The organism is Erwinia sp. OLFS4, from assembly GCF_002752165.1.
Taxonomy (GTDB): Bacteria; Pseudomonadota; Gammaproteobacteria; order Enterobacterales; family Enterobacteriaceae; genus Izhakiella.
The window spans coordinates 1-57,671 of record NZ_MOMB01000010.1 but is presented as its reverse complement, the minus strand read 5'-3'; the positions used below and the strand labels follow the sequence as shown (position 1 = coordinate 57,671).

At 50.7% G+C, this 57,671-nt stretch carries 52 protein-coding genes (1 of these 52 running past the window's edge); 16 read left to right on the top strand and 36 right to left on the bottom strand.

The genetic code is table 11. The annotated features are described in order from the left end of the window. Positions 1-368: the 5' portion of a small heat shock chaperone IbpA gene (ibpA, locus tag BL249_RS04395; protein WP_099706600.1), read on the bottom strand. Its footprint begins 49 nt before the window's first position; the window shows 368 of its 417 coding nt (coding positions 1-368); it begins with the start codon at positions 366-368; its stop codon lies beyond the left edge, outside the window. Positions 369-665: 297 nt separating this feature from the next. On the opposite strand from ibpA, the gene BL249_RS04390 reads away from it, so the two are divergent. After that, positions 666-1,031: a YceK/YidQ family lipoprotein gene (locus BL249_RS04390; RefSeq protein ID WP_099706633.1), complete on the top strand. Its 366-nt coding sequence runs from the start codon at positions 666-668 to the stop codon at positions 1,029-1,031. Here BL249_RS04390 and BL249_RS04385 read toward each other — a convergent pair. The 9 genes from BL249_RS04385 to dnaA all read right to left on the bottom strand — a co-directional run bounded on the left by BL249_RS04385 (position 1,012) and on the right by dnaA (position 12,160). Continuing rightward, the gene (locus BL249_RS04385; RefSeq protein ID WP_099706601.1) at positions 1,012-2,274 is read right to left on the bottom strand and encodes a DUF3748 domain-containing protein; all 1,263 of its coding nucleotides are present in this window, start codon (positions 2,272-2,274) and stop codon (positions 1,012-1,014) included. The genes BL249_RS04390 and BL249_RS04385 overlap by 20 nt on opposite strands. A gap of 242 nt (positions 2,275-2,516) precedes the next feature. Further along, the gene (locus BL249_RS04380; RefSeq protein ID WP_099706602.1) at positions 2,517-3,134 is read right to left on the bottom strand and encodes a 2-dehydro-3-deoxy-6-phosphogalactonate aldolase; all 618 of its coding nucleotides are present in this window, start codon (positions 3,132-3,134) and stop codon (positions 2,517-2,519) included. After that, positions 3,118-3,993 (bottom strand): 2-dehydro-3-deoxygalactonokinase, encoded by an 876-nt coding sequence (locus BL249_RS04375; RefSeq protein WP_099706603.1) that lies wholly within the window; start codon positions 3,991-3,993, stop codon positions 3,118-3,120. The genes BL249_RS04380 and BL249_RS04375 overlap by 17 nt, the downstream gene beginning before the upstream one ends. Next, a complete protein-coding gene (locus tag BL249_RS04370) occupies positions 3,990-4,688 on the bottom strand; it encodes a FadR/GntR family transcriptional regulator (RefSeq protein WP_099706604.1) in 699 nt (232 codons plus the stop codon). Before BL249_RS04370 ends, BL249_RS04375 begins: the two co-directional genes overlap by 4 nt. A 129-nt stretch (positions 4,689-4,817) precedes the next feature. Further along, entirely contained in the window at positions 4,818-5,627 is an 810-nt protein-coding gene (gene yidA / locus BL249_RS04365; RefSeq protein ID WP_099716805.1) for a sugar-phosphatase, read from the bottom strand. A 319-nt stretch (positions 5,628-5,946) separates the two neighbouring features. Then, positions 5,947-8,355 (bottom strand): DNA topoisomerase (ATP-hydrolyzing) subunit B, encoded by a 2,409-nt coding sequence (gene gyrB, locus BL249_RS04360; protein ID WP_099706606.1) that lies wholly within the window; start codon positions 8,353-8,355, stop codon positions 5,947-5,949. 17 nt (positions 8,356-8,372) lie between these two features. Next, the gene (gene recF / locus BL249_RS04355) at positions 8,373-9,458 is read right to left on the bottom strand and encodes a DNA replication/repair protein RecF (protein ID WP_099706607.1); all 1,086 of its coding nucleotides are present in this window, start codon (positions 9,456-9,458) and stop codon (positions 8,373-8,375) included. Between the two features lie 205 nt (positions 9,459-9,663). Further along, entirely contained in the window at positions 9,664-10,764 is a 1,101-nt protein-coding gene (dnaN, locus tag BL249_RS04350) for a DNA polymerase III subunit beta (RefSeq protein WP_099706608.1), read from the bottom strand. A gap of 4 nt (positions 10,765-10,768) precedes the next feature. After that, positions 10,769-12,160: a chromosomal replication initiator protein DnaA gene (gene dnaA, locus BL249_RS04345; protein ID WP_099706609.1), complete on the bottom strand. Its 1,392-nt coding sequence runs from the start codon at positions 12,158-12,160 to the stop codon at positions 10,769-10,771. Positions 12,161-12,735: 575 nt separating this feature from the next. Here dnaA and rpmH point away from each other — a divergent pair. The 6 genes from rpmH to BL249_RS04315 all read left to right on the top strand — a co-directional run bounded on the left by rpmH (position 12,736) and on the right by BL249_RS04315 (position 17,558). Continuing rightward, positions 12,736-12,876, top strand: coding sequence for a 50S ribosomal protein L34 (gene rpmH / locus BL249_RS04340; RefSeq protein ID WP_000831330.1), 141 nt, complete (start codon positions 12,736-12,738; stop codon positions 12,874-12,876). Between the two features lie 17 nt (positions 12,877-12,893). Then, positions 12,894-13,253, top strand: a complete 360-nt coding sequence (rnpA, locus tag BL249_RS04335; protein ID WP_099706610.1) for a ribonuclease P protein component — start codon at positions 12,894-12,896, stop codon at positions 13,251-13,253. After that, the gene (gene yidD, locus BL249_RS04330) at positions 13,217-13,474 is read left to right on the top strand and encodes a membrane protein insertion efficiency factor YidD (protein ID WP_099706611.1); all 258 of its coding nucleotides are present in this window, start codon (positions 13,217-13,219) and stop codon (positions 13,472-13,474) included. The genes rnpA and yidD overlap by 37 nt, the downstream gene beginning before the upstream one ends. A gap of 2 nt (positions 13,475-13,476) precedes the next feature. Continuing rightward, positions 13,477-15,123 carry a membrane protein insertase YidC gene (gene yidC / locus BL249_RS04325; protein WP_099706612.1) on the top strand — a complete coding sequence of 549 codons (1,647 nt, stop codon included), beginning with the start codon at positions 13,477-13,479 and terminating at the stop codon, positions 15,121-15,123. Between the two features lie 114 nt (positions 15,124-15,237). Continuing rightward, positions 15,238-16,602, top strand: coding sequence for a tRNA uridine-5-carboxymethylaminomethyl(34) synthesis GTPase MnmE (mnmE, locus tag BL249_RS04320; protein WP_099706613.1), 1,365 nt, complete (start codon positions 15,238-15,240; stop codon positions 16,600-16,602). Between the two features lie 215 nt (positions 16,603-16,817). Beyond that, entirely contained in the window at positions 16,818-17,558 is a 741-nt protein-coding gene (locus BL249_RS04315) for a 4'-phosphopantetheinyl transferase family protein (protein WP_241898835.1), read from the top strand. Between the two features lie 9 nt (positions 17,559-17,567). On the opposite strand, the gene BL249_RS04310 is transcribed toward BL249_RS04315, so the two are convergent. Continuing rightward, complete coding sequence (locus BL249_RS04310) at positions 17,568-18,875, bottom strand: NCS2 family permease (protein WP_099706615.1); 1,308 nt, start codon at positions 18,873-18,875, stop codon at positions 17,568-17,570. A gap of 152 nt (positions 18,876-19,027) precedes the next feature. Between BL249_RS04310 and yieH the strand changes: the two genes are divergently transcribed. Next, positions 19,028-19,687 (top strand): 6-phosphogluconate phosphatase, encoded by a 660-nt coding sequence (gene yieH / locus BL249_RS04305; RefSeq protein WP_099706616.1) that lies wholly within the window; start codon positions 19,028-19,030, stop codon positions 19,685-19,687. A 310-nt stretch (positions 19,688-19,997) separates the two neighbouring features. Here the strand turns inward: yieH and phoU are convergent, their stop codons facing one another. From phoU to BL249_RS04275, 6 genes are all read right to left on the bottom strand, one after another. Beyond that, positions 19,998-20,729, bottom strand: a complete 732-nt coding sequence (phoU, locus tag BL249_RS04300) for a phosphate signaling complex protein PhoU (RefSeq protein WP_099706634.1) — start codon at positions 20,727-20,729, stop codon at positions 19,998-20,000. 105 nt (positions 20,730-20,834) lie between these two features. Next, on the bottom strand, positions 20,835-21,602 hold the full coding sequence (pstB, locus tag BL249_RS04295) for a phosphate ABC transporter ATP-binding protein PstB (protein WP_099706617.1): 768 nt from the start codon (positions 21,600-21,602) through the stop codon (positions 20,835-20,837). Positions 21,603-21,645: 43 nt separating this feature from the next. Continuing rightward, positions 21,646-22,533, bottom strand: coding sequence for a phosphate ABC transporter permease PstA (pstA, locus tag BL249_RS04290; RefSeq protein WP_099706618.1), 888 nt, complete (start codon positions 22,531-22,533; stop codon positions 21,646-21,648). Continuing rightward, on the bottom strand, positions 22,530-23,492 hold the full coding sequence (gene pstC / locus BL249_RS04285; RefSeq protein ID WP_099706619.1) for a phosphate ABC transporter permease PstC: 963 nt from the start codon (positions 23,490-23,492) through the stop codon (positions 22,530-22,532). The genes pstA and pstC overlap by 4 nt, the downstream gene beginning before the upstream one ends. 140 nt (positions 23,493-23,632) lie before the next feature. Continuing rightward, entirely contained in the window at positions 23,633-24,655 is a 1,023-nt protein-coding gene (gene pstS, locus BL249_RS04280; RefSeq protein ID WP_099706620.1) for a phosphate ABC transporter substrate-binding protein PstS, read from the bottom strand. Positions 24,656-24,870: 215 nt separating this feature from the next. Then, positions 24,871-25,275: a GFA family protein gene (locus tag BL249_RS04275; protein WP_099706621.1), complete on the bottom strand. Its 405-nt coding sequence runs from the start codon at positions 25,273-25,275 to the stop codon at positions 24,871-24,873. Between the two features lie 641 nt (positions 25,276-25,916). On the opposite strand from BL249_RS04275, the gene BL249_RS04270 reads away from it, so the two are divergent. After that, positions 25,917-26,636 (top strand): helix-turn-helix transcriptional regulator, encoded by a 720-nt coding sequence (locus tag BL249_RS04270; protein WP_099706622.1) that lies wholly within the window; start codon positions 25,917-25,919, stop codon positions 26,634-26,636. 109 nt (positions 26,637-26,745) lie between these two features. On the opposite strand, the gene glmS is transcribed toward BL249_RS04270, so the two are convergent. The 18 genes from glmS to ravA form a co-directional block, all read right to left on the bottom strand. After that, the gene (glmS, locus tag BL249_RS04265; protein ID WP_099706623.1) at positions 26,746-28,578 is read right to left on the bottom strand and encodes a glutamine--fructose-6-phosphate transaminase (isomerizing); all 1,833 of its coding nucleotides are present in this window, start codon (positions 28,576-28,578) and stop codon (positions 26,746-26,748) included. A 147-nt stretch (positions 28,579-28,725) separates the two neighbouring features. Then, on the bottom strand, positions 28,726-30,096 hold the full coding sequence (gene glmU / locus BL249_RS04260; protein ID WP_099706624.1) for a bifunctional UDP-N-acetylglucosamine diphosphorylase/glucosamine-1-phosphate N-acetyltransferase GlmU: 1,371 nt from the start codon (positions 30,094-30,096) through the stop codon (positions 28,726-28,728). Positions 30,097-30,421: 325 nt separating this feature from the next. Further along, on the bottom strand, positions 30,422-30,841 hold the full coding sequence (locus BL249_RS04255; RefSeq protein ID WP_099706625.1) for a F0F1 ATP synthase subunit epsilon: 420 nt from the start codon (positions 30,839-30,841) through the stop codon (positions 30,422-30,424). Between the two features lie 84 nt (positions 30,842-30,925). Then, on the bottom strand, positions 30,926-32,323 hold the full coding sequence (gene atpD, locus BL249_RS04250; RefSeq protein WP_099706626.1) for a F0F1 ATP synthase subunit beta: 1,398 nt from the start codon (positions 32,321-32,323) through the stop codon (positions 30,926-30,928). Positions 32,324-32,377: 54 nt separating this feature from the next. Then, positions 32,378-33,250, bottom strand: coding sequence for a F0F1 ATP synthase subunit gamma (atpG, locus tag BL249_RS04245; RefSeq protein ID WP_099706627.1), 873 nt, complete (start codon positions 33,248-33,250; stop codon positions 32,378-32,380). Between the two features lie 53 nt (positions 33,251-33,303). Then, positions 33,304-34,845 carry a F0F1 ATP synthase subunit alpha gene (gene atpA, locus BL249_RS04240; protein WP_099706628.1) on the bottom strand — a complete coding sequence of 514 codons (1,542 nt, stop codon included), beginning with the start codon at positions 34,843-34,845 and terminating at the stop codon, positions 33,304-33,306. Between the two features lie 14 nt (positions 34,846-34,859). Continuing rightward, positions 34,860-35,393 carry a F0F1 ATP synthase subunit delta gene (atpH, locus tag BL249_RS04235; protein ID WP_099706629.1) on the bottom strand — a complete coding sequence of 178 codons (534 nt, stop codon included), beginning with the start codon at positions 35,391-35,393 and terminating at the stop codon, positions 34,860-34,862. Between the two features lie 14 nt (positions 35,394-35,407). Then, positions 35,408-35,878, bottom strand: coding sequence for a F0F1 ATP synthase subunit B (gene atpF / locus BL249_RS04230; RefSeq protein WP_099706630.1), 471 nt, complete (start codon positions 35,876-35,878; stop codon positions 35,408-35,410). Between the two features lie 94 nt (positions 35,879-35,972). Continuing rightward, positions 35,973-36,212, bottom strand: coding sequence for a F0F1 ATP synthase subunit C (atpE, locus tag BL249_RS04225; protein ID WP_003849523.1), 240 nt, complete (start codon positions 36,210-36,212; stop codon positions 35,973-35,975). Between the two features lie 48 nt (positions 36,213-36,260). After that, a complete protein-coding gene (gene atpB / locus BL249_RS04220) occupies positions 36,261-37,079 on the bottom strand; it encodes a F0F1 ATP synthase subunit A (protein WP_099706631.1) in 819 nt (272 codons plus the stop codon). An 8-nt stretch (positions 37,080-37,087) separates the two neighbouring features. Then, positions 37,088-37,471 (bottom strand): F0F1 ATP synthase subunit I, encoded by a 384-nt coding sequence (gene atpI, locus BL249_RS04215; protein ID WP_099706632.1) that lies wholly within the window; start codon positions 37,469-37,471, stop codon positions 37,088-37,090. Between the two features lie 680 nt (positions 37,472-38,151). After that, positions 38,152-38,766, bottom strand: a complete 615-nt coding sequence (gene rsmG / locus BL249_RS04210; RefSeq protein ID WP_099707393.1) for a 16S rRNA (guanine(527)-N(7))-methyltransferase RsmG — start codon at positions 38,764-38,766, stop codon at positions 38,152-38,154. 91 nt (positions 38,767-38,857) lie between these two features. Then, positions 38,858-40,747, bottom strand: coding sequence for a tRNA uridine-5-carboxymethylaminomethyl(34) synthesis enzyme MnmG (mnmG, locus tag BL249_RS04205; RefSeq protein WP_099707394.1), 1,890 nt, complete (start codon positions 40,745-40,747; stop codon positions 38,858-38,860). A gap of 400 nt (positions 40,748-41,147) precedes the next feature. Beyond that, positions 41,148-41,591: an FMN-binding protein MioC gene (mioC, locus tag BL249_RS04200; RefSeq protein ID WP_099707395.1), complete on the bottom strand. Its 444-nt coding sequence runs from the start codon at positions 41,589-41,591 to the stop codon at positions 41,148-41,150. A 184-nt stretch (positions 41,592-41,775) separates the two neighbouring features. Then, positions 41,776-42,237, bottom strand: a complete 462-nt coding sequence (gene asnC, locus BL249_RS04195; protein ID WP_099707396.1) for a transcriptional regulator AsnC — start codon at positions 42,235-42,237, stop codon at positions 41,776-41,778. Positions 42,238-42,402: 165 nt separating this feature from the next. Further along, positions 42,403-44,544 (bottom strand): 5-histidylcysteine sulfoxide synthase, encoded by a 2,142-nt coding sequence (ovoA, locus tag BL249_RS04190; protein WP_099707397.1) that lies wholly within the window; start codon positions 44,542-44,544, stop codon positions 42,403-42,405. A gap of 72 nt (positions 44,545-44,616) precedes the next feature. Then, complete coding sequence (gene viaA, locus BL249_RS04185) at positions 44,617-46,074, bottom strand: ATPase RavA stimulator ViaA (protein ID WP_099707398.1); 1,458 nt, start codon at positions 46,072-46,074, stop codon at positions 44,617-44,619. Further along, on the bottom strand, positions 46,074-47,564 hold the full coding sequence (gene ravA / locus BL249_RS04180) for an ATPase RavA (RefSeq protein ID WP_099707399.1): 1,491 nt from the start codon (positions 47,562-47,564) through the stop codon (positions 46,074-46,076). Before ravA ends, viaA begins: the two co-directional genes overlap by 1 nt. Positions 47,565-47,819: 255 nt before the next feature. Between ravA and kup the strand changes: the two genes are divergently transcribed. The 7 genes from kup to rbsR all read left to right on the top strand — a co-directional run bounded on the left by kup (position 47,820) and on the right by rbsR (position 55,713). Then, on the top strand, positions 47,820-49,688 hold the full coding sequence (gene kup / locus BL249_RS04175) for a low affinity potassium transporter Kup (protein WP_099707400.1): 1,869 nt from the start codon (positions 47,820-47,822) through the stop codon (positions 49,686-49,688). A gap of 225 nt (positions 49,689-49,913) precedes the next feature. Then, complete coding sequence (gene rbsD, locus BL249_RS04170) at positions 49,914-50,333, top strand: D-ribose pyranase (protein WP_099707401.1); 420 nt, start codon at positions 49,914-49,916, stop codon at positions 50,331-50,333. Between the two features lie 7 nt (positions 50,334-50,340). Beyond that, positions 50,341-51,846: a ribose ABC transporter ATP-binding protein RbsA gene (gene rbsA / locus BL249_RS04165; RefSeq protein ID WP_099707402.1), complete on the top strand. Its 1,506-nt coding sequence runs from the start codon at positions 50,341-50,343 to the stop codon at positions 51,844-51,846. Further along, positions 51,843-52,814 carry a ribose ABC transporter permease gene (gene rbsC, locus BL249_RS04160; protein ID WP_099707403.1) on the top strand — a complete coding sequence of 324 codons (972 nt, stop codon included), beginning with the start codon at positions 51,843-51,845 and terminating at the stop codon, positions 52,812-52,814. Before rbsA ends, rbsC begins: the two co-directional genes overlap by 4 nt. A 25-nt stretch (positions 52,815-52,839) precedes the next feature. Beyond that, the gene (gene rbsB / locus BL249_RS04155) at positions 52,840-53,718 is read left to right on the top strand and encodes a ribose ABC transporter substrate-binding protein RbsB (RefSeq protein ID WP_099707404.1); all 879 of its coding nucleotides are present in this window, start codon (positions 52,840-52,842) and stop codon (positions 53,716-53,718) included. A 58-nt stretch (positions 53,719-53,776) separates the two neighbouring features. Then, the gene (gene rbsK, locus BL249_RS04150) at positions 53,777-54,706 is read left to right on the top strand and encodes a ribokinase (protein WP_099707407.1); all 930 of its coding nucleotides are present in this window, start codon (positions 53,777-53,779) and stop codon (positions 54,704-54,706) included. 5 nt (positions 54,707-54,711) lie between these two features. Further along, complete coding sequence (gene rbsR / locus BL249_RS04145; protein ID WP_241898834.1) at positions 54,712-55,713, top strand: ribose operon transcriptional repressor RbsR; 1,002 nt, start codon at positions 54,712-54,714, stop codon at positions 55,711-55,713. 2 nt (positions 55,714-55,715) lie between these two features. Here the strand turns inward: rbsR and BL249_RS04140 are convergent, their stop codons facing one another. Continuing rightward, a complete protein-coding gene (locus BL249_RS04140; RefSeq protein WP_099707405.1) occupies positions 55,716-57,116 on the bottom strand; it encodes a DHA2 family efflux MFS transporter permease subunit in 1,401 nt (466 codons plus the stop codon). Between the last annotated feature and the right edge of the window lie 555 nt (positions 57,117-57,671).

The following is a 57,671-nucleotide window of genomic DNA, read 5'->3' as shown; positions in this document are numbered from 1 at the left end:
CGCTCCAGATCAATATAGAGCAGGCCAAGTTCCAGGCGAGCATCGCGCACCTGAACGTGATCGGCCAGCTGGAATTTGCGTTCAAAATTGCGCTCGGCGATACCCTGATAAAGGTAAGTGCGTTCAGGCTGCTCTTCAGGGTGTGCACCCCGGACTGTCAGCATATTATCGTGGGCGGTAATATCCAGTTCTTCCTGGGCAAAACCGGCCACAGCAATTGTTATACGGTATTTATTTTCGGAAACCAGTTCAACGTTGTACGGGGGGTAACCACCGTTACTTTGATTCTGATTAGACTCCAGCAGGTTAATCAGACGATCAAAACCAATGGAAGAACGATACAGCGGTGCAAGATCAAAGTTACGCATTTTTTAACTCCTGAGAATCAGCAAGATTTTATACATTCACCTTCCATAATGGACAGGTAAAAGGCCCTGAAAAACCGCCCTGTCGGCACAGTATTCAGCGACCACGGGATAAAGATGGCGCCAAACTGGCACTTTTCAAGTCGGCACAACGTTTTTTTTTAACCAAAACGGTTGAATGACGTACACTCAAGGAAGCGTTGCCAGCGAATGTCAGAGCCAACACAGAATGGCCGGGAAAACCTCCCGCACGATGGCAACTTAACTCAGCCTGCACAACAGGACTGTAGGGATGATGCGATGATAGTGTTAAAAAAATTCCGCCTGGCGGGTATGGTGGTCTTGTTGTCACTGGCCAGTAGCGGCTGTTCCAGTATCATGACCCACACCGGACCCGATCAGGGCTATTACCCTGGCACCAGAGCCAGTGCGAAGATGGTTGCTGACAGTGAAAACGGCTGGCCACTGCGTTCACTGGCCGCTCTCGATCTGCCCTTCTCGGCGCTGCTGGATACCCTGCTGCTGCCGCTGGATTATATGCGCAGCGGCAGCGATAAATCGCAAGACTCGCCGCGTGAACGGGTTTTACGCAGCGAAAAATTCACCCACACTGAGCAAAGCTTATCCGGAGCGGCACCATTGGTGGCTAATACGCATCAGCAATAACGATTTGCTGCCAACCGTCAATCTGGCGCAAAAAAGCAATATAACGGCCATCGGGTGACCAGACCACCGCATCGCCAACAGGTGCCTGTTGCCGTCGGGGGGTCAGACGACGCATTGCACCACTGCTGGCGTTGATCTGCATGACGCTGTTATCACAGATAATGGCCAGCTGCCCGCCCTGTGGGTGCCAGCTAAAGGCGGACTGCATGGGCCAGGGACTGCGGCTGATCTGACGGGGTTCGCCACCCAGCGGCGAGATCCCCCATAACTGCACAATGCCCTGCTCATCTTTCATCAAAAAAGCGATCTCACTACCGTCCGCTGTACTGCGCAACCAGTGCCGTGGCTGGCTGACCACACCGGGCCAACGACGCGAATGGCTAAAGGTCAGACGACGCTGCATAATGCCCGCCGGCGGCGCTGGCAAACTTGTCGCGGTTCCCTGCAGTGGCTCGCGCCCGGCGATAGCAAAGTCAGCATCCGACTGCGGCAAATCGACAATAAATACCTCGGCAACTTTGTCACCGTTAACGGCCAGCGTGTCACCAATAAAAGCCAGTGCCGAATGCTGATGGCTGCCATCCGCCCGCCGATAGCCATACTGGCCAACCCACCCCTCTTCATAGGCGCGGCTAATATCATCGCTGCCGGGACGCGGTTGCGATGTGGTCTGACTGACCAGCACACAAAAATGGCTGCCATCATGTTCACGCGGATGTTGTTTAGCCGGACAAACGGCCCGCAGAGGCACCGCCACCCCGACATTACGCAAATCCTGGCGGATATCGAACTCATGCATCACATGATCGTTATAGGTAAAACTGATTCGCCTGCCATCGGGGCTGTAAACATGCACATGACTGCCCCCACGCAGCGCACCTGGGGTAAAAGGCGGCGTAATGTCACAGGCATCCAGCGTTTGCACTGCCGGCCCCTCAATAACAACCCCGCGGCGATGGTGAAAATCATAATGCCAGCTGGCATCCGGATGTTCCGGACCATGAATGGCCAGATAACGCTGAGGCAGCACCGGGCTGGCCGTTACCACCCCGACGTACGCCCCATCACTGGCACTATAAAGGATGTCGTGCTCACCGTTGATACTAACGCGCTCAAGGGTCAGACCGCTAAAATCAGAGGGCGACGGACGCACATCGTAAACCAGCCACTGGCTGTCGGCAGTCCAGACGTTAATATTGGTCAGTTGATGATGGCGCGGTGCGAAAGTCAGCTGTTTTTCCATAGCAAAACGACCTGAATAAATCGGTGCCAACAAACTACGCTAATTCACCCGGCAATGCAGCCTCTTAACCCACTCACCTCGCCGACCGCTAACAGATAACTTATCGCCCCAGGTAAAGCAACAGCGGCAATACCGGTCAGTGCCGGCGCAAAACATAATCAATTAAAATAATGTCACCGCCTTGCTGTAGGGCAGGCGTGATAGAGACTGTATTGTAAACCATCGCGGCTGACCGGTTATTTTCATTGCACCGCCTTCTGCCAGGCCTGCACAAAAGCACCGGCTTTTTCGCGAGTCATTGCCGGCGATTGCCCAGCGCGATAGAGATCGCTGCCTAAGCCAGCCCCCGCACAGCCCGCATCCAGAAAAGTTTTTAGATTTTCTGGCGTAACGCCACCAACGGCAAACACCGGCACTTCCGCCGGTAATACCGCTTTCAGCGCTTTGATATAGTCAGGACCGAAGGCCGATGCCGGAAAAATTTTCAGCACCTGTGCCCCTGCGTTAAGGGCAGTAAAGGCCTCGGAAGCCGTGGCGCAGCCGGCCGCGATGACCATACCTTTTTCTGCCGCCCGCCGGATCACCGCCACGTCAGTGTTGGGTGTCACCACCAGCTGACTGTTAAAACCGGCCAGCAAATCAACCTGTTGTACATTCAGCACCGTGCCAGCGCCAATCAACGCCTGGCTGCCATAGATTTTTACCATTCGAGGGATGCTTTGCTGCCATGCCGGCGAGTTCAGCGGAATTTCAATGGCATCAAACCCCGCATCGATCAAAGCACCGACATGCGATTCAGCCTCCTCGGGCGTGATACCGCGTAAGATGGCAATCAGCGGCAGTTTAGTTGGCCAGTTCATGAGCAATACTCCTGATTCCTTGCTGAAAAGCATCGTCACCATCCAGCACGGTGATTGACACCCCTTGTAACTCAAAGGCCTGCTGATAGCGGTGCGCCAGCGCTTTGCCGGCAATCAGCGTCAGTGGGGCTTTACTGTTGAAATGGCGCAGCTGACTGGCGACCTCGTGACCGATCAGCAAGCCGGAAAGGTAATCACTCACCGCACTCTGTGCCAGCGCGCCAAGTACGTGGCGGGCGCGCACTTCAAACAGCCGGGCAATAATGGTGCTATCGTTGCTGCCGGTAATCAGCCCGGCGCGGAAAGCCTCAGGATGTTGTTTTTGTTGCGGCAGACCGGCACCAATTAAAGCATGTTTCAGCAAAAGATGATGCATTTCTCCGGTCATCACCGTGCGGAAATCGACAATCTGCTTTTGCTGGCTAACCACCCATTTGGCGTGAGTACCGGGCATCACATACAGCGACGACGGAGCCAGTTCGCTGGCCCCGAGAAGCTGGGTTTCTTCGCCACGAATGATATTATAATTATCCTCACGGCTTACCTTCAGCCCCGGTACAATCCAGGCACGCTGTTCTACCCGGGTCAGGTGAGATGCCAGCTGATCCAGCGAAACCGGACAAGGCAGATAGGGCACCGACAGCCAGCCAGCATTACTGCCTACCATACCGGCCATCACCACCGGCAGATCATTAACCGGCCAGTCTGCCGTTACCGTATTAAATACCTGCAGCGGCGTGCGCCCTTCCAGTCGGGTAACCCCCGCTTCGGAACGCCGTTCATCAATAAGCTGCCCGTGACGATAATACCAGGCGCGCAAATTGGTTGATCCCCAGTCAATTGCGATATAGCTGCTCACGGAATATCCTTTAAGCGTTGGGTAGAACTGGCAATCATGGTTAATGCCGCCTGCTCAGCAGCATCCGGATTTTGATGACGAATTGCCTCATAAAGCGATTGATGTTGTCGTAGCGTGCGCGGCATTTTGCCAGACCCGGGCATGTCAGTGCGTTCAAACACCGCTTGCTGCAACTGACTGACCGCCACGCTCAGTTGCTGCAAAACCGGATTATGTACCGAAGCCAGTACCGCCTGGTGATAACGAATATCGGCGCGGTTAAACGCAGCACCATCATGATAGTTAGCCGCCATGTCATTCAGCGCGGTTTCTATCTGCGTCAGATCGCTGGAAGTTGCACGTTCAGCTGCCCAGCGGGCAACTTTTGGCTCAATCAGATGATGAACTTCGCGCATGGCGGCAATCAGCTGAGGATTCTGATCGTGCTTTAAAATCCATTGCAACACATCGCTATCAAGATAATTCCAGTGGCCACACGGGGTCACGAAGGCACCGCAATAGCGTTTCATTTCAATCAGTTTTTTTGCCATTAAACCACGGAACACTTCGCGAATAACGTTGCGTGAGGTCGCGAACCGCTGACACAAATCGGCTTCTGCCGGCAGCGCCGCTCCAGGCACATATTTACCGGCAACAATCTCCTCGCCCAGCGTCAGAATAATGCGATCGGTTTTGCTAACGGCGCGCTGGTTCATGATTCTCCCTGTTTAGATTGCATTTTTTCGCCGGCATGGTAGAGGGTAGTTCGCAGATGGCCATCTCAGAATTGTAGTATTTATAATGCATATTGCACTACAATATAGATCACAAAAAAGACACAACAGTCAAAGCGCGAAACGTTCAATCGCATAGGCTACGCCATCTTCACTGTTGCTACGGGTCACAAACTGTGCGGCAGCTTTTACCGGTTCTATGGCATTCCCCATCGCCACCCCGGTACCGGCATATTGAATCATCGCGATGTCATTTTCCTGATCGCCAATTGCCATGATTTCTTCTGGCTTCAGGCCCAGCAGATCGGCCAGCACTTTTACACCATAGCCTTTATTCACCCGCTTATTGAGAATTTCCAGATAGTAGGGGGCACTCTTTAACAGGGTGTACTTGTCCCATGCAGCCTGCGGCAAAGCGGCAATGGCGGCATCTAACAAAGCCGGCTTATCAATCATCATCACCTTAGGAAAGGTGGTGTGCGGATCCATCTCATCCCGCGGGCAATAGCGCAAGGCAATACCGGTCAGGTATGCCTCATGCACGGTATATTCACTGATATCTTTATTAGCGGTATACAGCGCGGTTTTGTCCAGGGCCTGGAAATGCACGCCAAGCTGGCGGGCTAATTTTTCAAAATAGAGATAGTCGTCAAAGCCCAGGCTCACCTCGGAAACTGGTTCACCGTCCACGGCACGGTGAACCAGGGCGCCGTTATAAGAGATGGCGTACTGATCGTCTTGCTGTAAATCCAGTTCTTTCAGATAACGCACAATGCCGACATACGGACGCCCGGTTGCCAGAACCACCTTAATACCTTTGGCTTTCGCTGCGCTGATTGCCGCGTTAACGCCGGCAGAGACCTGGTGCTGAGGGTTAAGTAACGTGCCATCCATATCAATGGCGATAAGTTTAACAGCCATAATGTCCTCGTGACGGTGAGTTTTATCTTCATCCTAACGTGATTGGATGCAGGTTGACGAGTCATTCCCGTGGCGGGCCGTGCGAAAAACAAGGGTTTTCCGGCGGATGCTGAAGATATTTACAGCAAAAGACGCCCCCGCTGACAAAGGTCAGGGCGGGCAGATATGCAAAAAACCAGGGAAATAACGCGCCAGCAGAAAGCCTGCGACACAGGTAACAGTCAGCCGGGCAACGACAAACAAAACCACCGCAGAGGTAAGAGAACACACCGCCAGTCAGCGCACCAGCCGGATTGAGGGCTGGCGCGGCTGAGTGGCGTCAGATATCAATGTTTGCCGCTTTCAGCGCGTTTTCTTCAATAAAGGCGCGACGCGGTTCAACCGCATCCCCCATCAGCGTTGTAAACAGCTGATCGGCAGCAATCGCGTCTTTGACGGTAACGCGCATCATACGACGACTTTCCGGGTCCATAGTGGTTTCCCATAACTGGTCAGGGTTCATTTCACCAAGACCTTTGTAACGCTGCACAGAAAGACCACGACGTGACTCTTTAACCAGCCATTCCAGTGCCTGCTCAAAACTGGCAACCGGCTGGCGCCGATCGCCACGTTCAATATAAGCGTCTTCTTCGATCAGGCCGCGTAATTTTTCACCCAGCGTACAGATTTTGCGGTATTCCGCGCCGGCGATAAACTCGTGATCAAACCTGTAGTCGCTATCAACACCGTGAGTCCGTACCCGAACCACCGGCTCAAACAGCTGTAGCTCGCGGTTTTCTTCTACCAAATCGCGGTACTGACTGCCATGCTGCTCACGCTCGTTAAGTGCGGCAACCAGCGAAGCCAGCCATTCGCTGACCTGGCGCTCGTCGCTGAGACTCGCCAGCGTTGGATGGTAAATCAGCGCCCGCAGCAGTGCCAGCGGGTAACGACGCTCCATGCGCTTAATCATTTTCTGGGTGCTATTGAACTCAGACACCAGCGCTTCCAGCTGTTCGCCGCCCAGAGCCGGAGCATCAGCGTTAGTGTGCAGCGTTGCCCCATCCAGCGCGATGGCAATCTGATACTGATCCATCGCATCATCGTCTTTAATATATTGTTCCTGCTTGCCTTTCTTGACCTTATACAGCGGGGGCTGTGCGATATAAACATGCCCACGCTCAACAATTTCAGGCATCTGACGATAAAAGAAAGTCAGCAACAGGGTACGGATATGCGAACCATCAACATCGGCATCGGTCATGATGATGATACTGTGGTAACGTAATTTGTCCGGGTTGTATTCGTCACGACCAATACCACAACCTAACGCCGTGATCAGCGTGGCGACCTCCTGAGAAGAGAGCATCTTGTCAAAACGCGCTTTTTCCACGTTAAGGATTTTGCCTTTCAGTGGCAGAATCGCCTGATTCTTGCGGTTACGACCCTGTTTGGCAGAACCGCCCGCCGAGTCCCCTTCCACCAGGTAAAGTTCGGAATGCGCCGGGTCGCGTTCCTGACAGTCGGCCAGCTTGCCAGGTAAACCAGCCAGGTCCAACGCACCCTTACGGCGGGTCATTTCACGGGCGCGCCGTGCGGCTTCACGAGCACGGGCTGCGTCGATAATTTTACCGACAACAATTTTTGCGTCGTTAGGATTTTCCAGCAGATATTCAGCCAGCAGTTCGTTCATCTGCGATTCAACGGCAGATTTCACTTCCGATGAAACCAGCTTATCTTTGGTCTGCGAAGAGAATTTTGGATCGGGAACCTTCACCGACACCACAGCGACCAGCCCTTCACGCGCATCATCACCGGTAGCACTGATTTTGGCTTTTTTACTGAAGCCTTCTTTGTCCATATACGCATTGAGCGTACGGGTCATTGCGGCGCGAAAACCTGCCAGATGCGTGCCGCCATCGCGCTGCGGTATGTTATTGGTAAAACAATAAATATTTTCCTGAAATCCGTCGTTCCACTGCAGGGCGATCTCAACACCAATCCCGTCTTTTTCCGTACTGAAATAGAACACCGTCGGATGGATAGGGGTCTTATTTTTATTAAGATATTCGACAAAAGCTTTAATACCCCCTTCATAATGGTAATGATCGCTTTTTTCGTCGCGCTTATCTTCAAGACGGATAGAAACACCGGAATTGAGGAACGACAGTTCACGCAGCCGTTTTGCCAGCGTCTCGAATTCAAACCGGGTCACATTGGTAAAGGTCTCCGGGCTTGGCCAGAAGCGCACGCGGGTACCGGTAGCGTCGGTTTCGCCGGTTACGCTGAGAGGGGCCTGCGGTACACCATGCTGATATACCTGCTGATGCACTTTGCCTTCGCGGCGAATGGTCAGCTCCAGCTTTTCTGACAGCGCATTCACCACTGAAACCCCAACACCATGCAACCCGCCGGAAACCTTATAAGAGTTATCATCAAACTTACCGCCGGCGTGCAGCACCGTCATGATAACTTCCGCCGCCGAGACCCCTTCTTCCGGGTGAATGCCGGTGGGAATACCCCGGCCATCATCCTGAACCGATACCGAATTGTCGGCGTGAATAGTGACAACGATATCTTTGCAGTGACCAGCAAGCGCTTCGTCGATGGCGTTGTCCACGACCTCGAATACCATGTGATGCAGACCGGTGCCATCATCCGTATCGCCGATATACATACCCGGACGTTTGCGGACTGCATCCAGCCCTTTCAGAACTTTGATACTTGAGGAGTCATAAGAATTCGACATCAACGTTTCTCGCTCATTTAATCTTCAGGTTGAAGCGTTATTTTACCCTGTTCTACACGGAACATCTTGCCCTTTTCATCGCTCATGTCGATAACGTGTTCCGCACTGATGGCGCTGACAAAAACCTGAGCCTGGGTTGCTTTCAACCGGGTGGCTAATAGCTGGCGACGGGTGTCATCCAGCTCCGAGGCAAAATCATCAATCAGATAAAGGCAACGCCGGCCATTATGGCGGGTAAGAAACTCACCCTGAGCCAGACGCAGCGCGCACATCAACAGCTTTAACTGGCCGCGCGATAGCACATCTTCCACCGGCGTATTGTCAGCCCGGATGCGAAAGTCGGCTTTATGCGGCCCGCTGGAAGTGTAAGTCAGCGCCCGATCGCGTTCGAACTGACGCTCCAGCAGTCCGGCATAATCGCTCTCTTTATCCCAGCCGCGCTGGAAGGAGAAAGCGAGGTCAAATTCAGGTAAAAACTGGCGGCAGGTGCTGGCAATATCCTGCGCAATAGCCTGACTGTATTGCGCCCGCCAGTGGCTTATCTGTTCAGCCAGCGGTACCAGCTCCTGATCCCAGGGCCGAATCTGGGCATAGCGAGTCACCTGACGCAGCGCGGCGTTACGCTGTTTAAGCAGTCTGCGCAAATTAACCCAGGCATTAAAAAACTGGCTTTCGTTATGAAAACAACCCCAGTCAATATAAGCCCGGCGATATTTGGGGCCGCCATTAAGCAAGGTAAATCCTTCCGGAGTAATAAGCTGCATCGGTAACATAAGTGCCAGTTCAGCAACCTTATGGCCGTCGCTGCCATCAATACGGACTTTACTTTCCCCGGCACGATTTTTGGTTAAGCCAATGGCAACCTCGCGCTCTGCGCCGCTCACCCGACCATGTAACACAAAATGTGGCTGGTCGTGACGAATCACCCGTCCCGCCTGCAAACTGCGAAACGCCCGACCATGACCAAGCGTATAAATGGCTTCAAGAACGCTGGTTTTTCCGCTGCCGTTAGCACCGACCAGGAAATTAAACCCAGACTCCAGCGCCAGATCGGCATTTTCAATATTGCGAAAGTCCTGAATCAGCAGGCGGGTTAATGCCATATATCAGATTGCTCGCTGGAAATTGCACTATCTCTATAGTGGCGTTGGTTTGACAGACAAAAATGCAGGCTGAGCTCAGGGCGTTAACTTCACCGGCAGATGAGGTTTCGCCAGCCCCCGGCACATACACAAGGTGCATGCCAGGATGACGAACGCGGTCATCACGCCAGCTGGCAGCTCAATCAGCCCGACGTTAACTGCCCTCTTACAAGCGCATTGGCATCACCACATAGGAAGCCGACTGGCTGGCGGCATCTTCAATCTGCACGCTGGACACCGAATCGGTCAGCAGCAGGCGCACATTTTCGCATTTCAGCGCGTTGAGGACGTCCAGCACATAGCTGACATTAAAACCGATTTCCAGATCGCTGCCACCATAGCTGACATCCAGTTGTTCTTCGGCTTCTTCCTGCTCCGGGTTGTTTGCGGTAATTTTTAGCTGGTTTTCAGTAATATACAAACGTACGCCGCGGAATTTTTCATTAGACAAAATCGCCGCACGGGCAAATGCCTGCTTCAGAAGGTCGCAGCCGGCTTCCAGTGTTTTATCCGGATTTTTTGGTAAAACGCGCCGGTAATCAGGAAAGCGCCCGTCAACCAGCTTGGAGGTAAAGATAAAATCACCAACATGGGCGCGAATATTATTACTGCCAATTTGCACCTGTAATGGCGCGTCGCCACCATCCAGCAGGCGCAATAATTCCGTTACCCCTTTACGCGGAACAATCACCGAATGATTTGGCAACGGCTGGCCAACAGGCAGGGCACAAACCGCCAGACGATGGCCATCGGTTGCTACCGTGCGTAACTCTTCGCCTTCGGTTTCAAACAGCATACCGTTGAGGTAATAGCGCACATCCTGGTGGGCCATTGAAAACTGGGTTGCTTCAATCAGACGCTTCAGGGTTGCCTGAGGCAGCGTAAACTCTACCTCGCTTTGCCAGTCATCAAGATTGGGAAAATCACTGGCCGGCAAAGTAGACAATGAAAAACGGCTGCGACCGGAACGCACCAGCATACGTTCACCGTCCAGTGCCACGCTGATTTCTGCCCCGTCGGGCAAGCCACGACAGATATCAAGAAATTTACGCGCCGGGACGGTAGTGGCGCCAGGCTCATGCCCCTGCTCCAGCGTTACCCGGGCGACCATTTCCATTTCCAGATCGGTCCCGGTCAACAGCAGTGAACCGTCGTTCACCTGTAGCAATAAGTTGCCCAGAATCGGTAGCGTCGGCCGTCCGCCTAGCGGACCACTCACCTGCTGGAGTGGCTTAAGTAAATGCTCACGTTCTACAGTAAATTTCATAGCGTCAGGAAGATAATGTTCTGATTAAATTTGAGAAATCTTCTTTTATGTCGTGACTCTCTTCACGCAGCTGCTCAATTTTACGGCAGGCGTGCAGCACGGTAGTATGGTCACGACCCCCGAAAGCATCACCGATTTCCGGCAGGCTGTGGTTGGTGAGCTCTTTTGCCAGCGCCATTGCCATCTGGCGAGGGCGTGCTACCGAACGTGAACGGCGCTTCGACAACAGATCGGCAATTTTTATTTTGTAATATTCTGCCACCGTTTTCTGAATATTGTCGATGGTGACCAGCTTTTCCTGTAGCGCCAGTAAATCGCGCAGGGCCTCACGTACAAAATCGATAGTAATTGCCCTGCCGGTAAAATTAGCGTTGGCAATGACCCGGTTAAGCGCGCCCTCCAGCTCACGCACGTTGGAACGCAGCCGTTTGGCAATAAAAAAAGCCACTTCCCCCGGCAGACGAATATCGTTCTCGTCGGCTTTTTTCATCAGTATTGCCACGCGGGTTTCCAGCTCAGGCGGCTCGATGGCTACGGTCAGCCCCCAGCCAAAACGCGACTTGAGGCGATCTTCCACCCCGTTGATTTCTTTCGGATAGCGATCGGAGGTTAAAATAATCTGTTGATTGCCTTCAAGCAACGCATTGAAAGTATGAAAAAACTCTTCCTGTGAACGCTCTTTATTCGCAAAGAACTGAATATCATCGATCAGCAGCGCATCAACCGAACGATAATAGCGTTTAAATTCTTCAATAGCATTGTTTTGTAACGCTTTTACCATGTCCTGCACAAAGCGCTCGGAATGCATATACACCACCCGGGCATTAGGCTTACGCGCCACAATGCCGTTACCCACCGCATGCAGCAAATGCGTTTTGCCAAGGCCAGTGCCGCCATAAAGGAACAAGGGATTGTAAGCGCCACCCGGATTATCAGCCACCTGACGCGCCGCCGCACGAGCCAGCTGGTTCGATTTACCTTCAACAAAGTTATCAAAATTATGTTTGGTGTTAACATTGGAGCGATAAGCATGCTCAGCCGGAGCCGGCATGGTATCCCAGCTGGGACGCACAGTCGCCACTGTCCGCACACTGCCGGCAGGCGCCGCGTTAACGCTGACGGTTACCGGCTGGCTGACGTTCTGTGTTACCGGTTTGCTGCCCACCTCAAAACGCAGCAACGGTGCGTCAACACCACAAAAATCGTTTAATAACCCGTTGATATTGTTTAAATACTTATCTCTTACCCAGTCGAGCACAAACCGGTTAGGGGCGTACAAAGCGAGCGTATTGTCATAAAGCTCGGCCTGAAGTGGACGGATCCACATGCTGAATTCAGTGGCAGGTAGCTCATCCTGCAATCGGGCAAGGCACTGTTGCCATAGCGAAAGTGACACGGCGGACTCCACTCGAATAAAATCGATAAGAAAAAGTACTCAAGATCTTTCTTCGTTGTTGACGCATGCATCCTGCTGCATGCGCATCGCTATCTGCAATGATATCTGCTGGGATCGCCATCGCTGGATCCTCAGAGGAAGGGCAGATCATAGCGCAAACAGCGCCAGAGATCTCCCCTTTCTACATAGATTCGATCCAATTTATCCACAGGCAAAAAAAGCAGCATCAGTTTACCGTTTTTCGACAAATACGCATGCCGGATCGTTAACATTAGCTTAAATTTCATACCAGCGTCACGATTTTGTCATTAATCGCAGAGAAGGGATCGCCGTATGATCCTGGCCGATCCTTGCGCTTTATGCCAGAGGCCGTATAATGCCTGCCCCAGCGTCAGTTTTGCTGCTCGCCAGGCTATTTAAAAACGCGTATTGCGCGAAGTAAATTGACTCCGGACTGTACAGTTATTACAATCCCGCCTCTTTATATAAAAGATACTCTGAGGCGCAGGTTGCTTTACGGCTCCGTGTTTACGCGTCGACAGTAACAATTTCCAAAAGTTTAGGTAGAAATCGCCATGAAACGCACTTTTCAACCGTCTGTACTGAAGCGTAACCGCTCTCACGGCTTCCGCGCTCGTATGGCAACTAAAAATGGTCGTCAGGTTCTGGCACGTCGTCGTGCTAAAGGCCGCGCTCGTCTGACCGTTTCTAAGTAATAAAAGCTAACCGCTGAGTGGTTAAGCTCGCATTTCCCAGGGAGTTACGTTTGTTGACTCCCACTCATTTCACTTACGTCTTCCAGCAGCCACAACGGGCTGGCACGCCGCAAATTACCATTCTCGGCCGCCTTAACTCGCTGGGGTATCCCCGTATCGGTCTCACCGTAGCGAAAAAAAACGTCAAGCGAGCACATGAACGTAATCGCATCAAGCGCCTGACGCGTGAAAGCTTTCGCTTGCGCCAGCACGAACTTCCTGCCATGGATTTTGTGGTGGTGGCAAAAAAAGGTGTCGCCGAACTCGATAACCGCTCGCTGGTGGAAGCGTTGGAGAAATTATGGCGTCGTCATTGTCGCCTGGCGCGCGGCTCCTGATTGCGCTGATACACGTTTATCAACGTGTTATCAGCCCGCTGCTGGGGCCACGCTGCCGCTTTAATCCCAGCTGTTCGCACTATAGTATTGAAGCGTTACGCCGCTTTGGCATAGTAAAAGGCAGTTGGTTGACGATGAAACGCGTATTAAAATGCCACCCTTTACATCCGGGTGGTGACGATCCGGTGCCACAAAAAACCGACGATAACAGAGAACATTAACGATGGATTCGCAACGCAATCTTTTTTTCATCGCTTTTCTGTTCGTGTCTTTTCTGATCTGGCAGGCCTGGCAAACGGACCACGCGCCGCAGCCTCAGCAAATACAGACGACACAGAACACGACCAGCGCAGCCGGTGATGCAGCCAACCAGGGCGTACCTGGCAGCGAACAGGGCAAAACCATCACCGTTAAAACCGATGTGTTGTCTTTAAAGATTAACACCCGTGGTGGCGATATCGATCAGGCGCAGCTGCTGACCTATCCGGATAAGCTGGGTTCTCCGGCACCGTTTCAGCTGCTGGAAACCACGCCAGACTTTGTTTATCAGGCTCAAAGCGGCTTAACCGGTCGTAACGGCCCGGACAACCCAAATAATGGTGCCCGCCCGCTGTATACCGCCAGCCAGGACAGTTTTGAACTGGGCCAGAATGAAAGCGAGCTGCGCATTCCGCTGACTTACAAAGCAGAAAACGGCGCGACCTACACCAAAACGTTTATTTTGAAACGCGGTGAGTTTGCCATCAGCGTCGAATATCAGATCAACAACACCAGCCAGCAGCCGCTGGAAGTGTCGATGTTTGGTCAGCTGAAACAGACGATTGATTTACCAAAGCATCGCGATACCGGCAGCAACAACTTCGCTTTGCACACCTTCCGTGGTATTGCGTATTCCAGCAATAAAACCAACTACGAGAAAGTGAAGTTTGACACCGTGGCAGACAACGATTTGCTCAATGCCGCAACGCCAAACGGCTGGGTGGCTATGCTGCAACAATATTTTGCCACCGCCTGGGTACCACGCACCAGCGGCGACAATTCGCTTTATACCACCAACCTTGGCAACGGTATTGCCGCTGTCGGCTATAAATCTGCACCGGTTACCGTAGCACCTGGCAGTCAGCAACAGCTGGCAGCAACGCTGTGGGTCGGTCCGGAAATTCAGGACAAAATGGCGGCTATCGCACCGCATCTTGACCTGACGGTTGACTACGGTTGGTTATGGTTTATTTCCCAGCCGTTGTTTAAGCTGCTGAAATTCTTACACAGCTTTATTGGTAACTGGGGCTGGTCAATCATTGCCATCACCTTTATTGTGCGTGGCATTATGTATCCGCTGACCCGCGCGCAGTACACCTCCATGGCTAAAATGCGTATGCTGCAGCCAAAAATTCAGGCAATGCGTGAGCGTATTGGTGAAGATAAGCAGCGTATGAGCCAGGAAATGATGGCGTTGTACAAAGCGGAAAAAGTTAACCCGTTAGGTGGCTGTTTCCCGCTGATTATTCAGATGCCGATCTTCCTGGCATTGTACTATATGCTGTCCGGCTCCGTTGAGCTTCGTCATGCTCCCTGGGCACTCTGGATCCATGATCTGTCAGCTCAGGACCCGTTCTACATTCTGCCGATTCTGATGGGCCTGACGATGTTCTTCATTCAGAAAATGTCGCCAACTACCGTCACCGATCCGATGCAGCAGAAGATCATGACGTTTATGCCGGTGATTTTTACCGTGTTCTTCCTGTGGTTCCCGTCAGGTCTGGTTCTGTACTATATCGTCAGCAACCTGGTGACGATACTGCAGCAGCAGCTGATTTACCGCGGCCTGGAAAAACGCGGCCTGCACAGTCGGGATAAGAAAAAAGCGTAATCACCAGCGCCTTCCCGCCAGCCATGGCAAGGTTGATTTTGACGCTGGATGCAGAAACAGTAATTATCATAAGGCGGTCAGCAGACCGCCTTATTTTTTATAAGAGGGCTGAACATGAGCCATAGCGATACCATTGTTGCCCTGGCAACGCCGCCGGGGCGCGGCGGCGTTGGCATTCTGCGTATATCTGGCCGTGAGGCTGCCGCCGTGGCGCAAGCCGTGCTGGGTAAAGCGCTGCGCCCGCGCTATGCCGAATATTTGCCGTTCAGGGAAGCCAGTGGCGAAGCGCTGGATGAAGGTATCGCACTCTGGTTCCCCGGCCCGCACTCCTTTACCGGCGAAGATGTCCTGGAACTACAGGGGCACGGTGGTCCGGTTATTCTGGATATGCTGCTCAAACGCATTATCGCGCTGCCCGGTGTACGCCTTGCCCGGCCGGGGGAGTTTTCTGAGCGGGCTTTCCTCAATGAAAAACTCGATCTGGCACAAGCTGAAGCCATTGCCGACTTAATTGACGCCAGTTCAGAGCAGGCAGCCCGTTCGGCGCTTCATTCATTACAGGGGGCTTTTTCACAACGCGTGAATAGCTTGGTGGAAGCACTTACTAACCTGAGAATCTATGTTGAAGCAGCTATCGACTTCCCCGATGAAGAAATCGACTTTCTTTCTGATGGCAAAGTTGAAGCACAGTTGCAAAATACCCTCAGCGATCTGGCGCGCGTCCGCGCCGAGGCCCGTCAGGGAAGCCTGCTGCGCGACGGCATGACCGTGGTCATTGCCGGTCGTCCGAATGCCGGCAAATCGAGCCTGCTAAACGCGCTGGCCGGACGGGAAGCGGCCATCGTTACCGATATTGCCGGTACCACCCGGGACGTATTGCGCGAGCATATCCATATAGACGGCATGCCGCTGCATATTATTGATACCGCCGGCCTGCGTGAAGCCAGCGATGAGGTAGAGCGTATCGGCATTGCCCGCGCCTGGCAGGAGATAACCCAGGCTGACAGAGTACTGTTTATGCTGGATGGCACCACTACCGATGCCACCGAACCGGAAAAAATCTGGCCGGAATTTATTCGCCGCTTACCGGATGCCTTGCCGGTCACCGTGGTGCGTAATAAAGCCGACCTTACTGGTGAAACACTGGGTGTAAAGGAAGTGAATGGTTACTCACTTATCAGCCTGTCGGCGCGTACCGGCGAAGGAATTGACGCCCTGCGTCAACACCTGAAACAGAGCATGGGCTTTACCGGTAATATCGAAGGTGGATTTCTGGCGCGACGCCGGCATCTTGAGGCTCTGGAGTTAGCGGCCACTCACCTGGAACAGGGCAAAGAGCAATTACTGCGCGCGCGAGCGGGTGAACTACTGGCGGAAGAGCTGCGCCTGGCACAGCAGGCACTCAGCGAGATTACCGGTGAATTCAGCGCCGATGACTTGCTGGGCCGTATTTTTTCCAGTTTTTGTATTGGAAAGTAAGTAACCGCTCACACTCAAAAATAGCTATCATCTCTGTGATAACAGGTTGTTTTTATCAACCTGTTAATTTATATCACTTTTATTAATTAATGTTTGCCAGATTGTCACATTGATAAATCTGAAAATAGCTTTTATCCGATTGCCAGAGATGCAATTTTCTAAGATTATTCTTACAATAAATGTCAGATTATTTGTCCATTTTCACGGAGCGACAAGTGGCCAGTCATTTTGCCCGCTGCACTTTTTCATCAGGTGCCCTTGCCAGCGATCGGCTTTCCCCGGCGCTGATAGCTCATACTGAACGCTTTTCTGAACCGCGGCGCCAGCGCTATCTTGCCGCCCGATCGTTGCTTGCCGAATTGATGCAACAGCTGTATGGCTTTACCAGCCTGCCGGATGTTATCACCACCAGTTCAGGTCGCCCTTGCTTTGCTGACCCACAGCTGCCTGATTTTAGTTTCGCCTATGCCGGCAATATGATTGGCGTTCTGCTGGCAGACGCCGGCTGCCGTGCCGGGCTGGACATGGAAATAATCCGTGTGCGCAGCCGACAAGCGGAAGAATATAAAGCCCAACAGCTCTCCTCGGCGGAACAGGCGTGGATTCATGCTCAGCAGGATCCAACGGAAGCCGCAACCCAGATTTGGACACTGCGTCAAAGCGTACTGAAACTGACGGGTGAAGGGGCCAGTGGCATGACCTCGCTGCGCCTGCAGCCCGGTTCGGGACGACTGCGTTCAGTCACGCTGCGAGAAATTCAGGCAATCTGTGACGTGGAACCGTTGCTGGTCTGGTCCTGCGCCCTCGCCCCTGATTGTGATCGGCTGCGCTTATGGGAATTCAGTGCGGCGGCTGGCTGGAATGAACTGCGGGATATTCGTATACATCAGCAGGATATGGGGCCACGTACGCTGCGGCTAACCAGTCTGCCAACCGAGCGTACGCTGCATTTTTAATGCGCTTATTTAGCCAGTAAAGGCTATTTTGAGGATAAATAACAGCGCTACCACCACCACACAGGGGCTGATTTCACGCCAGCGACCGGTTCCCAGCTTCATTACGCAATAGCTGATAAAACCCAGCGCAATGCCTTCAGTAATGGAAAAACTGAACGGCATCATTGCCGCAGTGACAAACGCAGGCACCGCTTCCGTCAGGTCATCCCAGTGCACACGGGAAAGGGACGATGTCATCAGTACGCCAACATAGATAAGCGCACCGGCGGCGGCATAAGCAGGCACCATACCGGCCAGCGGCGATAAAAACATCACCAGCAGAAACAGCAGACCGGTAACCACGGCCATCAGACCGGTGCGACCTCCAACTGAAACGCCCGACGAACTTTCGATATACGCCGTTACCGACGAGGTTCCGGCATAGGCACCGGCCAGCGAACTGAGGCTGTCGACATAGAGCGCCTGCTTCATGCGCGGAAAAATACCCTTGTCATCCGTCAGACCGGCTTTATCGGTCACACCAATCAGCGTACCGGATGAGTCAAACAGATTAACCAGCATAAAGGAGAAAATAATGCCTGCCATTCCCGGATTCAGGGAATCCTTAAGATTAGCCTGCCCCAGCACTTCGCCCACGTGACCAGGCAGGGAAAAGAAACCGGAATAGGTCACATCACCTAGCAGCCAGCCAATAAACGTGGTGATCACAATCGAAATCAGCACCGCAATATGAACGTTGCGCGAGGCAAGAATGGCGATAATGAAAAAGCCGAGGGCGCCAAGAATGACACTGTGGGAAGTCAAATTCCCCACCGCCACCAGCGTGTCCTTATTTGCCACCACAATGCCAGCATTTTTAAGCCCAATCATCGCAATCAGCAGCCCGATACCGCTGCTAATCCCCACCCGCAGACTCAGCGGAATATTAGCAATGATCCAGTAACGAATGCGGAAAAGCGTCATCAGCAGCAAACCGAAAGCCCCCCAGAAAATGGCCCCCATACCAATTTGCCAGGAGACGCCCATTGCGCCAACCACCACAAAGGCAAAAAAAGCGTTGAGCCCCATTGCCGGAGCCAGTGCCACCGGTAAATTAGCCACCAGCCCCATCAGAATACTGCCCAGAGCCGCGATCAGGCAGGTAGTAACAAATACCGCCTGGGTATTCATACCGGCGACACCCAGAATTTGCGGGTTAACAAAAACGATATACACCATCGTCAGGAATGTTGTTACCCCTGCGATAACTTCAGTCCGAGCCGTGGTGCCATGTTCCTGCAGTTTAAACAGACGCTGTAACAGCCCTTGATTATTCATAGTTGGATTCCGCACTGGTAGATTTTGCGTTGGCTATCCTATACCAAAATTTCCGGCTTGAGGATTTTTCCGCAAAATCACGTTATCGATCGCAATCTTGATGTCTGCGGTTAAAGTGTTATTAATTCACGCCGTTTAAAAGGATACGTCTGATGACGATTTCATGCATATTTTTTGATTGTGACGGTACCCTGGTTGACAGCGAAACCCTCTGTACACAGGCCTATGTCAATACTTTTAGCCACTATGGTATTAGGCTCTCATTACAGGCGATGTTCGAAAAATACAAAGGGGTAAAACTCTACGATATCGTTAATGACGTCTGTGCCGGTTACAACAAACAGGTAGAAATCAGCCAGTTTGAACCCGCTTATCGGGCGGAAGTGGCCCGCCTGTTCGACCTGCAGTTACAGCCAATTGCCGGGGCACCGCAACTGGTAAGTCAAATCCGGGTAAAAAAATGCGTGGTATCGAATGGCACGGTGCAAAAGATGCAGCATTCACTGGGACTAACCGGCATGCTGCCTGATTTTGCAGGCAAGCTGTTCAGCGGCTATGACATCAACGCCTGGAAGCCAGACCCGGCAATCATACATCACGCAGCGCGCGGCATGAATGTGCCGCTGTCAGCCTGTATACTGGTTGATGACTCGGCGGCCGGTGCCATGGCAGGTATTGCCGCCGGTATCCCGGTTTTCTATTACTGTGCCGATGCCCATAACCCACCACTGGATCAACCGCTGGTCACGCCCTTTTACGCGCTGGACGCGCTACCCGGGTTATGGCGTGAACGCGGCTGGCAGCTGACCTGATTGCAACCCAGCGTTTTGCGCCAGAATTACCAACTCAAGTGCTTATCCTGTGCGGCAAAAACAGGAAAAAAAGGAGCGACTCGCGCAAAACGGTGAACAAAGGCAGAAAACAACCTTCTATTGTTGAAGATAGTCCTGGTAATTTAGCTTAACCGGCAGGCTGAACGCTGGAAATACGCTTACCGGTTAAAGAGAGTAAGGGATAGGGAGCAGCAACAGACACCCTCTTCTTTATTGGCGATGACAGAAGAATAGGGTGTCGGTGTGAACTGAGACAGGTAAGCCAATATCTGCCGCTGCCGGCAACCGGTTATTCCGCTTTATTGCTGTCATCACCGGCCAGCAGTTTATCCAGCTGGTCACCACCTACATGACGGAAATCCTGGCCTTTGACAAAATAGAAGATGATTTCACAGATATTCTGACAGCGATCGCCAATACGTTCGATGGCGCGTGCACAGAATAATGCCGTCAGCACGCTGGGAATAGTGCGCGGATCTTCCATCATATAGGTCATCAGCTGACGAACAATTCCCTCGTATTCCTGATCAACTTTTTTATCTTCACGATAAATATCAATGGCAGCATTCAGGTCCATACGGGCAAAAGCATCCAGCACATCATGTAACATCTCGATGGTGTGGCGGCCCAGTGATTCCAGGTTTACCAGTAAAGGTTGATGCTGGTGGGTAAATTTTTCCAGCGCGGTACGGCTGATTTTTTCCGCTACATCACCAATACGTTCCAGTTCAGAGATGGTTTTGATAATCGCCATCACCAACCGCAGATCTACCGCCGTCGGCTGACGTTTAGCAATGATGCGCACACAAGCTTCATCAATCGCCACTTCCATCATATTGACCTTCTGGTCGCCATCAATAACCTGCTGAGCCAGCACCGCATCCATATTATGCATGGCAAGAATGGCGTCTGACAGCTGTTGTTCCACCATGCCGCCCATGGTCATCACCTGAGTCCGGATGTGTTCCAGCTCAGCATTGAACTGGCCGGAGATGTGTTTATTCAGATTTAAACTATCCATCATTTCTCCAAGCCTGTCGCATTCACAGGCGTAATCAGTGCCCGTTAAGGCAACCCCAAACAAACAGCAACCCAGCGATGAAAATCAACGGCCGCGGGCGCAATATCAGCCGTAACGACCGGTAATATAATCTTCCGTCTGCTTCTGTGCTGGTTTGGTAAAAATAGTATCGGTATCGCTGTATTCAATCAGCTCGCCAAGATACATAAACGCAGTATGATCGGAACACCGCGCCGCCTGCTGCATATTGTGAGTCACAATAACCACAGTGTAGTCCTGTTTCAGCTCGGTTATCAGTTCCTCAATGCGTCCGGTAGAAATAGGGTCTAACGCCGAGCAGGGTTCATCGAGCAGTAATACCTCCGGACGAATAGCAATGCCACGGGCAATGCACAAACGCTGTTGCTGACCGCCGGAAAGACTGTACCCGCTCTGATGCAATTTATCTTTGGTTTCGGTCCACAGCGCGGCTTTAGTCAGCGCCCATTGCACACGTTCATCCATTTCGCTGCGGGAAAGTTTTTCAAACAGACGCACGCCAAAGGCGATATTGTCATAAATCGACATTGGAAAAGGCGTCGGTTTTTGAAACACCATCCCCACTTTTGCCCGCAGAATAGCGATATCCTGATGAGAGGTAAGGATATTCTCGCCATCCAGTAAAATTTCACCTTCTGCACGTTGCTCCGGATACAGGGAAAACATCTTATTGAAAGTCCGGAGTAGTGTGGACTTACCACAGCCTGAAGGGCCGATAAAAGCCGTTACCTGATTTTTCGCAATATCCAGGTTAATGTTTTTCAGGGCATGGAATTTTCCGTAATAGAAGTTCAGGTTACGTACCTGAAGTTTCCCGGAATTGATATCAGCCATTTTTTATCTCTCGTCCTGGCGCCGCCGTAGCCGCGCTTATCAATTAGTGTTTGCTTTTGGTAAAAATAACGCGCGCCAGAATATTGAGAACCAGCACACACAGTGTAATGATCAGCACCCCGGCCCATGCCAAAGACTGCCACTGCGGAAACGGGCTCATGGCAAACTTGAATATGGTGACCGGCAGGTTAGCAATTGGCTGCATCATATCGGTACTCCAGAACTGGTTGGAGAGTGCGGTAAACAGCAGCGGAGCGGTCTCTCCGGCAATACGCGCAATCGCCAGCAACACGCCGGTAATGATGCCGGATACCGATGCTTTCACCGTGATCGACGCAATCATTTTCCACTTCGGGGTTCCCAGCGCATACGCCGCTTCACGCAGACTATCCGGTACCAGCTTAAGCATGTTTTCCGTGGTGCGGATAACAATGGGTATTTGTAGCAACGCCAGCGCCACCACCCCTGCCAGCCCGGAAAAGTGTTGCATCTGAGCCACTACAATGGTGTAAACAAACAGGCCGACCACAATTGACGGCGCCGAGAGCAAAATATCGTTAATGAAACGGATGAACTCCGCCAGCAGGGATTTTCTGCCATATTCAGCAAGGTAGATACCCGCCATGATACCCAGCGGCGTGCCCACCAGGGTTGACCACAGAATCAGCAGACCACTGCCCATTAGCGCATTTGCCAGCCCGCCACCGTCAACATTCGGCGGCGGAGTGTCCTGGGTGAATAAATCAATGGATAATCCCCCCACGCCTTTGGTGACGGTGGTAAACAGAATCCAGATAAGCCAGAACAGGCCAAATGCCATTGTCAGTAGCGAGAGCGTAAGCGCAATCCGGTTTTTCAGTCGACGCCATGCCTGCATTTTACGCCGGGAGGCATCCAGCGCTTCACGGTGCTGAAGTTCCAGGGTGGTCATGATCGTGCCCCCTCTTTTTTCGCCAGACGCATTATTAATAGTTTAGAGATGGCCAGCACGATAAAGGTAATCACAAACAGGATCAGCCCAAGCTCCATCAGTGAGGCAACGTGAGTGTCCGACTGCGCTTCAGCAAACTCATTAGCCAGTGCCGAGGTAATACTGTTCCCCGGCATGAAAAGTGACGCGCTATCGAGCTGGTAGGTGTTACCGATAATAAAAGTCACCGCCATGGTTTCACCCAGCGCACGACCAAGACCCAGCATAATTCCACCAATCACACCGTTTTTGGTGAAAGGCAGGACGATGCGCCACATCACCTCCCAGGTGGTGCAGCCAATACCGTATGCCGACTCTTTCATCATTACCGGCGTCTGCTCAAACACATCGCGCATCACCGAGGCAATATAAGGAATAATCATGATTGCCAGGATGACCCCAGCTGCCAGAATGCCAATACCAAATGCCGGCCCCGAGAACAGCGCGCCCACCAGCGGAATATTGGACATGATATCGCCGATAGGTGTCTGAAAATAAGTGGCAAATAGCGGCGCAAAAACAAATAAACCCCACATGCCGTACACAATACTTGGTACGGCAGCAAGTAACTCAATCGCCGTTCCTAACGGACGCCGTAGCCAGCCAGGCGCCAGTTCTGTCAAAAACAGCGCGATGCCAAAACTCACCGGCACAGCAATGATTAGCGCAATAAGCGAAGTTATCAGGGTGCCATAAATGGGCACCAGAGCACCAAACTGATCGCCGGGGGCATCCCAGACTTTGTTCCACAAAAAAGAGAAGCCGAATTTTTCCATACTCGGCCAGGAGGAAAAAATCAGCGAGACGATAATGCCGCCAAGTAATAAAAGCACAATCAGCGCAGCCAGTCTTACCAGTGCGCCGAATAGAATGTCGCCTTGCTTACCCGGTGCTTTAATAACAGGCTTGGATGCAGCCATAACGTTTCCGATATTGATGACTATTTAAAATAATCTCCCGCCAGCTGGCGGGAGATGGGGAGGAAAAAACCGCAGCGCTTCCTCCCCGGCTCATCCCCCCATCTGTCTACCTGGGGATGAACACCACTCCGACGTTAACCTTACTGGGTTTTAACGTTGGCTTTCCATGCATCACGGATCTGTTTAACCACAGATTCCGGCAGTGAGGCATAATCCAGTCTGGTGGTCGCTTCGCTGCCATTTTTGTAGGCCCAGTCGAAGAATTTCAGCACTTCAGCCGCTTTTGCCTTATCCTGAGGCTCTTTGTACACCAGGATAAAGGTCGTTGAAGAGATTGGCCAGGCATTGCTACCTTTCTGGTTAGTCAGATCCTGAGCAAAGGTTTTACTCCACTCAGCGCCTTTAGCCGCATCACTAAAACTTTTCTCGCTTGGCGCGATAGCTTTACCGTCAGCGTCAACCAGTTTGGTATAGGTCAGGTTGTTCTGCTTGGCATAGGCATATTCCACATAGCCAATAGAACCGGGCAGACGCTGTACGAACGCAGCCACACCGTCATTACCTTTACCACCAACACCTACCGGCCAGTTTACGGTGTTACCTTTACCAATTTTGCTCGCCCAGTCGCTGTTGACTTTAGACAGGTAGCTGGTAAATACGAAAGACGTACCAGAACCATCAGCGCGGCGAACCACATTAATATTGCTGTCCGGCAGTTTTACGCCTGGATTCAGTTTAGTGATTGCCGGATCATTCCATTTCTTGATCACGCCAAGGTAGATATCGCCAAGCGTTTTACCATCCAGCGTCAGCTCACCGGCTTTAATTCCCGGCACGTTAATTGCCAGAACAACACCACCAATCACCGTCGGGAACTGGAACAAACCGTTTTTCTGTAAATCTTCATCACTCATCGGCGCATCGGAAGCACCGAAATCAACGGTTTTAGCAATAATCTGCTTCACACCGCCAGAAGAACCGATTCCCTGATAGTTAACCTGGTTACCCGTCGCCTTGTTGTAAGAAGCAGCCCACTGGTTGTACACCGGCGCCGGGAAAGTACCGCCAGCACCGGTCAGATTCGTTGCTGCGAACGCTGAAACCGCGCTGACAGACAGAGAGACTGCAACGATTTGTGCCAGGGTTTTTTGCATCAGTGTCATGTTCCCTCCACGGGAGTAATGTTTAGTATTTTTGTGCCGTTTCAGAGTAATTAGATATTGCTGCAGGAGGGAAAATAGGACAGTTTAGTGACAGTAAAATGTCTCTATTATGACAGATTTATGACAATTGAAATCCTAACCCGCGTGGATTATGGCTTCAGTCAGAGGAACACAGACAGCGAAAGCCGGTTTGCTGCAGATAACCAGACTGACCGTTATCCGGCGAGATAACGCAGATAGCCTGCCACACCACCGGCACCACCCTCTCCGGGATGGTTTATACCATCAATCACTTTTACGCATGAAAAATCAAAGGGCGACACTCCTTCAAGACAGGCGACGTTAACACCGAACAGTGACGGATTGGAACGACGCTGATGAAAAGTGTAAATGCCACATACAGAGCAGAAAAAATGAGCTGCCTGCCGGCTATTGAACCGGTATTCCGTCAGCTTATCACTGCCGCTAATAACTGTTATACCACTGGCAGTGGCTACCACGGCACCGCGCATGCGACAAAACGAACAGTTGCAGCGGAGCACATCATTCAGTCCATTAACAAGTTCCGCATGAAACCTAACCGCGCCGCAGTGACATTGCGCAGGTGTCTGATCTGACATAGTGTTTTCCCCATCATTGACGGCCGGTTACCAAAGCTGAATAACTGAAAAGGATTGGCAGAACAGGTGGTTGGCGATTAAAATCAGCATAATCCCCGTTCACCATGTGCTGAAAGTATTCACCCTTCTCCAACCGGTCTGACTAATCAATAACCAGGCTAATTATAGCATAGCAATCGCTGTCACCGTGGCCGTCAGCGACAGGCTCTGCAATTCAATGATTGTTACACCGCATCTGTCTGCCCGACGTTTATGCCGCTGATATTATTAGACAAACTACAAGAGAGCATGGAGAGATGGACTCATTATTTTATTAATTTTTATTTAAATAATTAAAAAAATCCCTGGCGTTGGATTCTATAATTTAACAAATTATTTTTCTGATTTTTTATTAACTAAACAAATTTAAGTAGAGTAAGTTTTACTCTATCTTTGATAGTTGTGAAAATAAACAAAATTTCAATAACCTGATTATCGATTGAGAAGAAAATAAAATTATCTGTGCTACCCTTATTCACAAGCAACTATGATGAAATTTATCTCTACTGGCTAAGTTATTATTAGTCCACACAGCCTGATGACTAAGCCGACTTCGTTTTAACAGGCTACATTGATATTTCACAGGACCGGAGTAGATAACCATGGAAGGAAAAAGTAATCATTCATTAGAAAAATCTCAGCAACTTATTGATTCACTTAATAATATTCCTCTTATTTCCATAATGGAGAAAGCCAGTATCCCGTGGGCAATTAAGGATAATCAATCGAGATTTGTCTACTTAAATGATGCCTGTCTTGATCTGTTCAATATTCAGTATGGCTTTGATTTTGAAGGTCGTCTGGATGAAGAAATGCCCTGTCAGTGGTCTGAGTTTAGTGAAGATTTTAAAGCTCACGACAGAAAAGCAGAACAGTCCAGAGACGGGGCGGAAATAATCACAACATCAACCTTTGGCAAAGAACAGATCATGTCTCCCTGGTATTTCCCAAAATTTCCTATTTATGGCAAACAAGGAGAAGTCCTGGGAACTCTTTTTTATGGTAAGAAGTTTAACTTCATTTCTGTATATGATTTTTTCAAAAATTTAAAACCATCCGTTATTTCACTCAACCCACCGGTTGAGGGTTTTTCGGAAAGAGAGCTGGATATAATATTTTTTGCGTTGCAAAAACTCACATCAAATGAAATTGCTGAGAAATTAAATTTATCTAAGCGAACAATAGAAAACAGGCTGCAAATTATTTATGCAAAAATCGGCGGCCACTCGATGAAGGATTTAATTGAATATTGTGATGTAACTGGATTAAAAAACTACGTGCCGAAAAAAATGCTTCGTGAAGGCGTCAATTTTTTCTGGTAACGCAACATTTAGCGCACTTTACCAGTAAGTTAGTCATCATAACCATCAAAAAAGCCGGCTTAAAACAGCCGGCTTTTTCTTTCTTCTGTATCCTGGCCCGGGAAGCCGGTTACTCAACGGTAACTGATTTTGCCAGGTTACGGGGCTGATCGACGTCGGTCCCTTTAATCAGCGCGACATGATAAGAAAGCAGCTGCAGCGGAACGGTATAAAAAATAGGTGCAATGACTTCTTCAACATGCGGCAACGAGATAATGCGCATTCCTTCACTGTCAGTAAAACCGGCATCCTGATCGGCGAAGACATATAACAAGCCGCCACGGGCGCGTACCTCTTCAATATTGGACTTAAGCTTCTCCAGCAGTTCATTGTTAGGCGCCACCACAATAACCGGCATATCCGCATCAATCAGCGCCAGCGGACCATGTTTAAGCTCGCCCGCCGCGTAGGCTTCAGCATGAATATAGGAAATCTCTTTCAGCTTCAGTGCGGCTTCCATCGCTATCGGATACTGATCGCCGCGGCCAAGAAAAAGCGCATGATGTTTGTCAGAGAAATCCTGTGCCAGCATTTCAATGCGTTTATCCTGAGAGAGCATCTGCTCAATACGGCTTGGCAAAGCTTGCAGCGCATGAACAATATCCTGCTCCACAGCCTTATCTACGCCTCTCAGACTCCCTATTTTCGCCACCAGCATCAGCAGGACCGTTAACTGAGTAGTAAAAGCCTTTGTTGACGCAACGCCAATTTCTGTTCCGGCTTTTGTCATCAGTGCCAGGCTCGATTCCCGCACCAGTGACGATCCTGCAACATTACAAATGGCCAGTGAACCAAGGTAACCAAGCTCTTTCGACAGACGTAATGCTGCCAGCGTATCGGCAGTTTCCCCCGACTGTGACAGGGTGATAAGCAGGCTGTTTTGACGCACCGCTGAGCGGCGATAGCGAAATTCGGAGGCAATTTCAACATCGCAGGGAACGTTAGCCAGTGCTTCAAACCAGTAACGTGCCACCATGCCGGAATTATAAGAAGTGCCGCAGGCAACAATCTGTATATGCCCGACCTGAGACAGCAAATTGTTAGCTTCACTTCCCAGCTCAGAGAGATCGATGTGGCCATGACTCAGGCGGCCCACCAAAGTATTTTTTATCGCATTGGGCTGTTCAAAAATTTCTTTTTGCATGTAATGACGATAGATACCCTTATCGCCTGCGTCATACTGCGCATTAGATTCAATTTCCGGCCGGTTAACCTGCTGACCCTGACGGTTAACAATGGTCAGAGTCCGGCGGTTAACCTCAGCAATATCGCCTTCTTCAAGATAAATGAAACGTCGGGTTACCGGCAACAAAGCCAGCTGATCGGAAGCAATGAAATTTTCGCCAACGCCGCGGCCAATAACCAGTGGACTGCCGGAGCGCGCAGCCACCAGCGTGCCGTCATCACGGCTGTCCATAATAACCATGCCATAGGCACCGCGCAGCTGCGGGATCACGCGTAGCACCACCTCACGCAAACTCCCGCCATGCTGTTGCTGCTCCCAGTGCACCAGATGAGCAACCACTTCCGTATCGGTTTCGGAAACAAACTTGTAACCCCGCGCCAATAGCTGCTCACGTAAGGGCTCGTGGTTCTCAATGATGCCATTGTGCACAATCACAATGTGTTCTGAGATATGCGGATGGGCATTACTTTCAGAAGGTTCACCGTGGGTTGCCCAGCGGGTATGCGCTATCCCGGTACCGCCGGCAGGGTGTTTTTCGCTGACGGCTTCCGCCAGTTTCTGTACCTTGCCCAGACGACGAATACGGGTAACTTCGCCATGGTGATTAACAATGGCCACGCCAGCCGAGTCGTAACCACGGTATTCCAGCCGGCGTAATCCTTCAATCAGGATCTCGGCGATATCGCGTTGCGCTACAGCACCAACAATTCCACACATATATTTATTTTCCTGACAAACGGGCGTTAATGGCCCTTTGCGTTATCCGACAACCCGATCGCCCCGAGCCTTGTAGAGAGTGGGGGCTGCCTGAAACTGACAGGCTTATTTTTCCTTCTCATTAGCGGAAGGTTTTACGATTAAAATTTATTTCTTTTTTGCCGGGCGTTGCCAGGCGGTTTTCAGATGCTGCTCTTTACGGTTATAAACCAGACCCGGCGCCTGAACATCTTTCATTATAGTGGTACCGGCGGCAATGGTTGTGCCGTTTGCTACGGTAACAGGTGCTATCAGCTGCGTGTCTGAACCGACAAACACATCGTCACCAATAACGGTGGTTGATTTATTAACACCATCGTAATTACAGGTAATGGTACCGGCGCCTATATTTACGTTACTGCCAATTTTTGCGTCGCCAAGGTAACTGAGATGACCGGCTTTTGAACCGACGCCAAGAGACGCTTTTTTCATCTCAACAAAATTACCCACATGCGCTTTTTCAGCAAGTTCGCTGCCCGGCCGCAAACGGGCAAAAGGTCCAACGGTTACCTGACTTGCCAGCCTGGAGTCTTCAATAATGCTATAAGGACTTATAATGCTATCGCTGGCGATGTGACAGTTTTTCAGGATACAACCTGCGCCAACAGTTACCCGATCTCCCAGCACCACATGCCCCTCAATAATGACATTGCAGTCGAGGGTAACATCACGCCCACATTCAAGGGTGCCGCGTAAATCAAAACGCGCCGGATCAAGCAACATCACGCCGGCAAGTAACAGTTTATCCGCCTGTTCCCGCTGGTAAATACGCTCTAAAATGGCCAGCTGCTGGCGATTATTAATACCATCGGTTTCCCAGGTCCGTGCCGGATGTACCGTAATGATTTCACGCCCTTCCTGATGGGCAAAAGCAATAATATCGGTAACGTAATATTCGCCCTGCGCATTGTTATTGGTCAGTTTGCCCAGCCAGCGTTTCAGATCGGCTCCCTGCGCCACCAGAATACCGGTATTGATCTCATTAATACTGCGCTGGGCTTCACTGGCATCCTTTTGTTCAACAATCGCCGTAACGCTGCCGTTTTCGCGCACAATCCGGCCATAACCGCTGGGATCATCAAGAATTACCGTCAGCAAACTAATTCCCCCCTGTGGCCGGGCGGCCAGCAGGCGACGGAGTGTTTCAGCACCGATCAACGGCACGTCACCGTACAGCATCAGAATGTCTTCATCATCAGCAAAATGCGGGGCCGCTTGCTGCATGGCGTGCCCGGTACCCAGCTGTTCTGCCTGAAGGATCCAGTTCAGACTTTCATCATTCAGCGTTGACTGCAACAGATCGCCACCATGACCGTAAACCAGATTCACCTGACGTGCGCCAAGTACGCGGCTGGTATCAATAACATGCTGAACCATCGGTTTTCCGGCAAGCGGGTGCAAAACTTTCGGCAAGTCTGAGTACATGCGGGTTCCCTTGCCAGCGGCAAGGATCACCACGCTCATCGCGCTGTTTGACATAGGATTCCTGTCCATCAATGAATGTTGTGAGTAAACCAGTTACAGGGTAAAAATTCGACATTTTTCTTGCGACAAAATTAGCCGTCATTTCTGCATCATAACGGCAAAATAAGCAGCCTAAGCCACGGCCATCCAGGCGAATATCAGCACAGATATATTGCTATCAAAGCGAGCTTATTTTTAGCCACTAAACAAGATAAAAGCAAAAAACGTCATGACAGGAATTATACACCCACGCTGCGTAAAGACATGGCATGCATACTGTGGGAAACGGCAAATAAAAAAGCCAGCCCTCGCGGACTGGCTTTTATCAGCCTGAACCTGATTACATCGCTTTTTTGGTCAGTTCGATAACGCGCAGCTTTGCCAGCGCTTTCGCCAGCTCAGCTGAGGCCATTGCGTAATCCACATCGCCGTGAGAACCATTAATACGTTCTTCTGCTTTGTTTTTCGCTTCCAGCGCCCGCGCTTCATCGAGATCTTTACCACGGATAGCGGTGTCTGCCAGCACGGTCACCATTGCCGGCTGTACTTCAATTACGCCGCCGGAAAGGTAAATAAACTCTTCTTCACCTTTCTCTTTAACAATGCGCACCATACCAGGTTTTATGGCGGTCAGCAGCGGTGCATGACCGGGAAATACCCCCAGTTCACCTTCACTGCCTGACACCTGGATTTTTTCTACCAGCCCGGAAAACATCTGTTTTTCCGCACTGACGACATCCAGATGAAATGTGTTAGCCATACCAAACCTCCAGAAAACTCTTTCCTTCTGGTTTCAGGATACCCGGCATGCGGCAGCGTATCCTGAAAAACCAGGGGTCAAGAATTACAGTTTCTTCGCTTTTTCCACGGCTTCTTCAATGGCACCAACCATGTAGAACGCCTGCTCTGGCAGATGGTCGAATTCACCGTCCATGATACCTTTAAAGCCACGGATGGTATCTTTCAGCGCAACATATTTGCCAGGAGAACCGGTGAACACTTCCGCAACGAAGAACGGCTGTGACAGGAAGCGCTGAATCTTACGCGCGCGGGCCACCAGCAGTTTGTCATCTTCAGACAGCTCATCCATACCCAGAATGGCGATGATGTCTTTCAGCTCCTGATAACGCTGTAAAAGAGACTGCACGCCACGGGCAACATCATAGTGCTCCTGGCCGACAACCAGCGGATCGAGCTGACGGCTGGTTGAATCCAGCGGGTCAACCGCCGGATAAATACCCAGAGAGGCAATCTGACGGCTCAGGGTAACGGTTGAGTCAAGGTGAGCAAAGGTTGTTGCCGGTGAAGGATCCGTCAGGTCATCCGCCGGAACATACACGGCCTGCACAGAAGTGATTGAACCAATCTTCGTGGAGGTAATACGCTCCTGCAGCACACCCATTTCTTCCGCCAGCGTTGGCTGATAACCCACCGCTGAAGGCATACGCCCTAACAGAGCTGAGACTTCCGTACCGGCCAGGGTATAACGGTAAATATTATCGATGAACAACAGCACGTCACGACCTTCATCACGAAATTTTTCCGCAATAGTCAGGCCGGTCAGTGCAACGCGCAGACGGTTACCCGGCGGCTCGTTCATCTGGCCGTACACCAGAGCAACTTTATCCAGCACGTTGGATTCGTTCATTTCGTGGTAGAAGTCGTTACCTTCACGGGTACGCTCACCAACACCAGCGAATACCGAATAACCGGAGTGTTCAGCCGCGATGTTACGGATAAGCTCCATCATGTTGACGGTTTTACCCACACCCGCACCGCCAAACAGACCGACTTTGCCGCCTTTAGCGAACGGACAGATCAGGTCGATAACCTTGATGCCCGTCTCCAGCAATTCCTGTGAGTTTGCCTGATCTTCATAGGAGGGTGCCGCACGATGGATTGAAGAAACTTCAACCGCACTGCCATCTTCTTCGCGCAACTCACCTTTCATGTCGACCGGTTCACCCAGCACGTTCATGATACGACCAAGCGTCGCCTTGCCTACCGGAACCTTGATCGGTTCTGCCAGGTCTTCAACGGGCAGGCCACGCTTCAGGCCGTCCGAAGAACCCATAGCAATGGTACGCACCACGCCACCACCCAGCTGCTGCTGCACTTCCAGCACCAGGGTCACATCACCATTTTTAACCTGCAGGGCGTTGTACACTTTGGGTACCGCGTCCTGAGGGAATTCGACGTCAACTACGGCGCCGATAATCTGGACAATCTTTCCAGTTGCCATCTTGAATCCTCTACCTAATTCGTTCATACCCTGCCCGCAGGCGGGTATACCTGGTTAAACCGCGGAGGCCCCCGAGACGATCTCGGTTAGTTCCTGGGTGATGCTGGCCTGACGAGCTTTGTTGAAAACCAACTGCAGCTCTTTAATCAGGTTACCGCCGTTGTCGGTTGCAGCTTTCATCGCCACCATCCGCGCGGCCTGCTCGCTGGCCAGGTTCTCAACAACACCCTGATATACCTGAGATTCGATATAACGGCGCAGCAGGGTATCTAACAGCGCTTTCGGATCGGGCTCGTACAGGTAGTCCCAGGTTTTGGTTTTCAGTTCAGCTTCTTCTTCGCCTTTAGCGGGCGGTAACGGCAGCAGCTGACCAATCACCGGTGTCTGTGACATGGTGTTGTGAAACTTGTTGCAGGCTATAAACAGCTTATCCAGACGCCCTTCATCATAAGCTTGCAGCATCACATTGACAGGCCCAATCAGGTCAGATAAAGAAGGGTGATCCCCCATACCTGTTACCTGCGCCACAATGTTGCCGCCAACCGCACTGAAGAAAGACAGACCTTTCGACCCGATAATCGCCAGTTCGCATTCGACGCCTTTATCAGACCAGCTCTTCATGTCCGTCAGCAACTTTTTGAACAGGTTAATGTTCAAACCACCACAAAGCCCGCGGTCGGTAGAAACGACCAGATAGCCAACGCGCTTGACGTCTCGTTCTGCCAGGTAAGGGTGCTTATATTCCAGATTACCTAACGCAATGTGACCAATCACCTTGCGCATGGTTTCTGCATACGGACGGCTGGCCGCCATGCGTTCCTGCGTTTTACGCATTTTGGAGGCGGCGACCATTTCCATCGCTTTAGTGATTTTCTGCGTATTTTTTACGCTTCCAATCTTGTTACGTATCTCTTTTGCGCCGGCCATTTAGCTTCTCCTCAAAGCCTTGCGGCTTGCCTTCTCAGACAAGCCGCCAGACATTACCAGGACTGGGTTGATTTGAACGTTTCGAGGAGCTTTTTCAGCTGCTCTTCGATGTCGTTACTGAAATCACCAGACTGGTTGATTTTCTGCATCAGCTCGGCGTGATCGCGTTCGGCAAACGCCAGCAACGCCGCTTCAAAACTGCCAATTTTAGCCAGTTCAACGTCATTAAGGAAACCACGCTCAACGGCAAACAAAACCAGGCCCTGCTGCGCAACAGACATCGGCGCATACTGTTTCTGCTTGAGCAATTCGGTCACTTTCTGACCGTGACTCAGCTGCTTACGGGTTGCTTCGTCCAGATCGGAAGCAAACTGAGAAAACGCAGCAAGTTCACGATACTGCGCCAGCGCAGTACGGATACCGCCGGACAGTTTTTTCATAATCTTAGTTTGTGCAGCGCCACCCACACGAGAAACCGAAATACCAGGGTTAACCGCCGGACGAATACCTGAGTTAAACAGGTTTGATTCCAGGAAGATCTGACCATCGGTAATAGAAATAACGTTGGTCGGAACGAACGCGGAAACGTCACCAGCCTGGGTTTCAATAATCGGTAGTGCGGTCAGCGAGCCGGTTTTACCTTTAACTTCGCCGTTGGTGAAACGCTCAACATAGTCGGCGCTTACGCGGGAAGCACGCTCCAGCAGGCGGGAATGGAGGTAAAACACGTCGCCAGGGAAAGCTTCACGGCCAGGCGGACGACGCAGCAACAGCGAAATCTGACGGTAAGCAACCGCCTGTTTTGACAGATCGTCATAAACGATCAGCGCATCTTCGCCACGATCGCGGAAAAATTCACCCATCGCACAACCGGCATAAGGTGCCAGATATTGTAACGCCGCGGATTCAGACGCGGAAGCCACGACCACAATGGTATTAGCCAGCGCACCGTGCTCTTCCAGTTTACGCACCACGTTAGAAATGGTGGAAGCTTTCTGGCCGATAGCGACATAGACGCATTTAATACCGGAATCACGCTGATTAATGATGGCATCAATGGCCATTGCGGTTTTACCGGTCTGGCGGTCACCGATGATCAGTTCACGCTGACCACGACCAATCGGAATCATGGCATCAACGGATTTGTACCCCGTCTGAACCGGCTGATCGACTGACTGGCGATCGATAACCCCTGGCGCAATAACTTCAATCGGCGAGTAAACGTCACTTTCAATCGGACCTTTACCGTCGATGGCTTCACCCAGCGTGTTAACAACGCGGCCCAGCAGGCTGCGGCCAACCGGTACTTCAAGGATACGACCGGTACATTTTACCTTGGTACCCTCGGCGAGGTCAGCATAAGGCCCCATCACCACCGCACCAACGGAGTCGCGCTCCAGGTTCAGGGCAATGGCGTAACGGTTACCCGGCAGGGCAATCATTTCACCCAGCATGACATCGGCCAGGCCGTGTACGCTGATGATGCCGTCACTAACAGAAACAATAGTACCTTCATTGTGAGCTTCGCTCACTACATTGAACTGAGCAATGCGCTGCTTGATCAGTTCGCTGATTTCGGTGGAATTCAGTTGCATATGCTCCAGTCCCCTTAAGACTGCAAGACGTCTGCAAGACGTTCAAGACGGCTGCGTACGCTGCCATCAATGACCATATCACCCGTACGGATGATAACGCCTGCCATTACAGACTTATCGATTTTGCAATTCAGCTTAACTTTGCGTGACAGACGTTTTTCCATCGCGGCGCTGATTTTACTCAGCTGTTCGTCACTCAGCGTACTGGCGGAAATGACATCCACCTCTGCACTCGCCTCATGGGCATCACGCAGATGGATGAATTGCTGCAGTACCGCAGGCAGCGCGGTTAAACGTTTATTTTCTGCCATAACCTTTATCAGGTTCTGGCCGGCTTCATCCAGCTGATCGCCACAGACAGCAATGAACGTTGCAGATGTGGCTTCCGGCGCCAGAACGCCAGACAGGAGATCTGCCATTTTATCATTACTGGCCACTTCAGCCGCAAAAGCCAGCATTTGCTGCCAGCGCTCAATATTTTGATGCTCTACAGCAAAGTCAAAAGCTGCTTTGGCGTAGGGGCGAGCTACCGTAGCTAATTCAGACATCAGCCCCGCCCTCCTTACAGTTCAGCGACCAGTTTATCGACGATGTCGCTGTTAGCAGCTTCATCTACAGAACGTTCAATAATTTTCTCAGCACCGGCAACGGCCAGCAGGGCAACCTGCTTACGCAGTTCTTCGCGTGCACGTTTCCGCTCAGCTTCAATTTCAGACTGCGCCTGAGTAACAATTCTGGTGCGTTCAGCTTCCGCTTCCGCTTTTGCTTCATCCAGAATCTGAGTACGGCGTTTGTTCGCCTGCTCAATAATAACCTGAGCCTCTTCCTTGGCTTTTTTCAGCTGATCGGACGCAGAAGCCTGTGCGAGATCCAGATCTTTTTTGGCGCGTTCAGCAGAAGCAAGACCGTCAGCAACTTCTTTCTGACGTTTTTCGATAGCAGCCATAATCGGCGGCCATACGTACTTCATACAAAATGCGACAAAGAGGATGAACGCGATAGCCTGGCCGAGGATTGTTGCGTTAAGGTTCACAGCACAATACCTCTTATTAAGTTAACCTTTCTGCCCGCAGGCAAGAATCTGTTCATCGCTTCCGGTAACCACCGTCTGGCGATGAACCCGTTTACTAGGCGACGGCAAACATCACGTACAGACCCAGACCTACAGCGATCATCGGGATAGCATCCACCAGACCCATTACAACAAAGAACTGCGTACGCAGAAGAGGAATCAGATCTGGCTGGCGCGCCGCGCCTTCCAGGAATTTACCTCCGAGGATGCCGATACCGATCGCAGCACCGATTGCCGCCAGCCCCATCATCACAGCGGCAGCCATGTACAGCAGATCCATATTCAGGTTTTCCATGACAGTCTCCAATTTGTTTCAGTTAAACGCAGTAGTGTTGATAAAAAATCAGTGTTCTTCAGATGCCATCGACAGATAGACAATCGTCAGTACCATGAAAATGAAAGCCTGTAGCGAAATGATCAGAATGTGGAAAATGGCCCAGGGCACATTGAGAATCCACTGTGACCACCATGGCAACAGACCGGCAATCAGGATAAAAATCAGTTCACCCGCATACATGTTGCCAAACAGTCGTAAACCAAGGGAAACCGGTTTAGACAGCAGGCTGACACCTTCAAGAATCAGGTTGATTGGAATGAAGAGAGGGTGATTAAAGGGTTGCAGCGTCAGCTCTTTTGCAAAGCCACCGATGCCTTTGATTTTGAAACTGTAAAACAGAATCAAAATAAATACGCCCAACGCCATTGAGAGCGTGATGTTCACGTCTGCAGAAGGCACCACGCGCAATGCGGGAAGACCAAAAACGTGCTCGCCAATATAGGGCAGCAGATCAATGGGCAACAGGTCCATGAAGTTCATCAGTAATACCCAGACAAAAATTGTCAGGGCCAGCGGGGCAATCATTTTACTTTTGCCCTGATACATGTCGCGCACGTTGCCATCGACAAAGCCCACAATCAGTTCAACCGTCGCCTGCAATTTGCCCGGCACGCCGCTGGTGGCGGATTTTGCAACCTGCCGGAACAGCAGCAAAAACACCAGACCTAAGACGACGGAGAAAAACATGGAGTCGATATTCAAAACCCAGAACGTCGCCGGGACGTGACTGGGGTCCACCAGCTGAAAGGTACGCAGGTCTATCTGTAAGTTATGCAGATGATGGCCTATGTACTCCTGTGGCGTAGCGATTTCTCCTGCAGCCATGATACCTCTTACCCTTTGTTGTTAATTACAGCCGGTGCGACAATTTGCACTACCAGCACCGATAACCAGGTCAAGCCGAGCGGTATAAACACCGCATTAAAACTGCCAAGCGCCACAATCAGTAGCACCATGGTCAGCAGTACCTTACCGGCTTCACCTAAAGCAAATGTCCAGGCAATGCGGCCTTTGACAGGTGACTGACCCTGCAGACGCCAGGCTAAAATCACAAAGACGACGTTTGGCAGCCAGGCTGCTACGCCGCCTGCTAAGGCGGAGGCTCCCCAGGTTACACCCTTGAAGGCATAAAACAGCGCGCCAGATATTATCACGGTTACCAGCTGCGTGCTCAGCAGCGTACGGGTTAAGCCCCTGCTAAACAGAGGTACAGACATATCGCTGAACTCTCCCTGCCCGTTTGGCTATCTTACGGGGTGTATGACACTGCCTTTACCATTTTGAGTCAAGCAGCAAAAGCCGAGCAAATTATACGGGGCGTACCTGTGATTTCAATCGGTAAGTAGCGAAAAGGTGAACAATTATTTAAATTTCTTTCGGCAGCTACATTTTATAAAACGGTCATATTAGCGTTTTAACTTATTTTTTCTGACAATCTGGTTAAAAACGACGCAAAAAGCGTGCTCACGATCACATTATAAAAACAGAAATAATATTACCAGGCGACTATTTTTAGGATTTTTCACCATTCGGATTAATCTTAATACAATAAAAACATACAGTTATGGATATAACAACGTATAAAATAGCTTTATTCTCAATACAAAGCGAAGGTTATCATTGAGCATGAGATTTTCAGATGAAATTTACCTAAAAAAAAGCCAAATTAGCGATAAATATATTTTCTTCCGTGATTATCGCGATTCTTAACCTTTAGTAAAAAAGTAATTAGTATGATGCTGAATTGTAAAATCACGGTTAAATATTACCAGGCGTATCAGATAATTTCCGTCACTGATTTTAACTTTTTATCAACGTTCACTGGCCCTGAATTATTCATTTTTCACCGATAAAAACAGGCACAATATGAAAAAAATTCTGTAGATTCAGGGCAAAACTAAATCTTACGGATAATCACCAGGTGACGTTCACCTTCCAGATCCGGCACCTGTAAGCGTTCAATGCATTCAGTCCGAAACCCTGCAGGCACAGCCGCCAGTTCTTCCGCATCAAGCTGACCTTTCAGCGCATAAAAAGCCCCGTTTTCAGCCGGTAAATGCTGGCACCAGCTAACCATATCATTAAGCGATGCAAACGCCCGGCTGATGACCCCATCAAACTGCTGTTGCTGAAACTGCTCAACCCGACTCTGTACCGGGTTAATATTATCCAGCTGCAGTTGGTGCTGAACCTGACGCAGAAAACGCACGCGCTTACCGAGGCTATCGAGCAAAGTGAAATGGGCATCAGGGCGCACGATAGCCAGCGGCACACCTGGCAGGCCTGGGCCAGTGCCCACGTCGATAAAGTACTTTCCCTGCAGATGTGGATGAACAACGATGCTATCGAGGATATGGCGCACCAGCATCTGCTGGGGATCGCGCACTGATGTCAGGTTGTATGCCTTATTCCACTTGTGCAAAAGACCGACATAGCCAAGCAGCTGCTGTTTTTGCTCTTCGCTCAGGGAAATATGCGCAATCTCAAGAAGACGCGAGAGTTTTTCAATCACTGATATTGTCCGAAAAATGTAAACATGGCTGAAAAGCCGGCAAAGCTGCCGGCATCTCTGGCTGAGAAACCACAACAGCACGCCAGTACGGCTAAGCAGATTTACGTAGCAACCCCTGCTTTTTCAGCCAGATAAGCAGAATGGAAATCGCGGCCGGCGTGATACCGGAAATACGCGAGGCCTGACCAATCGAACCGGGTTTATGGTCATTCAGCTTGGCCCTGACTTCATTTGACAGGCCGCTTACCTGCAGATAGTCGAGATCGACAGGTAACAAGGTATTTTCATTACGCATCTGACGCAGGATCTCTTCCTGCTGGCGGGCAATATAACCTTCATATTTCACCTGAATTTCAACCTGTTCGGCGGCCTGATCATCCGCCAGCGCATCACCAAAGGTGCTTAATGTCATCAGCTGCTGGTAAGTCATTTCCGGCCGACGCAACAAATCTTCGCCGTTTGCTTCTTTAGTCAGCGGCGCACTGAGCAGGGCATTAATTTCAGCCACATTGCTGGATTTCGGGTGCAACCAGGTATCGCGTAATCGCTGGCGTTCACGCTCTATCTGCTCAAGTTTCTGGTTGTAGCGCGCCCAGCGGATATCATCCACCAGACCCAGTTCACGGCCTATTGCCGTCAGACGTAAATCAGCATTGTCTTCCCGTAGCAGCAAACGATATTCCGCCCGTGAAGTGAACATACGATAGGGTTCTTTCGTCCCCAGCGTACAAAGGTCATCGACCAGCACACCAAGGTAAGCCTGGTCACGACGTGGCGCCCAGCCCTCTTTTTCGGCTGAGAAGCGGGCAGCATTGAGCCCCGCCAGTAATCCCTGAGCAGCCGCTTCCTCGTAACCGGTAGTACCATTGATCTGGCCGGCAAAAAACAGTCCGTGAATAAACTTGTTTTCCAGTGTTGATTTTAGATCGCGCGGATCGAAGAAATCATATTCAATGGCGTAGCCTGGACGGACGATGCGGGCATTTTCCATCCCCTTGATTGAACGTACTATCTGCATCTGAACATCAAAAGGCAGACTGGTAGAAATTCCGTTGGGATAAATTTCGTTGCTGGTCAGGCCTTCCGGTTCCAGAAAGATCTGGTGTGCAGTGCGATCGGCAAAACGCACGACTTTATCTTCAATTGACGGGCAGTAACGAGGACCTATTCCTTCAATAATACCGGCAAACATCGGGCTACGATCGAGGTTTTTACGGATAGTGTCATGGGTTTGTTCATTGGTATAGGTCATCCAGCATGGCATCTGTTGTGGATGCTGATCGGCACTGCCCATGAATGAAAACACCGGCATTGGGTTATCACCATGCTGGGTAGCCAGCTGGGTAAAATCAATACTGCGGGCATCAATACGCGGCGGCGTTCCGGTTTTAAGGCGACTAACGCGTAACGGTAATTCACGCAGTCTGCGGGCAAGCGGTATTGAAGGGGGATCGCCGGCGCGACCTCCGCTGTAATTATCCATACCGATATGGATTTTCCCATCAAGGAAAGTGCCAACGGTGAGCACTACGGCTTTGGCTTTGAATTTAAGCCCCATTTGAGTGACAACGCCGACAACCCGGTGGTTTTCCACAATCAGATCATCCACCGCTTGCTGGAAGATCATCAAGTTGGGTTGGTTTTCCAGTGCACTGCGCACCGCCTGACGATACAGCACGCGATCGGCTTGTGCCCGGGTAGCACGGACCGCCGGACCTTTACTCGCGTTTAGTATTCTAAACTGAATACCGGCCTTGTCGGTTGCAGTGGCCATCAATCCACCGAGCGCATCAACCTCTTTAACCAGATGACCTTTGCCAATACCACCAATTGCAGGGTTGCAGGACATCTGGCCCAGCGTATCGATATTGTGGGTTAACAACAGGGTTTGCTGACCCGTGCGGGCAGCAGCCATAGCCGCTTCTGTCCCTGCATGACCACCACCAATAACGATGACGTCAAAAGGATCTGGATAAAACATGGTACTGCACCTCGTAGCGATGGGTGATCGATGCCCGGGTTGAGGATTCTACTTAAATTCGTCCTCGGGTAAAAGCGGCAGGATCGTCGGTATTAAAAAGAAGATCTTTTTTATTTAAAGATCTCTTTGTTAGATCTTCTATTAGGATCGAATCAGCTTGTGGATAACCCATTATACTATTTTTATATCAATAGGTTATTCTATTTTTTTAACTGTGAATGATCGGTGATCCCAGCCAGCATAAGCTGGGATCTAAATAGCTTGTTATTCACAGGTATCGCCAGGGTCATGGCTTATCCTTTGGATAATAACCGGTTTTAAGCTGAAAAAAGACAGGTTTATCCACAGAATAAAGGCCAGCGATCGCACAAAAAGGCGATCGGCTGGCCCGATCGGACGGTTACTGCAAATGTTGTTGCCAGATCGTCAGCCAGTTTTCGGCTGGATCTTCCGGAATTTCGTGTTCCAGAACGTCAATTTTTAGCGTTTCACCGAGTTGTCTGGCGCCACAGGCCTGCATGGCATCATTGATTTTGTCAATTGCGCCACAAAATAGATCGTATTCGCGATTGCCGATACCAATCGCACCATAGCGCACCTGACTGAGATCGGGTTTTTGTTCAACCAGCTGATCCAGCAGCGGTTGCAGATTATCCGGAAGATCGCCCGCGCCATGGGTGGAGGTCACAATCAGCCACAGGCCTTGTTCTGGTAATTCAGTCAGCTCCGGGCCATGTAATACCTCAGAGGAATAGCCAGCGGCTTCCAGTTTTTCTGCCAGATGTTCTGCCACATATTCGGCGCTGCCGAGGGTACTTCCACTGATAAAGGTAATATCTGCCATAACGGTTCCAGGATCCGGCTTAATAAAGGAGCATATTGTAAGCTGTGATCAAACTCAGATCTACCTGTGGATAATTGGGGTTATTCGCTGGATAAGCTATAAACCCTTACTAATAAACAGGCTGAATAATGGGGAAAAAAAATGGCGGATAGCTATACCCTGGATGTGGATAACCTTATCACACTTAAGGTTTAATGGTTCGTATGATCGGGTTTTGCAATGAAATCAGGGTTTCTGTGGACTGAATCTGTTCTATGGTCTGTATTTTATTAATCAGTACCTGCTGCAGTGCATCTATCGACCGGCACATGACTTTAATAAAAATGCTGTAATGTCCCGTGGTGTAGTAGGCTTCGACGACTTCGTCGAGGCTCTCCAGTTGGGCCAGTGCGGCAGGATAATCCCGGGCGCTTTTCAGAATAATGCCAATAAAACAGGTAACATCATAACCGAGCCGCCTGGGATTAATCTCTACGCGGGTGCCTTCAATGATGCCGGCCTGACGCATCTTTTCGACACGAACATGTATTGTTCCCGGGCTGACGTGAAATTGCTTTGCCAGCTCAGCATAGGCGGTTCGGGCATTATCCCTTAGCGCATTGAGGATGCCGCGATCCAAATCGTCAATTTGCATATTTTCAGCCATGAACAGATTTTCCTGATTGATCGAAGTAATACAGGGATAAAATTTGCGTTATCGCCAGCCACGGAGCAAGAAAAATATATTTTTTTAAAAAATATCGGCAAAAAGCATGTAACCGGTCGGGAAAAGTGCCCTTTTCCGCGACCAGTGAGGATTTAGCCGGAAAAATCAGCGTTTACGCCATAATGTCACCTGAGCCAGAGTATGCTGATATTTGCGGGCGGTTTCTCTGATCACAAAGGGGATATCCTGCGGCGGTGCGATTTCTTCAAACTCGTCAGTCAGTAAACGTTGTAAGGCCTGATAGCTGTTCAGGGCTTCGCCATTTTCCCTTATTCCGCCCAGCCACTCACTGCGATCGGTATAGTCCTCAAGCCAGGTCCAGGGTGAGGAAAGCAGCAGCACGCCACCCGGAGAGATCATTGTTGCGATATCCCGCAGGAAACGCCGGGGCTGGCGCAGACGATCGAGTAAATTAGCGGCCAGAACTAAATCGTAGCGCTGTGGCTGGGGTTTAAGATTGCAGGCATCGCCCTGAATAAATTGCACTTTACCGGCGGTGATGCTGTCAATTCCGGCCTCTTTCAGACGGATTTGGCGGTATTCCACCAGATCGCCTTCTGTGGCTATTACATAGCGAAAGTCTTGCCCGCTGACCAGCTGTAATGCCACATCAATGAAGCGGGCGCTGTAATCCATGCCAGTAACCGCGTCAAAATGGCGTGCCAGCTCAAAGCTGGCGCGCCCTGTTGCACAACCAATATCCAGAGCATGACCGTGTTGTTGAATGTGCGGTAAAGCGAGACTAACCAGCTGTCGGGCATAATTAGTGACACCGAAATATGAAGGGCCGTACTGAAATTCAAGATACTGTGACACCATGGTGTCGCTTTCATAGGGATTCTGCTTAATGTTTTCCTGGTGTTCAGAAACAACATAGCGAAAACCTGCATGCTGAAAAAAATGACGCCGGAAAGCGTAGCGTGATGATTTCAGCGCTTCATTACCGGTAGAAATCCAGCTGCCGCCTTTAATTAGTGAGTGCTTGCCATCAAATGTAGGCGTTGAAAAATCATCATAGAGGGGATGAACCCGGAAGCCTTCAAAACCGTTGATTGGCGTGCTGGTCCACTGCCAGACATTTCCCACCAGATCGTAAAATTCCCCCTGACGAAAGGTATCTACCGGACAGGATGATGCCCACCACGCCAGATTGATATTTCCCGGCGGTTGCTGCCATTGTGGTTGATCGCCCGCTATGGCTTCACGCAGACGATACCATTCGCTTTCACTGGGCAGCTGTACTGTCAAGCCGGTCTGCGCTGCTTTCCAGCGGCAAAATGCCGCCGCTTCCAGCTGATTGACTTCCACCGGCCAGTCCCATGGCATCGCGACTTCTTCCGTCATCAGACGCAGTTTAAGGCCATCCGGGTTTTCAGGTTCTCCGACCCAGAAGGTTGGCATAATGGCGCTGGTATACTCACGCCAGCCACGTCCTTCATCATCCCACCAGCGTGACTGATGATAGCCACCATCCTGAACAAAGTGCAGAAATTCAGCATTACTTACCAGCATCTGGCTGGCCTGAAAGTCGCTGATATCATGGACCTGGCGGCCATATTCATTGTCCCAGCCGTAGGTATCATCGGTTTTTCCTAGCGTTACCCGGCCACCTGCGACAGTAAGCAGGCGGTTTTCCGGCACCTGGTCGCGTTGATAGCGCGCCAGCGGGCAGGCGGGCCAGTGAGGCTGAGGCTGCACCCATTCAACAGGCAGCTGACGAATTAATACGCTGGAGGTCTCAAGGTGAATACGTTCATGTTCAATGCCCATAAGAATCACCCAGGCCGGGCTGTTCCAGCTTACAGGTAACGTCAGCGGCAGGGTTTTGATGACTGCGATAACCTGATTTTTTACCCGATTGCGGTAATCCTGCAGCTGGCTGATGTCGGGCCATTGATAATGGTTGTCATCAAGATCGTCCCAGCTCATTTCATCAACACCAATAGCCATCATGGCTTCAATACTGGCGTCAAGACGCTGATCGATAAGCTGACCTGCCATCAGTTTATTGATGTAAAACGTTGCGGTATGCCCATAATAAAAGATTAGCGGGTGGCGCAGCGGGATTGCTTTTGTATACCAGGCCCGGGGATCGCGCAGGCAGCTAAACAGGCTTTCATACAGTTCCCAGGTCTGAATAAAATAATTTAGCAGCTGCTGGCGTTTTTCTTCGCTGTTATCACCGCTAAGCAAAAGCGTGCGGGTTGGCGCAGGTAAACCGGCTGCTGGTGTGATTGCGTCTGTCATGGCTTTCCATTTTTTTAGTTGTTTAAAGCACAAATATGACTATAGCAAAATCGTTTTGCCTTTCTGTGTCATTCAGCGGCGTAGCTGACGGAACAGACGACTTTTGAGGCTGGTATCAAAATGCCAGATGTAGTCAAAAATACCCAGAATGCCGGGTTTACCGTGATCGGACATCGCCACAGCATGGAAACGTTGTTGCAGCCGTTGCTGATGCTGCTGGACTTTATTACTGAGTTTTTCAGGCAGCCGCTGCGCAATAAAATCGGAGATAATTACCGCGTCGGCAAGCTGCCACTGTGGACTGACGATACGGTTTAAAACCTCTTCCAGACAGCCAGCCAGGTTAGTGCCGCCGCGAAACCGCTGGCTGAGAAAGCGTATGGCCTGACTGATTCCGTCATCTGCGGTTAATTCATAGACAATCACCTGATGCGAAAACAGCATTAACAGGCAGCGGCGGTGTTCGCTGAGGGCAATTTTTAACAATGCCAGACAGAAGGCTTTTGCACAGCGCTCGTTAAATCCGCCCATTGAACCTGAAGTATCAACACAAATAATGAAAGGGCCACGCGGTTGCTGCTGCTGGTGATGCTCATGGGCAGGATGCCGAATCTGTTTTTGCCGCCAGCCTTCGCCCTGCAGGCGGTATGTCAGCAGGCGCTTTTCCACCAGACGGCGGTAAAATTCAATCTCAAGCTCACTGATACCGAGGGTCGCCAGTTCTGGCGGTAGCAGGCGTAGAATATCATCACTCTGATGGATACCGCTGACTTGTTCCGGCACGCTGGCTGGTTCACGTACCTTTTGATGAAAAATCTCACTTTCTGTCCGGTGTACCTGTGCCACTTTTGCTTCCCGGCTACGACCCAGCTGTTGCGCCAGCGCGCTGAGTTCTGGCTGATGCATCAGAAAATCACCATATTGCAAAATAAGCTGATAATCAGCCGGTTGTAATGCCGCGTGGCTCATATCCCATAGCTGCCCGGCACTGGTTTCATTTTCTGCCAGAACCGGTGCTAGCTGTCCGCTCATGGTCAATCGTTGCTGAAGTTCTGCCAGCAATTTTTCCCGCTCTTGCTCCAGCAGGGATTGATTAATCGTCAGGGTTTGCAACGTCAGACTCAGGCGCCAGCGCTGTAAAAACAGGGTGCGCTGGGCGTTGCTGAAAATGCGGTCTCCGTTCATTGCCACCAGGCTGGCCGCTTCGCTGGCAAAGGGGGAATGGTAACGTTTTAGTGCGCTGAGAATGGCCGGTAATTGTTGATTGAAAACGCCGGTATTAACGGTCTGGTTTTGTTGAAAAAGCGCAAATTCCTGCGCCAGATCGACCGGGGCTGCCGTGGTTTGTAAACGATCGCGAATTTCTGTTTTCCAGCGCGGTATATCACGCAACAGCGCCTGCTTTAGCACAGGATAGGTATCGAAAAATGCAACCAGCTGCGGTGTGGCCAGCAGCGTTGCAATCAGATCTTCAATCATCTCATTTTCGCTGATTGCCAGAAATACGCTGAGGGTGTCCAGTGAAATCATTACCATGCCGCCTGCAGCTGGCTTGCTACCTGTTGCAGGCTGGTTTCAATACGTGCCAGCCAGTCTTCGTCGATAAACAGGCAGCGCTGATGCTGGCTGAACAATCTCCGCTGGGCGTCCAGCTGGTTTTGCAGCGTGTTGAGCGCTTGTTTTATTTCTTCTGGCATGGCATGTGGCGTGGCATCCGGTAGGGTTAGCCGTGAAGCCTGCAGGCTGATATCGCGTACCGTCAGGTAGCCTTGCGGGTCAATGTGTAAGTCCAGTTGCAGAGGATTGCCGATGCCGTTTAACCTGGCGAGGGCCTGGGTGCCTTTATGCAGCCAGTTTTGCAAATTTTCGCGCGTAATCATCAGGTGGGTGATTGGCCTGTCATGCAGATGCAAGGTTTTTTCCAGCATCAGCGTCAACGTCTCGCCACATAGGTTTTGCGGTAATTCGAAGTGAGATTTCCGGCTCAACAGGCTGCTGTGTTTTTCCAGGCAGATAGCCTGACCTGCATTATGCTGCTGTTTTAGCGCCAGATGACGAGCGTTGATTTGCTGCAGATGCAGCAGCATGGACTGCTGCTGCCAGGCCTGCTGGGTGAGCAGATTTTCTATTTCCCGTTCCAGCAGTGCCTGAGAAGCCCGATCGTGCCATAAACAGTCTTTAAGCAGAATAAGATCAATCGGGGCAATGCACTGGCGTCCGTTGTAAAAGGCACTGGCCTGCAGAAGATGAAGCGCTTTTTTCCAACGACGATCGGAAATATAAGGCGCGTCGGGCAGCGTTTCCAGTTGTTGTCTTAGCTGGAAGATAAGTTCGAAAACGTCGTCCGGGAGGGTAACTTTACTGATACCTGACTGCCATAGCTGAAATTCTTCGTCGGTAACACACAGCGAAGCCGCAACCGGATTGCTGTTTTCATCGCCCTGATGAGTCAGCATGTTACGAAAATTGTGTTTTTCATGCACATTATCCAGCCACAGACGAATAAGCATACGATCATAGAGTGCTTCCAGTCCGCTGTCGGCTTCCGGTAATTCATTTGATGCCGTCACCAGTAGCCGCATTGGGATAGGTTCTTCAACGTCACCATTACGGAAGCGACGCTCATTTATCGCGGTGAGCAGGGTGTTCAGAATGGCAGGACCGGCTTTCCATATTTCATCAAGAAAAACAATTTCTGCGCTGGGCAGATAGCCTGTGGTCAGCCGCTGATAACGCCCTTCATCTTTTAACGCCTGAATGGAAAGCGGCCCGAATACTTCCTCCGGCGTGGAGAAGCGCGTCATCAGGTATTCAAATGCGCGGGCATGCTGAAAGGCAAATTTAAGCCGGCGGGCAATTAAGCTTTTAGCGATGCCTGGCGGGCCCAGCAGGAAAACGCTTTCGCCGCAAAGCGCCGCCAGCAGGCATAAACGAATGGCATGCTGACGTTCATATAATCCTTTTTCCAGCGCATGACTTAATCTGGCGATGCGTTCAGCTAGTAGAGAAGAGTCGGCCATAATCTGTCTTTCATCCTGTTTCTTTAAGCTCGCCTGAGCCTGCGATGCTGGCGACGGCACAAACTACTGGTTATCATGCAAGAAAGAGTTGATATCAGACAGCTTTTTAGTGTTAAAACGTTAACAGAGCGGGGATAGCGCCGCCTGAGGTACTATTAAGAGTAGGCTTTTACGTTGATTCAGGCATACTGTGCGGTTTTTGATGTCTCCTGTCGCGCCTTTTTGCGTCCATGAGCGCCAACTAAAGAAGAGTTTATGAATCCCGACAAAAAGCAGTCCCTTGGCGCTGTTACTGTAGCAGCCATCGGCGTGGTATACGGTGATATTGGCACCAGCCCACTCTACACTTTGCGTGAGTGCCTTTCCGGCCAGTTTGGTTTTGGCGTAGAACGGGAAGCCGTATTCGGTTTTCTGTCGTTAATATTCTGGTTGTTGATATTAGTCGTTTCCCTGAAATATATCAGCTATGTGATGCGTGCAGACAATGCCGGTGAAGGTGGTATCCTGACGTTAATGTCACTGGCTGGCCGCAATACCGGTGCCCGTGTGACGGCGGTTCTGCTGATTACCGGACTGATTGGCGGCAGTTTTTTCTATGGTGAAGTTGTCATTACGCCAGCAGTTTCAGTCCTTTCCGCCATAGAAGGTCTTGAAATTGCAGCCCCTTCGCTGGATGCTTATATTGTTCCACTGGCTATCAGCGTACTGACGCTGCTGTTTGCTATTCAGAAACACGGTACCGGTATTGTTGGCCGATTGTTTGCGCCGATTATGTTACTGTGGTTTATTGTGCTGGCTGTTCTTGGCGCACGTGCTGTGATGGCCAATCCCGATGTACTGCTGGCACTTAATCCCCGCTGGGCAGTTAACTTTTTTGTTGAATATAAATCGGTTTCTTTCTTTGCCCTTGGCGCGGTGGTACTGGCTATAACCGGCGTGGAAGCGCTCTATGCCGATATGGGACATTTTGGCAAATTACCGATCCGTCTGGCATGGTTCAGTGTGGTATTACCGTCGCTGGTGCTGAACTATTTCGGCCAGGGGGCACTGTTGCTAAAACATCCGGAAGCCATAAAAAACCCCTTCTTTTTACTGGCACCGGAATGGGCGCTGATTCCTCTGCTTATTCTGGCGACGCTGGCAACGGTGATCGCCTCACAGGCTGTCATTTCCGGCGTTTTTTCTCTGACCCGCCAGGCCGTTCGTCTGGGTTATCTGCCGCCGATGCGAATTATTCATACCTCTGAAGAAGAGTCCGGCCAGATTTATGTTCCTTTCATCAACTGGTTACTTTATATCTCTGTGTTGCTGGTGATTGTGGGATTCAAACACTCCAGCAACCTCGCGGCGGCCTATGGTATAGCCGTAACCGGAACCATGGTGCTTACCGCCATTCTGTGTAGTACCGTCGCTATCAAAAACTGGCACTGGAATCGTTATCTGGTAACGCTGATTCTGCTGTGCATGCTGTGTATTGATTTGTCGCTATTTTCTGCCAATCTGGTGAAGGTTTTCTCCGGTGGCTGGCTGCCGCTCAGCCTCGGGATGATTATGTTTATCGTGATGACTACCTGGAAAAGCGAACGTTTTCGTCTGCTGCGTCGCATGAATGAACACGGCAATTCACTGGAAGCAATGATCGCCTCACTGGAAAAATCACCGCCGGTTCGCGTGCAGGGAACGGCGGTTTATATGTCGCGGGCGCTGAATGTTATCCCGTTTGCTTTGTTACATAATCTTAAGCATAACAAAGTGTTACATGAGCGTGTCGTTTTGCTTACCCTGCGTACTGAAGACGCGCCTTATGTCCACAATGTACGTCGCGTCACTATTGAGCAGCTTTCACCTACCTTCTGGCGGGTGGTGGCTAGTTATGGCTGGCGTGAAACACCAAACGTTGAAGAAATATTCCATCGCTGTGGCCTGGAAGGACTCAACTGCCGGATGATGGAAACTTCGTTCTTTATGTCGCATGAATCATTGATTATCGGCAAACGCCCCTGGTATTTGCGTCTGCGCGGCAAGCTATTTCTGGCTTTGCAGCGTAATGCGTTACGTGCCCCCGACCAGTTTGAAATACCGCCTAACCGGGTGATTGAACTTGGTACACAAATCGAAGTGTAACCCCTCCCCGCGACGTTGCTGGCGTCAGCCAGTTTTAGCTGATAAATAAGACCGGCGTGTCCGGTCTGTTAGTTGTCTACTTTTCATTTCCGCACTTTTCTTTATTGCTCATAATTAGCAGCGAAACGTTTCGATAGCGATCACAATTTTCCTGTTTTTTGATTGTCAGTTGCCAGATATTGACCGACACTCGGCGCCAGCGAAACGTTTCGCCCGGGAGGAATAATGAAAAAAGGCAGCCTGCTTCAGTCCGATATTTGCGCGCTGATTGCCCGTTTAGGCCATACCGATACGCTGCTAGTTGCGGATGCCGGTTTCCCTATTCCTGATGGCCCCCAGCGTATTGATCTGGCTCTGACACAGGGCGTACCTAGCTTTTTACAAGTAATAGAGCAGGTTACCAGTGAGATGCAGGTTGAACGCGTGACGCTGGCAGAAGAAGTTTGTCAGCATAATGCGTTAATGCATCGTCAGCTTATGGCAGCGATTGATGCTTTACAGCAACGCCAGGGAAATACCATTGCGATTGATTATGTCAGTCACCAGAATCTGAAGCAGCTGAGCCGTCAGAGTCGGGGCGTGGTACGTAGTGGGGAATGTACCCCTTATTCCAATATTCTGCTCCATGCAGGCGTCACTTTTTGAGGTAACGATGGAACCGTTACTGCAACTGAGCGGAATTGAAAAATCTTTTCCAGGCGTAAAGGCTCTTTCCGGCGCTTCACTTAACGTTTATCCCGGACGGGTAATGGCGCTGGTTGGCGAAAATGGTGCCGGCAAATCCACCATGATGAAAGTTATGACCGGGATTTATCCGCGGGATGCGGGTTCGTTGAAATGGCTGGGGGAAGAGGTTTCGTTCAGTGGGCCAAAATCTTCTCAGGATGCTGGTATCGGGATTATTCATCAGGAACTTAACCTGATACCTGAACTTAGCGTGGCGGAAAATATTTTTCTTGGCCGTGAAATAACCAACCGCTTCGGCAAAATTGACTGGCGACAAATCTATCAGCAGGCGGATAACCTGCTAAAACGTCTCAATCTGCGCTTTAGCAGCCGTCAGCTGGTGGCTAATTTGTCAATTGGCGATCAGCAAATGGTTGAGATTGCCAAAGTACTCAGCTTTAAATCACGCGTCATCATTATGGATGAACCCACTGATGCGTTGACCGATACCGAAACCGCTTCGTTGTTTCATGTTATCCGGGATCTTAAGGCACAGGGATGTGGCATTGTTTATATTTCTCACCGCCTGAAAGAAATTTTTGATATTTGCGATGACGTGACGGTTTTTCGCGATGGCCAGTTTATTGCTGAGCGATCGGTAAACGAACTGGATGAAGACTCGCTGATTGAGATGATGGTCGGGCGCAAGCTGGAAGAGCAATATCCTCACCTCGACAAAGCACCCGGCAGGCTATGCCTTGAAGTGGAAAAGTTGAGCGGTCCTGGGGTTAATGGTGTGAGTTTTTCTCTTCATCGGGGAGAGATTCTCGGTATTTCCGGGCTAATGGGTGCTGGGCGAACCGAACTGATGAAAATTCTTTATGGTGCTTTACCGCGCACCGGCGGCACCATGCGTTTGAACGGCAGGATGGTGATGACGCGTTCACCCGAAGAGGGTCTGGAAAACGGTATCGTCTATATCTCTGAAGATCGTAAACGCGATGGCCTGATATCAGGAATGTCAGTGAAAGAGAACATGTCGCTGACAGCGCTACGTTACTTTAGTCACCGGGGCGGTCAGATAAAACATGCTGCGGAGAAACTGGCAGTGGGCGATTTTATTCGTCTCTTTAATGTGAAAACGCCGTCAATGAATCAGCAGGTTGGTCTGCTGTCTGGCGGTAATCAGCAGAAAATTGCCATTGTCCGTGGGTTGATGACCCGACCTGACGTACTGATTCTTGATGAACCGACCCGAGGGGTGGATGTCGGTGCAAAAAAAGAAATTTATCAGCTAATTAATCAGTTCAAAGATCAAGGGCTGAGTATTTTGCTGGTCTCATCGGAAATGCCGGAGGTGTTAGGAATGAGTGACCGTATTCTGGTGATGCATGAAGGCCGTGTAAGCGGAATGTTTTCCAGGGAGCAAGCCACCCAGGAAGTGCTGATGGCAGCAGCAGTCGGTAAGCAACCAGGAGAATGTTTGCTATGAGCAGCGGCGTTGTGACCTCCCAGTCTCGCTGGTTAAGCAAAGCGTGGCTTCTTGAACAAAAATCACTGATTGCCTTACTGGTGTTGATTGCCGTTGTGGCATTTCTGAGCCCGAATTTTTTTACCGTAAGTAATCTGCTCAATATTCTGCAACAGACCTCGGTCAATGCCATCATGGCTGTTGGCATGACGCTGGTTATTCTGACATCAGGTATTGACCTCTCCGTTGGATCGCTGCTGGCCTTAACCGGCGCAATTGCAGCCTCGCTGGTGGGGATTGAGGTCAATGCGCTGTTGGCGCTTGTGGCCTGCCTGGCTGCCGGTGCGCTGATTGGCGCGCTTACCGGCGTTATTGTGGCAAAAGGCAACGTTCAGGCATTTATCGCGACGCTGGTGATGATGCTTTTGTTGCGTGGGGCGACTTTGGTTTATACCAACGGCAGCCCGATTAATACCGGTTTTGATGCCAACGCCGATCTGTTTGGCTGGTTTGGTATTGGCCGTTTGCTGGGCATTCCTGTCCCGGTCTGGCTGATGGCCCTGGTGTTTTTGCTGGCCTGGTACATGCTGCACCATACCCGCCTTGGGCGATATATCTATGCGCTCGGGGGGAATGAAGCCGCCACACGTCTGTCAGGGATTCGCGTTGATCGGATAAAAATAGTGGTTTATTCCCTCTGCGGCCTGCTGGCCGCTCTGGCCAGCACCATTGAAGTCGCTCGTTTATCTTCGGCGCAACCCACGGCGGGGACAGGATATGAGCTTGATGCTATTGCAGCGGTTGTGCTGGGTGGCACCAGTCTGGCGGGTGGCAAAGGGCGGATAAGCGGAACTTTGATTGGTGCACTGATCCTCGGTTTTCTCAATAACGGCCTTAATTTACTGAGCGTTTCCGCTTATTACCAGATGATTGTCAAAGCGGCGGTGATTCTGGTTGCGGTGCTTATTGACAATAAAAGCAACAAATAAACCTCACCCTACAGGAGCGTAAAAAATGAAAAAAATACTTTCACTGGCGGCGTTATTTTCTCTGGTTTTCTCTGCCAGTGCACTGGCCAAAGATAGCATTGCACTGGTTATTTCAACGCTGAATAACCCGTTCTTTGTTTCGTTAAAAGAAGGGGCGCAAAAAGAGGCCAGTAAACTGGGCTATAACCTGATTGTGCTGGATTCGCAAAACAATCCGGCGAAAGAATTAGCTAACGTGCAGGATCTGACGGTACGTGGGACCAAAGTACTATTAATTAATCCGACAGATTCAGATGCTGTCGGTAACGCGGTAAAAATGGCAAATCAGGCAAATATCCCGGTGATTACCCTTGATCGGGTCGCTTCTGCCGGTGACGTTATCAGTCACGTGGCTTCTGATAACCGCGTAGGGGGGAAAATGGCCGGGGATTTTATTGCTAAAAAATTAGCCGATGGCGCCCGGGTGATAGAGCTACAGGGTATTGCCGGTACTTCTGCCGCCCGTGAACGGGGTGAGGGATTTGCTCAGGCCATTAAAGCACACCATTTTCACGTTGTTGCCAGCCAGCCCGCTGATTTTGATCGCACCCGCGGCCTGAATGTGATGCAAAATCTGTTAACCGCACATCCGGATGTTCAGGCGGTGTTTGCCCAGAATGATGAAATGGCGTTAGGTGCCTTACGTGCATTACAGACTGCCGGAAAAAGCGATGTTATTGTGGTGGGTTTTGATGGTACCGCTGATGGTATCAAAGCCGTTGAGAGCGGTAAGATGGCGGCCACGGTCGCCCAGCGCCCCGATCAGATTGGCGTTATTGGTGTAGATACCGCAGATAAGGTGCTTAAAGGCGAAAAAGTACAGAAAATTATTCCGGTCGATTTGAATCTGGTTACGCAAAAATAATAGGTTATTATGCCGTCTGTCAGTCAGGCGGCTCAATTTAATGCGGGATGTTCCAGTGATGACAAAACGTGGAAAACTGGCTGTACTGGGGAGTATTAATGCCGATCACATCCTTAATTTACCGCAGTTTCCGCGCCCTGGGGAAACGGTGATCGGGAAACATTATCAGATAGCTTATGGTGGCAAAGGCGCTAACCAGGCTGTCGCCGCTGGACGTGCCGGGGCGGATGTTACTTTTATTGCCTGCATTGGTTGTGACGATATCGGCAGTCAGATGCGTGAGCAGTTTCGCTGTGATGGCATTAAGGTGGATGCTATTGATGAGGTTGAAGATGAAGCAACCGGCGTGGCGCTGATTTATGTTAACGGTGAAGGTGAAAACGCCATCGGTATTTATGCCGGCGCAAACCGGGCACTGACACCCGAACGGGTCAGTAAGCGCCAGCAAATTATTGCCGAGGCGGACGCACTGCTGATTCAGCTTGAGTCACCTTTGGAAAGCGTACAGCTGGCAGCGGAAATTGCGGTAAAAAATGGGAGTAAAGTGATTCTGAATCCGGCACCGGCAACCCGGCTCAGCGATCAATTTCTGGCGCTAATAGATATTATTACGCCCAATGAAACCGAAGCGCAGATCCTGACCGGTATCGTGGTCAATGACGACCAGAGTGCTGCCAGCGCGGCGCAGCTGTTGCATCAGAAAGGCATTCCAACGGTCATTATTACCCTTGGCAGCCGCGGTGTCTGGCTGAGTGAACAGGGTCGCGGTAAGCGCATCGCCGGATTTAAAGTGGATGCTGTCGATACTATTGCCGCCGGTGATACCTTCAACGGCGCGCTGATCACGGCACTGCTGGAGTCACAATCAATGGATAACGCGATTCTCTTTGCCCATGCCGCTGCTGCCATTGCCGTGACGCGATCTGGCGCGCAATCGTCGGTACCCCGTCGGCAAGAGATCGATCGTTTTCTGCAGCAGCAGAGGTGAGTAACGTGGCTACCATGAAAGATGTCGCCCGTAAGGCAGGGGTTTCTACGTCAACGGTTTCCCATGTGATTAACAATAACCGCTTTGTCAGCGAAGCGGTGCGAATTAAGGTTGAGCAGGCGATTAGCGCATTAAATTATGCGCCGTCGGCGCTGGCCCGCAGCTTAAAAATGAATCAGACCCGTACTATTGGTATGGTGCTGTCTGCCAGCAGCAACCCTTTTTATTCGGAAGTGGTGCGCGGTGTTGAGCGAAGTTGTTATGAGCGTGGTTATAGCCTGATATTGTGTAATACCGATGGCGATGAAGATCGGATGAATCGTAGCCTGGAGTCGTTACTACAAAAACGCGTCGACGGTTTGCTGATGATGTGCACGGAATGTTATCCGCCTTCGCCTGAAATTCTCGCCCGCTATCCCTCCATTGCAACGGTGATAATGGACTGGGCGCCCTTTAATGGCGACAGCGATATTATTCAGGATAATTCTCTGGTCGGTGGCGAGCTTGCTACACGTTTCCTGATTGAGCAGGGATATCGTGAAATAGCTTGTATTGCCGGCCCCCAGGACAAAACGCCGGCCAGACTACGGCTTGCTGGCTTTCATCGGGCAATGGCGGCTGCCAGCCTTAGTGTGAAACCGGAATATCTGGTATACGGTGATTTTGAGTTTTCCGGCGGTTATCAGGCAATGAAACAGCTACTGATGCTGGAAAGGCCGCCTCATGCTGTTTTTACCAGCAATGATGCGATGGCGGTAGGAGGCTATCATGCCATTTATGAAGCCGGACTGGCGGTTGCCAAAGATATTGCGGTGATGGGATATGATGATATTGAACTGGCGCGTTATCTTTGTCCGCCACTTTCCACGATCCATCAGCCCAAAGATGATTTAGGGGAACTGGCAATCGATACGCTATTACACCGGATGGTCAATCCTGATGCTGATCAACAGGTATTAGTACTGACGCCAGAACTTATTGTACGCGGATCGGTTATGGCTCGTTAAGCTCACTTTTTGCCTTTCTTTTCGCTGTCACTGATTAAATTACGCCCATCACCTTTCTTCAACAGCAAAAATACCGCCGACGCTAGCACCGTGATAACACCCATGGTAATGAAGGTTGCATGAAATTGTGCAACGGTGGTGGTGTTGAAATTTTGATAGAACCGCAGAACGGCGGCGCTGATTGCTACGCCAAAACCAATAGCAAGCTGCTGGGTTACCGCCAGAATGCTATTACCGCTGCTGGCAGTATCGTCGGTCAGATCAGCGAGTGTGATGGTGTTCATGGCGGTAAACTGCGTTGACATGGCCATTCCCAGTACAAACAGTGCGATCAATAACCAGATAATACTGTTTTGTGGTGACTGCAGCGCAAAACTGGCAATCAGAATGCCAATAATAATGCTAATGCCAACCAGCGTTTTGCGGTAACCATGCCAGCGAAGCAATTGGGTCACCGTAGATTTTGCAATGATTGAGCCAATAGCGGTTGGTGCCATCATACAGCCAGCAATTATAGCCTGGTAGCCAAATCCCACCTGCAGCATTAACGGCATCAGAAAGGGTATTGCGCCGGTTCCCAGCCGGCTGGCGATGTTGCCGGCAATGCCGACAGAAAAGGTCCGTGTTCTGAACATTGGCAGGTCGATCAGTGGACCAGGATGGCGACGGGCGTGGGCAATATAAAGAAGCAGTAAAATGCCCCCACTAACTAACACCGCGCTGGCAACCGGGTAGCTGGCAATCTGTTCACCAAAAAGCTCCAGTCCGCTGGATATGAGCACTAATCCCAGACCAAACAGTAAAAAACCCAGCAGGTCAAAGCGGCGCTTAGGGGTGGTGAAGTTAGGCATGTAGCGACCGGCATAAAAGATGCCGATTAAGCCAATAGGAATATTAATCAGGAATATCCAGTGCCAGGTTGCCCAGGTAACCAGTACTCCCCCCAGCAGCGGCCCCATTATCGGCCCCACCAGGCCGGGCATGGTGACAAAGTTCAGCACCGGCAGCAGTTCGCTACGGGGGTAGGCGCGCAGAAGCGCCAGTCTGGCAACCGGCATCATCATTGCGCCGCCGATGCCCTGAATAACGCGTGAAATAACCAGCATTGTTAGTGAGCCTGATAACGCACATAGCAGCGAACCAAAACTGAACAATGAGACGGCAATAACAAAAACCCGACGGGTGCCGTAACGATCGGCCAGCCAGCCACTAATCGGTATCAGTAACGCGACCGTTAGCGTATAGCTGATAACCGCGGACTGCATGGCAAGGGGGGAGTGGTTCAGACTGCGCGCAATCGCAGGTATGGCAGTATTGAGGATAGTGGCATCCAGAGATTGCATAAAAAAAGCCATCGCCGCAATCCAGGGAAGGCCAGCCATACTGCGTGCGGATTTAATCATCTGACGTCATCCTTCTTGTCGACGAAAGGCAAAAAGTTAATGACAACATCATAGCATTGTTGGCTGGCCAGAAGGCGCCGTATGTGCCGGTAATATTGCTTATGTTTACAACGAAAAGCCTTTCTTTTAAGCGTTTGAGGGTAAAAAAACAGCTATCAGACTTTTTTTTGTAATAAACCCTTGTCAGCTGGTTTCATCTCCCTATAATCCGCCTCCACTGACAGGGCACGGCGGCAACGCGTGCAGGTCAGGCCCGGCACTAACGGGGAGCAGAGAAAAATTCAGAAAAATGAATTGACTCTGCAGGAGGAAAGCGTAATATACGCCACCTCGCGACAGCAGGCGTAATGCCGGTCGCAGCGCTCTTTAACAATTTATCAGACAATCTGTGTGGGCACTCGCAGGATTGATATGGCAAAACTATTTGCAGTATCAAGTCTTGAAGAGTGAACGCGTAAATTCATTACGTAACCGTCGGGTTTAAATACCGGACGGAGAGTTTAATTCTTTGAGCATCAGACACTTTTAAATTGAAGAGTTTGATCATGGCTCAGA

Excerpts from the sequence above, each read along its gene's own strand:
- BL249_RS04390 (WP_099706633.1), top strand. The coding sequence starts at position 666 with ATGATAGTGTTAAAAAAATTCCGCCTGGCGGGTATGGTGGTCTTGTTG.
- BL249_RS04385 (WP_099706601.1), bottom strand. The coding sequence starts at position 2,274 with ATGGAAAAACAGCTGACTTTCGCACCGCGCCATCATCAACTGACCAAT.
- BL249_RS04380 (WP_099706602.1), bottom strand. The coding sequence starts at position 3,134 with ATGAACTGGCCAACTAAACTGCCGCTGATTGCCATCTTACGCGGTATC.
- BL249_RS04370 (WP_099706604.1), bottom strand. The coding sequence starts at position 4,688 with ATGAACCAGCGCGCCGTTAGCAAAACCGATCGCATTATTCTGACGCTG.
- yidA (WP_099716805.1), bottom strand. The coding sequence starts at position 5,627 with ATGGCTGTTAAACTTATCGCCATTGATATGGATGGCACGTTACTTAAC.
- gyrB (WP_099706606.1), bottom strand. The coding sequence starts at position 8,355 with ATGTCGAATTCTTATGACTCCTCAAGTATCAAAGTTCTGAAAGGGCTG.
- recF (WP_099706607.1), bottom strand. The coding sequence starts at position 9,458 with ATGGCATTAACCCGCCTGCTGATTCAGGACTTTCGCAATATTGAAAAT.
- dnaN (WP_099706608.1), bottom strand. The coding sequence starts at position 10,764 with ATGAAATTTACTGTAGAACGTGAGCATTTACTTAAGCCACTCCAGCAG.
- rpmH (WP_000831330.1), top strand. The coding sequence starts at position 12,736 with ATGAAACGCACTTTTCAACCGTCTGTACTGAAGCGTAACCGCTCTCAC.
- yidD (WP_099706611.1), top strand. The coding sequence starts at position 13,217 with ATGGCGTCGTCATTGTCGCCTGGCGCGCGGCTCCTGATTGCGCTGATA.
- yidC (WP_099706612.1), top strand. The coding sequence starts at position 13,477 with ATGGATTCGCAACGCAATCTTTTTTTCATCGCTTTTCTGTTCGTGTCT.
- mnmE (WP_099706613.1), top strand. The coding sequence starts at position 15,238 with ATGAGCCATAGCGATACCATTGTTGCCCTGGCAACGCCGCCGGGGCGC.
- BL249_RS04310 (WP_099706615.1), bottom strand. The coding sequence starts at position 18,875 with ATGAATAATCAAGGGCTGTTACAGCGTCTGTTTAAACTGCAGGAACAT.
- yieH (WP_099706616.1), top strand. The coding sequence starts at position 19,028 with ATGACGATTTCATGCATATTTTTTGATTGTGACGGTACCCTGGTTGAC.
- phoU (WP_099706634.1), bottom strand. The coding sequence starts at position 20,729 with ATGGATAGTTTAAATCTGAATAAACACATCTCCGGCCAGTTCAATGCT.
- pstB (WP_099706617.1), bottom strand. The coding sequence starts at position 21,602 with ATGGCTGATATCAATTCCGGGAAACTTCAGGTACGTAACCTGAACTTC.
- pstA (WP_099706618.1), bottom strand. The coding sequence starts at position 22,533 with ATGACCACCCTGGAACTTCAGCACCGTGAAGCGCTGGATGCCTCCCGG.
- pstC (WP_099706619.1), bottom strand. The coding sequence starts at position 23,492 with ATGGCTGCATCCAAGCCTGTTATTAAAGCACCGGGTAAGCAAGGCGAC.
- pstS (WP_099706620.1), bottom strand. The coding sequence starts at position 24,655 with ATGACACTGATGCAAAAAACCCTGGCACAAATCGTTGCAGTCTCTCTG.
- BL249_RS04275 (WP_099706621.1), bottom strand. The coding sequence starts at position 25,275 with ATGTCAGATCAGACACCTGCGCAATGTCACTGCGGCGCGGTTAGGTTT.
- BL249_RS04270 (WP_099706622.1), top strand. The coding sequence starts at position 25,917 with ATGGAAGGAAAAAGTAATCATTCATTAGAAAAATCTCAGCAACTTATT.
- glmS (WP_099706623.1), bottom strand. The coding sequence starts at position 28,578 with ATGTGTGGAATTGTTGGTGCTGTAGCGCAACGCGATATCGCCGAGATC.
- glmU (WP_099706624.1), bottom strand. The coding sequence starts at position 30,096 with ATGTCAAACAGCGCGATGAGCGTGGTGATCCTTGCCGCTGGCAAGGGA.
- BL249_RS04255 (WP_099706625.1), bottom strand. The coding sequence starts at position 30,841 with ATGGCTAACACATTTCATCTGGATGTCGTCAGTGCGGAAAAACAGATG.
- atpD (WP_099706626.1), bottom strand. The coding sequence starts at position 32,323 with ATGGCAACTGGAAAGATTGTCCAGATTATCGGCGCCGTAGTTGACGTC.
- atpG (WP_099706627.1), bottom strand. The coding sequence starts at position 33,250 with ATGGCCGGCGCAAAAGAGATACGTAACAAGATTGGAAGCGTAAAAAAT.
- atpA (WP_099706628.1), bottom strand. The coding sequence starts at position 34,845 with ATGCAACTGAATTCCACCGAAATCAGCGAACTGATCAAGCAGCGCATT.
- atpH (WP_099706629.1), bottom strand. The coding sequence starts at position 35,393 with ATGTCTGAATTAGCTACGGTAGCTCGCCCCTACGCCAAAGCAGCTTTT.
- atpE (WP_003849523.1), bottom strand. The coding sequence starts at position 36,212 with ATGGAAAACCTGAATATGGATCTGCTGTACATGGCTGCCGCTGTGATG.
- atpB (WP_099706631.1), bottom strand. The coding sequence starts at position 37,079 with ATGGCTGCAGGAGAAATCGCTACGCCACAGGAGTACATAGGCCATCAT.
- atpI (WP_099706632.1), bottom strand. The coding sequence starts at position 37,471 with ATGTCTGTACCTCTGTTTAGCAGGGGCTTAACCCGTACGCTGCTGAGC.
- mnmG (WP_099707394.1), bottom strand. The coding sequence starts at position 40,747 with ATGTTTTATCCAGATCCTTTTGACGTCATCGTTATTGGTGGTGGTCAT.
- mioC (WP_099707395.1), bottom strand. The coding sequence starts at position 41,591 with ATGGCAGATATTACCTTTATCAGTGGAAGTACCCTCGGCAGCGCCGAA.
- asnC (WP_099707396.1), bottom strand. The coding sequence starts at position 42,237 with ATGGCTGAAAATATGCAAATTGACGATTTGGATCGCGGCATCCTCAAT.
- ovoA (WP_099707397.1), bottom strand. The coding sequence starts at position 44,544 with ATGACAGACGCAATCACACCAGCAGCCGGTTTACCTGCGCCAACCCGC.
- viaA (WP_099707398.1), bottom strand. The coding sequence starts at position 46,074 with ATGATTTCACTGGACACCCTCAGCGTATTTCTGGCAATCAGCGAAAAT.
- ravA (WP_099707399.1), bottom strand. The coding sequence starts at position 47,564 with ATGGCCGACTCTTCTCTACTAGCTGAACGCATCGCCAGATTAAGTCAT.
- kup (WP_099707400.1), top strand. The coding sequence starts at position 47,820 with ATGAATCCCGACAAAAAGCAGTCCCTTGGCGCTGTTACTGTAGCAGCC.
- rbsD (WP_099707401.1), top strand. The coding sequence starts at position 49,914 with ATGAAAAAAGGCAGCCTGCTTCAGTCCGATATTTGCGCGCTGATTGCC.
- rbsA (WP_099707402.1), top strand. The coding sequence starts at position 50,341 with ATGGAACCGTTACTGCAACTGAGCGGAATTGAAAAATCTTTTCCAGGC.
- rbsC (WP_099707403.1), top strand. The coding sequence starts at position 51,843 with ATGAGCAGCGGCGTTGTGACCTCCCAGTCTCGCTGGTTAAGCAAAGCG.
- rbsB (WP_099707404.1), top strand. The coding sequence starts at position 52,840 with ATGAAAAAAATACTTTCACTGGCGGCGTTATTTTCTCTGGTTTTCTCT.
- rbsK (WP_099707407.1), top strand. The coding sequence starts at position 53,777 with ATGACAAAACGTGGAAAACTGGCTGTACTGGGGAGTATTAATGCCGAT.
- BL249_RS04140 (WP_099707405.1), bottom strand. The coding sequence starts at position 57,116 with ATGATTAAATCCGCACGCAGTATGGCTGGCCTTCCCTGGATTGCGGCG.